This window comes from Teichococcus aerophilus (assembly GCF_014490485.1).
GTDB lineage: Bacteria > Pseudomonadota > Alphaproteobacteria > Acetobacterales > Acetobacteraceae > Pseudoroseomonas > Pseudoroseomonas aerophila.
This window is the reverse complement of record NZ_JACTVA010000009.1, coordinates 56,694-113,127: the sequence shown is the minus strand read 5'-3', so window position 1 is coordinate 113,127 and position 56,434 is coordinate 56,694. Positions and strand designations below refer to the sequence as shown.

Here is a 56,434-nt window from a genome sequence, read left to right as displayed (position 1 = left end):
GCGATGCCGGCGAAGGCCATCTGCCGGTTGGGTTGCAGGCTGACATTCCCCGGCCCGGCCCGCAGGCCGAGCCGAAGCGACGGCGGCTCCTGCGCGCTGCTGTCGAACTTGCCCGATACGTCGAGCGAGACGGAGGCCTGCACCAGGCCCAGCGGCGCCAGCGCCGGCATCAGGCGAGCGATCCGCGCCGGCTCCAGCATCGGCAGGATCAAATGGCCTTCCATCTTGCCGGACAGGTTGGCACGGCCGCTCAGGCGCACCGGGACCATGTTGCCATGGTCCGGCAACAGCAGGGACGCGGTGCCCTCGGCGGCGGCCTCGCTGCGCCCCTGCCGGTTCAGCCGGATGCCGACGTCGCGCAGATCCCAGGTCAGCTGCAGCTGGCGGTCCAGCACGATCAGGTTGCCGCCGGTGATGACGACATCCTGCAAGGCGCTCAGCGGCCCGGCTTCCTCGGCGTCGCTCAGCAATTCCTGCAACACGTCGCCGCCCTGGCTGTCGGTGGGCTGCGCGTCGGCGATGCGCCCCATGGCGAGGGAGACGCTGCCATCCTGCAACCGCTCCATGACGATGCGCGGGTTGCGCAAGGTCACGTCCCGTACCGCGATCTCGCCCCGCAAAAGGCGGGTAAAAGCCAGGGAGACGCCGATCTCCGGCAGTTCCTGCCGCATCGCCCCGGTCTCGTCGAACACGCGGACACCGGTGGCACGGATTTCCAGCGGGGAGCCGCCGCCTTTGCGGAAGCCGTCCCAGGCCAGGACGATGTCGGCCACCTTCACCGTGCGTTCCAGCCCGCTGCGGTCCAGCGCTTCCTCGACCAGCCGGGTCAGCGCCGGGATGTGCAGCGGGCCTTCCGCCAGCCGCCAGGCCAGGGCGCTGACGCCGAGGCCGGCGAGCAGGAACAGCGCCATCGCCGCCCGCAGCACCAGCCCGCAAGTACGGCCGCCGATACGAAGGGCTTGACCGCTCACGCCCGGCATGGATTGGCTCCCTGGCCATGCCCGATGCAATGCCCGACCTGACCCGGTTGCCCCGCCCCTACGATGCGGAGGCCGCCGCGCGAACGCTGGACGCCTTCGCCGCCAAGGGGGCGCCGGAACGCGCCTTCGCGGAGAGTGCCGGCGGCGCCGCGCTGCTCGGCGCGCTGGGCGGCCACAGCCCCTACCTGGCCGACCTGGCGGAGCGGGAGAGCCCGACCCTGCTGCGCTTCGCCGAACGTGGGGCGGATGCGGCGCTGGCCCTGGCGCTGGACCCGCTGGGCCGCGCTGATCCGGACGCGGCGCGCCCGGCGGTCGCGGCGCTGCTGCGGCAGGCCAAGCGGCAGGCGGCGCTGATCATCGCCGCGGCGGACCTCACCCAGCAATGGAAGCTGGACCGGGTGACGGGTGCGTTGTCGGAACTGGCGGAAACGGCAATCGATTACGCCTGCGCGCACTTGCTGCGGGAAGCCGCCGTGCGTGGTGAATTGAAGCTGCCGCGCGCCGGGGCGCGCGATCCGCGGCAGGTCGCCAAGGGGTCGGGTCTCATCATTCTCGGCATGGGCAAGCTGGGGGCACGCGAACTCAACTACTCCTCCGACATCGACCTGATGGTCCTCTACGACCCTGAGGCGGCAGCCTACCACACCGAGCGCGCCGGCGCCCTGTATGTTCGGATCGCGCGTGACCTCGTTCGGTTGATGGAGGAACGGACGGCCGGCGGCTACGTCTTCCGCACCGACCTGCGCCTGCGGCCGGACCCGGCGGCCACGCCGCTGGCGGTCAGCATCAACACCGCCATCACCTATTACGAGTCGACCGGGCAGAACTGGGAACGCGCGGCGATGATCAAGGCCCGTCCGGTGGGCGGCGACCACGCGGCCGGCGACGCCTTCCTGGCCGAGATCCGCCCCTTCATCTGGCGCCGCCATCTGGACTTCGCGATGATGGCGGACATCCACGCCATCAAGCGGCAGATCCACGCCGCGCACGGTGCGTCCCGTGGCGCCAATGCCGAAGTGCAGGTGCCCGGCCATAACGTGAAGCTCGGCCGGGGTGGCATCCGCGAGATCGAGTTCACCGTGCAGGTGCTGCAGTTGATCTGGGCCGGGCGCGACCCCGGCCTGCGGGACCCGACCACGCTGGGCGCACTGGCCGCCCTGGCCGCCGCCGGGCGGATCGAGCGGCGGGCGGCGGCCGACCTGGCCGATGCCTATGTGTTCCTGCGCGATGTCGAGCACCGGCTGCAGATGGTGGCCGATCGGCAGACCCAGCAATTGCCGGAGGACGAGGCCGGGCTGGCGCGAATCGCCAGCTTCATGGGCTTCCCGGACCTGGCCGCCTTCAGCGCCGTGCTGCTGCAGCACCTGTTGCGGGTGGAGCGCCATTACACCCAACTCTTCGAGGCCGGCATGCCCCCGCAACAGGAACGTGGCGAAGACGCACCGGAAAGCCGGCTGAACTTCGAGGGCCCGCGCGACGATCCGGAGACGCTGACGGCGCTGGGCGCCATGGGCTTCGGCAACCCTGCCCATATCGCCAGCGTCATTCGCGGCTGGTACCAGGGGCAGACCCGCGCCACCCGGTCCGAACGCGCGCGGATGCTGCTACGCGCGCTGATGCCGCTGGTGCTGGCCGCCTTTGCCCGGCAGCGGGAGCCCGATGCCGCCTTCGCACGCTTCGATGTCGTGCTCTCCCGCATGCAGGCGGGCGTGCAGGTACTGTCGTTGTTCCAACGCAATCCGGCGCTGCTGGCACGCGTAGCCGGCATTCTGGGTGCGGCTCCTGCCCTGGCGAATCACCTCGCTCACAACCCCGCATCGCTGGACGGGTTGCTGGCTGGTGATGCGTTGGATGGAGCGAGCGCCTGCCTGCCCGCCCTGGTCAAGGAATCCCGCCATTTCGAGGAAGCGCTGGAAGGCGCCCGCCGGATGGTGACCGAGGGGAAGTTCGAGATCGACGCCGCCGCGCTGGAAGGGATCGTCGATGCCGACACCGCCGGGCAGGCGCGTTCCGACCTCGCGGACGGCGCCATCCATGCCCTGTTGCCGCATGTGCAGGCCGAGTTCGCCACCCGCTTCGGCAAGGTGAAGGGCGGTGCGCTGGCGGTGGTGGCGCTGGGCAAGCTCGGTGGGCGGGAGATGCTGCCCGGTTCCGACCTCGACCTGATCCTGATCTATGACCATCCCGAGGCCACCGCGGAAAGCCATGGTGGTCCGCGCGCCCTGCCCGTCAGCACCTATTTCGGCCGGCTGGCGCAGCAGGTGGTCGGCGCCATCACCTCCCCAGGCGCGGAGGGCAAGATGTACGAGGTGGACATGCGGCTGCGGCCGACCGGCAACAAGGGTCCGGTCGCCACCTCCCTCTCCTCCTTCGAGCGCTACCACGCCGAGAATGCCTGGACGTGGGAACGCATGGCGCTGACCCGGGCCCGCTGCGTCGCCGGCCCCGCCAGCCTGCGCAAGCGGATCAACACGGCGGTGAAGACCGCGTTGATCGAGCACGCGGGTCCGGGCGCGGTCACCGACGCGCTCTCCATGCGCGCGCGGATGTTGCGGGAGCTGCCGGCGGAAGGGCCGTTCGACGTGAAGGCGATGCCGGGCGGGTTGATCGAGGTGGAGTTCATCGCCCAGGCGCTGCAACTGGTGCATTGCCGCCGCAAGCCGGCCATCCTGGCACCGACGACCCATGTGGCGCTGGCCAACCTGGCGCGCGCCGGCATCCTGCCGAAGGAGGATGCGGAGGCGCTGATCGGCGCCGACCGGCTGTGGCGCACCACCATCGGCCTGCTGCGCCTGACGGTGGGCCGTTGGAAGGAAGCCACCCTGCCCGCCGCCACCGGCGCCGCGCTGATGCGCGTGACCGGGCCGTTGCTGGACCGCCCGGCGGTTGACCTCCCCGACTTCCACGCACAGATGCAGGAGAAGGCCGCCCTGGTACGCCGGTTGTTCGAACGCCATCTCGGCCGGCCGGACAGCGGCGGCACACCCCAGGCGCCGGGCTGATCGAAGAACCGCGCGGCATCGCACACGGTAATTCCACCGCCAGCGACCGCGCCTTGCGGAGCGACAGGATGAGCATCGAGGAAGGCGCGCCGGCACCGGCGTTCGACATGCCGGCCAGCGGCGGGCGCAGCGTTTCGCTGGAGGCGATGAAGGGCAAGCCCTTCGTGCTGTACTTCTACCCGAAGGCCGATACCTCCGGCTGCACCAAGGAAGCCTGCGATTTCCAGGAGGCGCTGCCGGCGCTTGGCGGCCTGGGGCTCGACGTCATCGGCGTCTCGCCCGACCCGATGAAGCCGATCGAGAAGTTCGCCGAGAAGTACAACCTGACCTTCCCGCTGGCCTCCGACGCGGAAAAGACGGTCGCCGAGGCCTATGGCACCTGGGTCGAGAAATCCATGTATGGACGCAAGTACATGGGCATGGACCGCGCGACCTTCCTGCTCGACAAGGACGGCAAGGTGGCAAAGATCTGGCGCAAGGTGAAGGTGCCGGGCCATGCGAAGGATGTGATGGCGGCGGCGCAGGCGCTGGGGTGACCGGAGCGGCGCAGCCGGAAGCAGGGCTCGTCGTCCTCTCCGGCTGCTCCGGCGGCGGCAAGTCGACCTTGCTGGAAGAACTGCGCCGACGCGGCCATGCGGTGGTGCAAGAACCCGGGCGGCGCATCGTCGCCCGGGAACTGGCGATGGGCGGTGGCGCCCTGCCCTGGGTCGACCTGGCCGCCTTCGCCCGCCGTGCCATCGAGGTCGCGCTGGCGGACCGCGAGGTGGCCGCCAGCCAACGCGGCTGGGTGTTCTTCGACCGTGGCGTGCTGGATGCCGCCGCCGCGCTCCACCATGCCGGCGAACCCAGCGTGCCCGGCCTGACCCTGCCCGGCCTTTACCACCCCATGGTGTTCATGACGCCGCCCTGGCCGGAGATCTACGCGACCGATCCGCAGCGGCCGCACGGGTTCGCGGAAGCGGTGGCGGAGTATGAACGTCTCCACGCCTTCTTCCCACGCCACGGCTACCGGCTTCGCACCCTGCCGAAGCTGCCGGTACGGCAGCGGGCGGACTGGCTGCTGGCGGCGTTGACCGATGCGGCGCCGCCGTCCACCACATCTGATGAACGGTAGAAGCAGACAGGCTGCGTCATCTTGCAGCGCGAACGCTCACACGAAGCGCAGCGCCACGAAGCCACCGATGATGGCCACCGCCACGACGGTGGTGATCAGCGTCAGCCGCTTCTCGATGAAGTCGCGGATCGGCGCGCCGTAGCGGCGCAGCAACCCGGCCAGCAGGAAGAAGCGGGCGCCGCGGGTAATGGCGGCGGTCAGCAGGAACATCCATGGGTCGAACGCAGCCGCGCCGGCACCGATGGTGACGATCTTGAACGGGATCGGCGTCAGGCCCTTGATGAGGATGACCGCCGCGCCCCAGCGGGCGAACCAGCCACGGAAGCTCTGCAGCGCCTCGGCATGGCCATAGGCGGCCAGGATGGGCTGGGCCACCGCCTCGAACAGATAGTAACCGATGGCGTAGCCCAGTATGCCACCGAGCACGGAGGAGGCGGTGCAGATGGCGGCGTAGCGCCACGCCCGCTCCGGCCGCGCCAGGCACATCGGCACCAGCATGGCATCGGGCGGGATGGGGAAGAAGCTGCTCTCCGCGAAGGAGACCACGGCGAGCCAGAGCCCGGCCAGGCGGTGGGCCGCCAGGCGCAGGATCCATTGGTAGAGCGCGAACAGCATCAGAGGGCATCCATCAGGCCGCCCCCGTCAGGGCAGGATTACACTGCGCGCAATTTACTCGGGATTGCCGGTATCTGCCACGAGTCCCGTCGCCTCGATGCCCGCCACCGCGCAGATCTCGTCCTTGTCCGACATGTCGCCGGAGATGCCGACGGCGCCCAGCACCGTGCCGGCGGCATCGCGCACCAGCACGCCACCCTGCACCGGTACGGCACGGCCGCCCGTCAGGTCCGACAACGCGTTCATGAAGGCGGGCATCTTCACGGCGCGGCGGGCCAGCTCCGCCCCGCCGAAGCCCATGGCCATGGCGCCGTACGCCTTGCCGTGGGCGATATCCGGCCGCAGCAGGCTGGCGCCGTCTTCCCGCGCCGCGGCCTTCATCTGCGCCGCCTGGTCCAGCACCACCACGGTCAGCGGCGCGAGGCCGAGCTCGCGCCCCTTGGCGAGCGCGACCTCCACGATGCGCTGGGCGGTGGCAAGGTTCAGGCCGGGGGCGAAGCCGATCGGCGGATTGGGCATGCTGTGTCGTTCCTCAACGGTTCTGCTGGATGGCGCGCCAGACGACTTCGGGCGTCGCCGGCATGTCGATATGCGTCACGCCATACTCGCTCAGGGCATCGACCAGCGCGTTCATCACGGCGGGCAGCGAGCCGGCGCAACCGGCCTCCCCGCAGCCCTTCACGCCCAGCGCGTTGGTCTTGGCGGGCACGCTGTGGCTGATGAACTCGAAGCTCGGCACGTCCACGGCGCGCGGCACGGCGTAGTCGGAATAGGAGCCGGAGAGGAACTGGCCGTCCTCGCTGTAGTTGGTCCGCTCCATCAGCGCCTGGCCGATGCCCTGGGCGATGCCGCCATGCGCCTGGCCCTGCACCATCAGCGGGTTCACGATGGTGCCGAAGTCGTTGACGGTGACGTAGCGGTCGATGTGGACGACGCCCGTCTCCGGGTCCACCTCCAGCTCCACGACGTGGCAGCCATTCGGGTAGGCCATCGGCGCTTGGTCGAAGATGTGGTCCACATCCAGCGTGTCGGGCACTTCCGGCGGCAGGTCCTTGGCCTGGCGCAGCTGGGCGGCCAGTTGCAGCAAGCCGATGCCACGGTCGGTGCCGGCGATGCTGAAGCGGGCACCGCCCTCCGCATGCGGCTCGAACTCGATATCGGCCTCGGCGGCTTCCAGCATGTGGGCGGCGGCGATGCGCGCCTTGTCCACCACCTTGGCCGAGGCCTCGATGATCGCACTGCCCGAAGCCATCAGGGACTTAGAGCCGCCGGTGCCGCCACCGGCGATCAGCTTGTCCGAGTCCCCTTGCAGCAGCTTGATCTTCTCGAACGGCACGCCCAGCGTCTGGTGCAGCACCTGGGCGAAGGGCGTCCAGTGCCCCTGCCCGTAATCCAGCGTGCCGGTGACGATGGTGACGCTGCCATCCTCGTTGAACCGCAGCCCGCCCATCTCCTTGGAAGGCGGCGCGGTGCATTCCAGGAAGTTGCCGATGCCGTGGCCGCGCAGCTTGCCGCGCGCCTTGCTCTCCGCCTTACGGGCCGCGAAGCCCTTCCAGTCGGCGGCTTCCAGCGCCTGTTCCATCAGCGCGGTGAAGTCGCCGCCGTCATACTTGTTGCCGGAAGCGGCGGCGTAGGGGAATTGCTCGGGCCGGATGTGGTTGCGGCGGCGCAGTTCCACCGCGTCCACCCCCATCTCCACCGCGGCGGCCTCGATCAGCCGCTCCATGAAGTAGTTGCCTTCCGGCCGACCGGCGCCGCGATAGGCCGTGACCGGCGGCGTGTTGGTGACGAAGCTGCGCGTGGCAATCTCGATCAGCGGCGTCGTGTAATTGCTTTGCACGTTCCGCATGAAACCGGACGTGCCCATCAGCGGCCCGACGCTGCTGATATAGGCGCCCATATTGGCCATGGCGGTCAGCCGCACCGCCAGGAACTTGCCTTCGGCGTCCAGCGCCAGCTCCGCCGTCACCTCATGGTCGCGGCCATGATAGTCGGAGAGGAAGCTCCCCGTGCGCTCATCCGTCCATTTCACCGGGCGGCCCAGCACCTTGGCGGCGTGCAGCAGGCAGAGATACTCGGGGTAGGCGCCGGCCTTCATGCCGAAGCTGCCACCGACATGGCCGGTCAGGATGCGCAGCTTTTCCACCGGCACTTTCAGCAACTCATTGGCGATGCCGGCCCGCATGCCGAACACGCCCTGGCTGCCGACGTGCAGCGTGTACCGCTCGCTGGCCGCATCGTACTCGCCGATGGCGCTGCGCGGCTCCATCGCGCAGACCACGATGCGGTTGTTGCGGATGTCCAGCTTCGTGACATGCGCGGCGCCAGCGAAGGCCTCGGCCACCTTGGCGGCGTCGCCGAAGTGGAAATCCTGCACCTGGTTGCCGGGGATGTGGTCGTACAGCAGCGGCGCGCCGGGCGCGGCGGCGGCAGAGGCCTCGGTCACGGCATTCAGCGTGTCGATATCGGCGTACACCGCCTCGGCGCCGTCCTTGGCCGCTTCCTTCGTCTCGGCCACCACGAAGGCGATCGGGTCACCGACGAAGCGGACCTTGTCCATGGCCAGCACGGGGCGCTGGATGTCGGTCAGGCCCGGTGCCGGCATCATGCAATGCAGGGTGCCGTATTCGGCCAGGTCCGCGCCGGTATAGACGCCGACGACGCCCGGCACCTCCAGCGCCGCCGAGGTGTCGATGCCGTTCAGCGTGCCGTGGCCGTAGGGGCTGCGGACCATGACGCACCAGAGCTGACCGGGCAGTTGCAGGTCATCGGTATAGCGGCCGCGGCCTTGCAGAAGGATCGGGTCCTCGTTGCGCGGCACCGGCTGGCCAATGCCGAATTTCAGGCGGCTGGCGTCGGGGGGCAGGGAATCCGGCATGGGGACCTCTCCGTGGCAGGGGGAGAACAGGGGGTTGGGCAAAGCGTAGAAGCATATGGCGCCGGAGGCGACCCCCCTCCCGGCTTTGCGATGCGGCCTTTTCGCACTGCGAAGGCCAAGTATGACCCTTGCGGGCAGGCAGCATCAGGGCGTACTGTGTTTTCAGTAATTACTGAACGAACTGTATCCCATGGACATCCCGCCCCTCGCCCGCACCTTCGTCCTCCATTTCGGTGAGATGGGCAGCCGGTGGGGCGTCAACCGCACCGTGGGGCAGATCTACGCCCTGTTGTTCCTCAGCAACCGGCCCCTGAACGCGGAGGACATCACCGGCGCGCTCGGCCTTTCCCGCTCCAATATCTCGATGGGGCTGAAGGAACTGGAAAGCTGGCGGCTGGTGCGGCTGCAGCACATTCCGGGCGACCGGCGGGAGTATTTCTCCACCCCTGAGGATGTCTGGGAGATCGTCCGCATCCTGGCCGAGGAGCGCCGCAAGCGGGAGGTGGACCCCACGCTCAGCCTGCTGCGCAGCGTACTGATGGAAACCCCCGACAGCCCCGAGGAACGCCATGCGCAGGAGCGGATGCGCGAGTTGCACGGCCTGATCGAACTGCTGACCGGCTGGGCCGACGACGTGCAGAAGCTGGAGACGGAGCGGCTGGTGCAGCTCATGAAGCTGGGCAGCCGCATCACCCGCCTGCTGGATATGAAGGACCGGCTGACCCTGCTGCCCGGCGGCAAGGGCCGGCGCCGCAAGGCCGCCAATACCGAAGACAGCGGCGAATAGGGATTTGATGCGTCATGTCCGCCGCCGCCTTGAAGCTGGAGACGCGCTTCCCGCGTGAGATGGCCCGCATCCGCCAGGCGGGGCTGCTGCAAGCGGCCTCCGGCCTGGTCTGGATCGGCCAGGCGGCGCTGCTGGCTGGCACCGTGCATGGCATGGCCACAGGCGCACCCGGTTCGGATGCCGTGCTGCCCGCCATCGGCATTCTCGTGCTGGCGTTGCTGCGGGCGGGGCTGGATGCGGCAGCCAACCGGCGCGGCTTCCTGGCGGCGCGGGCCATCGTCAGCCAGCTGCGGCGCGCGGCGGTGGACAACCTGCCCCGCTTCTCGCCCTTCGACCGTGCCCGCCCCGCATCCGGCCAGGTCGCCAGCGTGCTGGCGGAACAGGCCGACGCGCTGCTGCCCTGGCTGACCCGCTGGCATCCGGCGCGGCTGCGCATGGCTATCGTGCCGACGGTCATTCTGCTGGTGGTACTGGCGCAAAGCTGGGTGGCGGCGCTGGCGCTGCTGATCGCGGCACCGCTGATCCCGATTTTCATGGCGCTGATCGGCCTGCGCGCCCGCGATGCGAGCGACCGGCAGATGGCCGAGCTCGGAGGCATGAACGGCTTCCTGCTGGACCGGCTGCGCGGGCTGGACACGCTGCGCGCCTTCGGCGCCGTCGATGCCACCGCCCGGCAATTGCGCGCCTCGGCCGAGCGGCTGCGGCGGCAGACCATGGCGGTGCTGCGGATCGCCTTCCTCTCCTCCGCGGTGCTGGAATTGTTCGCAGCGCTGGGCGTGGCGATGGTCGCCACCTTCATCGGCCTGCACCTGCTGGGGCAGCTGCCGTTCGGCGCCTGGGGCAGCAACCTGACCCTGGCATCCGGGCTGTTCATGCTGCTGCTGGCGCCGGAATTCTTCCAGCCGCTGCGCGACTTCGCTGCCGCCTATCATGACCGTGCCGCCGGCGAGGCCGCGCTGGCTGGCCTGGCCAGGCTGCTGGAACCCCCCGCCGCCCCGATCCTGCTGGGCGAAGCCGCGCCGGATGCCGCCGCCTCCCCCATCCCGATGCGGCTGGCGCTGGCCGGCATCGGCTTCCGCTACCCTGGTGAGGCGCGGGACGTGGTAGCCGGCTTCAGCCTGGACGTCGCACCGGGCGAGCATGTGGCGCTGCTGGGCCCCAGCGGGGCCGGCAAGTCCACCCTGCTTGCCCTGGTGGCCGGGCTGCTGGTGCCGCATGAAGGCGCCGTTCGGTTGGACGGCATTCCGCTGGACGAAAGCAGCGCCGCCGCCGCCCGTGCCCGCATGGCGTGGCTGGGTGCCCGGCCGCATCTGTTCGCCGGTTCCTTCCATGCCAACCTGTTGCTCGGCCGCAGGTTCGGCCAGGCGGAATTGCTGGCGGCGCTGGACTTAGCCTCGGCCGGGGATGTCGTCGCCCGCCGCCCGGGTGGGCTGAAGGGCGGCATCGGCGAAGGCGGGCTTGGCCTTTCCGGTGGCGAGGCACGCCGCATCGCCCTCGCCCGCGCCGCGCTGAACGACGCCGCCGGCCTGATCCTGGCCGACGAGCCGACCGCGCATCTGGACCGGCAAAGCGCCGCCGCCGTCGCCGAAGGCCTGCTGCGGCTGGCGAAAGGCCGCACCCTGCTGGTGACGACGCATGACCCGGCGCTTGCGGCCCGGATGGACCGGGTGGTGCGGCTATGATGCGGGACCTCTCTCCCCTGCTGCGCCTGTTCTGGCAGGAACGCCGCCGCGCCCTGCTGGGCGGGGCCGCGCTGATGGCGGCCACGTTGCTGGCCGGCGTGGCGCTGCTGGGCCTGTCCGGCTGGTTCATCACCGCGACCGCTGCCGCGGCCATGGCGGGTGCGGCCGCCACCTTCGACATCTTCGCCCCCGGCGCCGGCATCCGACTGCTCGCCCTGGTGCGCACCGGTGCGCGCTACGGCGAACGGCTGGTGACGCACGACGCCACGCTCCGCATGCTGGCCCGGCTGCGGGAGCGGCTGTTCCGTGGCTACGCCACCCCCAACGCCGCCGGGGCGCTGCGCCTGCGCCCCGCTCGCCTGCTGTTCCGCCTGACCGCCGAGGTCGATGCGCTGGACAGCCTGTATCTGCGCGTCCTGGCGCCGATCGGTGCCGCGCTCGCGGTGGCCCTGCTGCTTTCCCTGGGGCTGTGGCTGGCGCATCCGTCCCTGGCCTGGCCGGTGATGCTGCTGCTGGTGCCGGCCGGCGGACTGCTGCCCTGGTGGGTCGCGCGCGCCGCGCTACGGCCCAACCGCCGCCGCGCCCTGGCGCTGGAAGCGTTGCGGGCCCGCGCTGTGGACCTCGCCCAGGGCCAGACCGAATGGGTGATGGCCGGCCGCGCCGCCGCCCAGGCCGACGCCGTCCTGGCCGCCGATACCAGGCTGGCGCAGGCGGAGGATGCGCTGAACCGGCTGGATGCCCGGAGCGGCGCCCTGCTGTTCATGGCCGGGCAGGCCGCGCTGGTGGTGACGCTGCTGGTCTCGGCCACGCTGGTGGAGCAACGGGCGATCTCGGCCCCCATCGCCGCGCTGGCACTGCTGGCGGCGCTGGCCGGGCTGGAAGCCTTCACGCCACTGCGGCGCGGAGCGCTGGAACTGGGCCGGGCCTGGCTGGCCGCCCGCCGCCTGGGGCCGAGGCTGCGTGCCCCCGACGCCACGCCGCCACGTGCGACCGCGCCACAGGGCGTGGCGCTGCGGATGGCAGGAGTGAGCCTGCACTACCCCGGCGCCGGCGCCCCGGTGCTGAACGGGCTGGACCTGCAGATCGCCGAGGGCGAATGCGTCGCCCTGGTAGGCGAGAGCGGGGCCGGCAAGTCCAGCATCCTGGCGTTGATCGCGGGCGAAGCCGAACCGGCCGAGGGCAGCATCGCCCTGCCCGACGGCCGCCCCCGCACCGTCTGGATGAGCCAGCATCCGGCGCTGTTCCAGGACAGCCTGCGCGACAACCTGCTGCTGGCGGCACCGGAGGCGGAGGATGCCGCCCTTCTCGCCGCCCTGGACGCCGCCGGCTTCACCCCGGTGCTCGCGGCGATGCCGGAGGGGCTGGATACGCGCCTGGGCGAAGGCGGCTTCGGCCTCTCCTCCGGCCAGACGCGGCGGCTGGCCCTGGCGCGCGCGCTGCTGCGCCCGGCACCACTCTGGCTGCTGGACGAACCGACCGAGGGCCTGGACCGCGCTACCGCCCAGGACCTGCTGCGAAGCCTTCACCCACGCCTGTCCGGCCACGCCACCCTGATCGTCACGCATCTGCGGCGGGAGGCGGTCCTGGCGGACCGCGTCGTGCTGCTGCGGGACGGCCGGGTGCAAGCTGAAGCACGACAAGGTGACCCCACACATGCCGGCCTGTTGGACATTCTGCGACCGGACTGATCGTACGCCCCAAGGTGCCGCCCTGTCCCGGATGGCACCGCAACCGAAAGGACGCCGGAGACGGCGTAAATCGGATGGAACTCGACGTCGTCTCACTCTCGCGATTCCAGTTCGCGATGACAGCGCTCTACCACTTTCTATTCGTGCCATTGACGCTGGGGCTCTCGATGCTCCTGGCGATCATGGAAACCGTCTACGTCACCACCGGCCGTGCCATCTGGCGGCAGATGACGCAGTTCTGGGGCGTGCTGTTCGGCATCAACTTCGTGCTCGGCGTCGCCACCGGGCTGACCATGGAATTCCAGTTCGGCATGAACTGGAGCTACTACAGCCACTATGTGGGTGACATCTTCGGCGCCCCGCTGGCGGTGGAAGGCCTGATGGCCTTCTTCCTGGAAGCCACCTTCGTCGGCCTGTTCTTCTTTGGCTGGGACAAGCTGTCCAAGCTGGGGCACCTGGCGGCGACATGGGCGGTCGCCATCGGCTCCAATTTCTCGGCGCTGTGGATTCTCATCGCCAATGGCTGGATGCAGAACCCGGTGGGTGCCGCTTTCAACCCGCAGACGATGCGGATGGAGATGGTCGACTTCTTCGAAGTCGTGTTCAACCCGGTGGCGCAGGCCAAGTTCGTCCACACCGTCTCCGCCGGCTATGTCGCGGCGTCCTTCTTCGTGCTGGGCGTCTCTGCCTGGTACATGCTGAAGGGGCGGCACATCGCGCTGGCCAAGCGGTCGATGACCGTCGCGGCGTCCTTCGGCCTCGCGGCCTCCCTCTCCGTCGTCGTGCTGGGGGATGAGAGCGGCTACCTGGCGACCGAGCACCAGAAGATGAAGCTCGCCGCCATCGAGAGCATGTGGGAGACGGAGCCCGCCCCCGCCGCCTTCACCGCCTTCGGCTTCCCCGACCAGGCGGCGCGGGAGACCCATTTCGCCATCCATATCCCCTGGCTGACCGGGCTGGTCTCCACCCGCTCCCTCAACACCGAGGTGCCGGGCATCCGGGACCTGGTGGACCTGGCCAAGCTACGCATCCGCCAGGGCATCGTCGCCTACGACGCGCTGCAGGGCATCCGCGCCGCCGGCGGCAGCGGCGAACCGATCCCCGCCGCTGCGCAGGAGAACTTCGAGGCGAATGGCCGGCAGCTCGGCTACGCCTACCTGCTGCGCCGCTACGTGGACGACCCGCGCCAGGCGACTGACGCGCAGATCGACCAGGCGGCGTGGGACACGGTGCCGCAGGTTGCGCCGCTGTTCTGGACCTTCCGCATCATGGTGGGCCTCGGCGTCTTCTTCATCGTCATGATGGTGACGTTCTTCTACCTCGCCTCCCGCCGCCGGCTGGACCGGTACCGCTGGCTGCTGTGGGTGGCGGTGTTCTCCATTCCGTTGCCATGGGTCGCCATCGAGAGCGGCTGGTTCGTCGCCGAGTTCGGCCGGCAGCCCTGGATTATCGAGGGTGTGCTGCCGACCGCTGCCGCGGTCTCCCATCTCGGCATCTGGGACGTGTTGTTCACCATCTGCGGCTTCGTCGTGATCTACACGACGCTGGCGATCATCGAGGTCAAGCTGATGCTGAAGGCCATCCGCAAAGGCCCTGCATTCGATAACGCGCACCCCAAGCCCAATGCCAGCCTGCCGAGCCCTGGCATGCACGGCGCCAAGCCGGTTCCGGCGGAGTAAGCCGTCATGATCCTTCATGAACTGATCGACTACCCGACCCTCCGCATCATCTGGTGGGCGCTGATCGGCGTGCTGCTGATTGGCTTCGCCATGACCGATGGGTTCGACCTCGGCGTCGGCGTGCTCTCGCCCTTCGTCGCCCGCACGGATATGGAGCGGCGGATCGCGCTGAACGCCATCGGTCCGGTGTGGGAAGGCAACCAGGTCTGGTTGATCCTGGGCGGCGGCGCCATCTTCGCCGCCTGGCCGCCGCTCTACGCGGTGTCCTTCTCCGGCTTCTACCTGGCGATGTTTCTGGTGCTGGCGGCGCTGATCCTGCGCCCCGTCGGCATGAAGTACCGCAGCAAGCGGCCGGAAGCGGCCTGGCGCGCGCGGTGGGACGCGGCGCTGTTCGTCGCCGGCTTCGTGCCATCGCTGATCTTCGGCGTGGCAGTGGGCAATGCGCTGGTGGGCGCGCCCTTCTACTTCACGACGGAGATGGTGCCGCGCTACGCCGGCTCCTTCCTCGGCCTGCTCGGGCCCTTCCCGCTGCTGTGCGGCGTGCTGGCCGTCAGCATGGTCGTCATGCATGGCGGGGCCTGGCTGACGCTGAAGACCGATGGCCCGATCGCCGAGCGCAGCCGCCGCTACGGCAGCATGGCGGCGCTGGCGGTGATGGTGCTGTTCGCGCTGGGCGGCCTGGTGGTCTGGCTGCTGCTGGATGGCTACCGCATCACCAGCCCGATCGTCACCGACGGCCCTTCCAACCCCCTGCTGAAGAGCGTGGTGCGGGAGCCCGGTGCCTGGATGACCAACTACCGCACCTATCCGTGGATGCTGATCGCGCCCGCCGCCGGCTTCATCGGCGCGGCCGGCGCCTGGCTGGGCATGCGGGCCCGCAGCGAGGTCGGCACGCTGCTGCTGAGCAAGCTGTCGATCTTCGGCGTCATCTCGACGGTCGGCGTCTCGATGTTTCCCTTCCTGCTGCCATCGTCCCACGCGCCGGACGCCAGCCTGACGGTGTGGGACAGCTCCTCCTCCCACCTCACCCTGTTCATCATGCTGGTCTCTACCGCGATCTTCCTGCCGATCATCCTGGCCTATACCAGCTGGGTGTACCGGGTGCTGTGGGGGAAGGTGACCGAGGAAGAGATCCGCCGCACCACCGACAGCGCGTACTGACCGAAAGGAACCGGAACATGTGGTATTTCGCCTGGATGCTGGGCCTGCCCCTGGCCTGTGCCTTCGCCGTGCTGAACGCGATGTGGTTCGAGCTGATGGAAGAAGGCGAGCTGAAGCCGGAGGAATGAGCCCAGGCCCGCGCCACGCTGCTGGCCCACCGCCGGCGCGTGGAGGCTGCTTCATCCGCCCATCAAAAAAGCGGCCCGGACATCCCGGGCCGCTTTTCAATGTTCTGGCGGCCCCGAAAGGCGCCGCCTTCAGAGCTTGTCCGTGGCCGGTGTCAGCCAGCGCGGCGGGCGGCGCTCTCGGTATTGGCGGGCAGCGCGGGCGCCACGGCGGTGCGGGCGGTCGCGTCCGCTTCCACCATCACGCCACGAATGTCACGCAGGAAGGCGGAGCCCTTCACGGTCCGCTGCACCAGCACGGAGCGGCGGTCCTGCGGATCGGTCTTGCGGCGGGCCAGGTCGAGCTCGCCGAGCCGGTCCAGCGCACGGGTAATGGCGGGCTTGGAGACGTTCAGGGCGGCGGCAAGCCCCCGCACCGTGTGCGGCCCCTCGCTCAGATAGACAGTCAGGAACACACCGAGCTGACGGGCCGAGAGATCATGTCCATCCCGACGCACCAAGGCGACCACAGTGTCCCGCAGGATGCCGACCAGCTGGTCCGGGGCATGTTGAACGGCCATTGAAGAAATTCCTCAGCAAATCATAACCCAGCCGCATACTGCCTGCGGGGAAATGAATATTTCCGAAACCAGCCAATCTCATTGAAAAGAAAGGCTTTCTATACACGACATCCAAATCACAGTTCCGACACATTCCGAAGCCTGAACGAAGGGCCTGTGGGCGCACCCACATTTACGCGGAACGATCGAAAACTACGCGGAATGCACTTGCAAGCATAGCCCACATTATCAACCGGGTAAGGCAAAAAGATGTTATAAGGTCTTAACATCGGCCCCGATAAATCGGGCTTTACCCGGCTGGCGCATCCGCCTTCGCAGATGCGGTATTGCGGAACTCGCAGTGGCAAAGTCCAGCGACAAATCGTAACTATTACAAAATATCCCAGTTTGTAACGCCGCTAACAAGGCCGTTTCTCTATCATTTCGACCAATTTATCACATTGTTTATATTGGGCGAATCGGCGGGGTTTCCACCCCTTTCGGGCCCGAATGTGGCCTTACACGGGCGTAACACTCAATATTGAAGAACGCTTCGCCCGCGGATCGTTGCCCGGCGCCTCCTGCCACCTCCCAGCCGCAGTGCCAAGTTGACGCCGACCCGCGCTCAGCGCATTGCTTTCGTTCCATCATCGACCGGAGTGCGCACATGCGCCGCCTGCTTGTTTCGACCATCGTCGCGCTGCCCCTGCTCGCGGGCTGCGGCCTTCTGCCTGGGAATCTGGCCGATGAACCCACCCGCGTCGTCTTCTTCACCGAGGACAGCTCCGCCCTGGACGAGTCCGCGCGCGGCGTCGTGACCAACGCGGCCACCCTGGCCAAGGAGAACCCGACCGCGCCGGTGGTGGTGCTGGGCTTCGCCGACCCGGATGGCGGCCGCGCCTATAACCGCGCCCTCTCCGATGCCCGCGCCCAGGCGGTGGCCGAGCAGTTGCGGCAGGATGGCGTCGACCAGCAGCGCATCGTCGTCTCCCCGCGCGGCGCCGTGCCGTTCGAGATGATGCCGCTGGAAAGCCGCCGTGTGGAAATTCGCGTGGGCGGCGGCTCTCCTCCGCGCTAATACCCGGCCGTATGAACGGATACGGCGACCCACTGGAAATCCTGCACCGAGTCTTTGGCCATACAGGCTTCAGGGGTGAGCAGGAAACGGTGGTTCAGCATGCAGTCGGCGGCGGCTCAGGTCTGATCCTGATGCCGACCGGCGGCGGCAAAAGCCTCTGCTTCCAGATCCCGGCCCTGTGCCGGCCCGGCCTCGGCGTCGTGGTCTCCCCGCTGATCGCGCTGATGGAAGATCAGGTGGCTGCCCTGCGCCAGCAGGACGTCCCGGCCGCCGCCCTGCATTCCGAATTGCCGCCGGACGAGGCCCGCGCTGTGTGGCGGGACCTGAACAACGGTACGCTCAAGCTGCTCTATGTCTCGCCGGAACGGCTGACGGCGGAGGGCACCCTCGCCCGGCTGGATGAGATGGAGATCGCCCTCTTCGCGATCGACGAAGCACATTGCGTCAGCCAGTGGGGCCACCACTTCCGGCCGGAATACCGCGCGCTGCCCATCCTGGCCCAGCGCTTCCCCCGCGTGCCGCGCCTAGCGCTGACCGCGACGGCGGACCCGCGCACGGTGCAGGACATCCAGCGCCAGCTGGGGCTGGAGGATTGCCCGGTCTTCCGCTCCAGCTTCGACCGGCCGAACATCATGATCAGCGCCCAGCCGCGCGAGCAGGAGCGCGCCCAGCTGCGCCGCTTCATCAAGGGCGCGGCGGACGGTACCGGTGCCGGGCTGATCTATTGTGGCACGCGCCGCAAGGCGGAGCAGACCGCCGACTGGCTGCGGCAGGACGGCCTGGACGGGCTGGTGTTCCACGCCGGCATGGACCCGCTGGCCAAGCGCGAAGCCCATAAGCGCTTCGCTGGCGGCGACCCCGTGGTGATGGCGGCGACCATCGCCTTCGGCATGGGTATCGACCGGCCGGATGTGCGCTTCGTCGCCCATACCGATCTGCCGAAGAGCCCGGAGAGCTGGTACCAGGAAATCGGCCGCGCCGGGCGCGACGGCCTGCCGGCCCAGGCTCTGCTGTTGTATGGCGCTGGCGACATCGCCCTGGCGCGCCACCGCATCCAGGAAAGCGGCGCGTCGGACGAGCAGAAGCGGGTGGAACGGCAGCGCCTGGAGGCGATGGTCGGCATCGCCGAGGCCTCCACCTGCCGGCGCCAAATCCTGCTGCGCTGCTTCGGCGAGGAAGCGCCAGAGCCCTGCGGCGCCTGCGATATCTGCCTGACGCCGCCCAAGCTGTTCGACGGCACTGTGGCGGCGCAGAAGCTGCTGTCCGCCGTGCTGCGCACCGGGCGGCGGTTCGGGCTTGGCCATGTGGTGGACGTGCTGCAGGGCAAGACCACGGAGAAGGTCGCCCAGTTCGGCCACGACCAGCTGCCCACCTTCGGCGTGGGGCGCGACCTGCCGGAAGCCGCCTGGCGCGGCGTGGCCCGCCAGCTGGTGGCGCAGGGCGCGTTGGACGTGGCGGTGGAGAACCACGGCGAACTGGTGCCGACCGACGCCGCCCGCCCCATCCTGAAGGGCGAGCAATCGGTGATGCTGCGGGAGGAATTGGTGACAGTGCCCGCCAGGGGCAGCCTGCGCACCCGCGGCAATATCGAGGCACCCTCCGACCCCCGCTTCGCCGCGTTGCGTGAGTGGCGCAAGCGGACGGCGCTGGCCCAGGGCGTGCCGGCTTATGTCATCTTTCAGGACCGCACCCTGGCCGAGATCGCCACCGAGCAGCCGGAGACGCTGGAAAGCCTCTCCACCATCCCCGGCGTCGGCAACACCAAGCTGGAGCGCTACGGGCAGGACGTACTGCGGGTGCTGCGGGAATTCGCCTGAAGCGCGTTCACCGCGGACTTGGCCGCGCGGCGTGATTCTCAACGCCAGCTGAATGGCCCTGCTGCGGGCATTCTCAACAGACAGACGTCGCTGGGCCGTCCGCCCCCCTTTGCGGGCGCGCCAACACGCACACCATCGCTGTTACTAAGAACCAGTTGCAACTGATTCTGCGAGCGGTTATCAGTCGCATCCCGATCAGCGATGCGGCTCAAACGACATGTATGTCTGCCTCTGCAATGCCCTGACCGATACCCAGATCCGCGACGCCATCGCGGGTGGGGCGCAGCGACCCAAGGACGTTTACGCCGCTTGCAATTGCAACGCGCAATGCGGCTGCTGCACCGGCACCATGCTTTCCATCATCCGGGACCAGCCGGCGGGTGCGGAGCAGGCTTCCGCCGGCGATTGAGACCGTCTCGCAGTCGCATTCTCATGCAAAAACAATGACTTGACGGAGAGCTCACGCTTCTCCACTTTCCGCTCCAGACAGAGACGGAGAGCATGTCATGCTGCGCGACCCCAAGGTCATCGAATACCTGAACATTCAGCTCACTAATGAGCTGACTGCGATCAACCAGTATTTCCTGCATGCCCGCATGCTGGACGACTGGGGCGTGACCAAGCTTGGCAAGCATGAATACGCCGAATCGATCGAGGAAATGAAGCATGCGGATGAGCTGATCTCCCGCATCCTGTTCCTCGGCGGCCTGCCCAATGTGCAGCGCCTCAACCAGATCCTGATCGGCCAGGATGTGGGCGAGATTCTCAAGTGCGATCAGAAGCTGGAAGAAAAGGCGATCAACGACCTGCGCGATGGCATCGCCCATTGCGAGGCGGTGCGCGACTTCGTCTCCCGCGACCTGATGATGCGCATCCTGGTGGATGAGGAGCATCACGCCGACTTCGTGGACACGCAGTTCAAGCTGATCGAGCAGATCGGCCTGTCCGACTACATTCGCCTGAACAGCGACGCCGCGCCGGACCAGGGCAAGGCCTGAACCCACCCAGCCCCGGCCGCCTCGCGCGGCCGGGGCTAGCTTCTAACCTTCGATCGCCTTCGGCTCCGCCGCCGCGGGTAGGATGGCCGCGTCATCCTTCAGGTCCACGCCGGTCAGCCGGCGCTGGCGGGCTTCCGTCATCAGCCAGGCCAGCTTGGTCGCCGCCATCTCGTAGGTCAGGCCGCCGGAGGGATGGATGTTGGAGATGCAGTTCCGCTCGGAATCCCGCCGCCCGGTTCGCGGCCCGTAGGTCAGGTACACGCCGAGGCTATCGGCGACGCTGAGGCCCGGCCGCTCGCCAATCAGCATGGCGCAGAGCGTGGCCCCCAGCGCACCGCCGATATCGTCTCCCAGCGCGACGCGGGCCTGGCTGGCCAGCACCACAGGGGCAATCCGCCAGCCCGGTAGCTTTACTAAAACGGAGCGCAGCAGCGGTACGGCATGAAGCTGCACGGCCTTGGCCGAGAGCCCATCCGCTAGCACGAACACCGCATCCCACCCGCCAGCCGGCAGGTCCACCGCGCAGGCGGGGTCCAGCCGCCGGCCCAGGTCCGGGCGACGCAGATAGGTGCCACGATCGGCTGCCTGGCTGCGGACCGAGACGTGGTCCAGCCCCTCCAGCCCGTCGGCCAGCGCGGCGAGGTCCAGCGGCGTGTGCACCGCATCCCGCGCGCGGGCATGCGCCAGTTGGAAATCCAGCACCGCCTCCAGCGGCAGGGCATCCCCTGCCCGACCCAGGCCGATCCGCGCGGGGGTGGAGCGGCGTAGTCCGCGCCAGGGGTCGTTCTGCGGCAGGTCAGAGGGCAAGGGATTCATCCTGGCCCGACAGCAGCCGCCGCATTGCGCCTTCCTGCGGTGCGAACTGGCGGATGCGGCCCACACGGTCGGTCATGTCCATCCGCTCCAGCCATGCCTCGAACTCCGGCGTGGCGCGACGGCCGAGGACGGAGCGCAGGTACAGCGCGTCGTGGAAGGAACCGCTCTGGTAGTTCAACATCACGTCGTCGGCGCCTGGCACGGTGATGATGAAGCTGGTGCCGGCAACGGCCAGCAGCGTCATCAGCGTATCCATGTCGTCCTGGTCGGCCTCGGCATGGTTGGTGTAGCAGACGTCCACGCCCATCGGCACGCCGAGCAGCTTGGCGCAGCAATGGTCCTCCAGCCCGGCACGGATGATCTGCTTGCCGTCATACAAATATTCCGGCCCGATGAAGCCGACCACCGTGTTCACCAGCAGGGGCGAGAAGGCGCGCGCCACCGCATAGGCCCGGGTTTCCACTGTCTGCTGGTCCAGCCCATGATGCGCGTCGGCGGAGAGCGCCGCACCCTGCCCCGTCTCGAAATACATGACGTCCTGCCCCACCGTGCCGCGCTTCAGCGCAAGCGCGGCTTCCCGCGCTTCCCGCAGCACCGCCAGGTCGACGCCGAAGCCGCGATTGGCCGCCTCCGTCCCCGCGATGGACTGGAAGACGAGGTCGACCGGCGCGCCTCGCTCCATGATGCGGATGGCGTTGGTCACATGCGTCAGCACGCAGGTCTGGGTCGGGATGTCGTGGCGCTCCCGCAGCCCGTCCAGCATTTCCAGCAACGCGATGCAGTTGGGCACGCTGTCCGTCGCCGGGTTGATGCCGATCACCGCATCCCCCGTACCGTAAAGCAGCCCGTCCAGTGTGGCGGCGGCGATGCCGCGCAAATCGTCCGTCGGGTGGTTGGGCTGCAGGCGGGTGGAGAGCCGCCCGGGCAGGCCGATGGTGCTACGGAATGCGGTGGTGACGCGGCAGCGGCTGGCGACCGAGATCAGGTCCTGGTTCCGCATCAGCTTGGACACGGCGGCGACCATTTCCGGCGTCAGGCCGGGCGCCAGCGCCGCCAGGACCCCCGGCGTGGCGTCGTAGGAGAGCAGCCAGTCCCGCAGGCCGCCCACCGTCAGGTGGCGCACCGGGGCGAAGGCGGCTGCGTCGTGGCTGTCATGGATCAGCCGCGTCACCTCATCCTCCTCGTAAGGGATGAGGGGCTCTTCCAGAAAGCGCGTCAGCGGCAGGTCGGCCAGCACCGCGCGGGCGGCGACGCGTTGGGCGTCACTCTCCGCCGCCAGCCCGGCCAGTTCGTCGCCGGAGCGGCGGGGCGACGCCTTGGCCAGCAGCTCGGCCAAGTCGCGGAAGACGTGGCGTTCTCCCCGGAAGTCGCTGGCATACCGGCCCATCGCGTCGCTCCGTTCCTTCGTCCGGTGGAAGCCTAACAGCCGCCACCGGCACCGCAACGGCGCGATGCGCCCTACGGCATGAACTGGCCGCCATTCACGTTGAGAATCTGCCCAGTCATGTAGCCACTGCACGCATGGGAGGCGAGAAACAGGAAGGCGGGCGCGCATTCCTCCGGCCGCCCCAGCCGCCCCAGCGGAATGCCGGCACCGATCTTCGCTTTCACCTCCTCCGACTTGTCGGCATGGAAGGCGGTATCGATGGTGCCGGGGGAGACGGTGTTGAAGCGGATGCCGTCGGCGCTGTGGAAGTTCACCCAGTTCTTCTGCACGTTGTGCAACCAGGCCTTGGCCGCGCCGTAGAGCGCCGCGCCCGGCCCGCCACCGACATCACCGGCAACCGAGCCCACCAGGATGACCGAGCTGCTCTGCCCGCCCTGCGCCGAGGCCTTCAGATGCGGCAACGCCTCCCGCGTCACCATCACCGCCGAGAGGGCATTGACGTCCAGCACCGCATGGAAGAAATCCGTGTCGATGTCCGGCAGCTTCTTGCGCGCCACCAGCCCGCCGGCATTATTGACCAGCACATCGATGCCGCCGAACCGCGCGACGAAATCGGCGACAAGGGCGGTGGCCCCCTGCTCCGTCCCCACATCGGCCTGGAAGAAGGCGGCCTCCCCTTCCAGCGCGTTCAGGCGGGCCAGCGTGGCCTCGATATCTGCCGGCACGCGGCGGCCGTTCAGCCCCACCTTCGCCCCCATCCGCACGAAGGCTTCCGCCGCCGCCAGGCCGATGCCGAGCGTGGAGCCGGTGATGAGGACGCGGCGGCCCTTCAGGTCTTGGAACATGGCGATGTCTCCTTCCCGCCGGCCGGGCCGTTCAGACGCCACGGGCCTTGAGCGCTGCGGCCCATTCTGCGGCATCCGGACTGATTGTGAAGGTCCGTTCATGCGGGGCGGCAGCGGCGGCGCTCAAGGCGCAGCCCTGGCCTGAAACACGCAGGCCGGCAAACCACGACAAGCCCGCCGAGCGGGGCGGCTTGGCGACTTCGCAGCAAAAAGAAGGAAAGTGGCGGAGGGGATGGGATTCGAACCCACGAAAGGGATTATCTCCCTTTAACGGTTTAGCAAACCGCCGCCTTCGGCCACTCGGCCACCCCTCCGCAGGGCTTTGAAGTTACACGACGTATGCAGGCGTGCTTCTAGCGGCGGCGGAGGGGTTCGTCAAATGCGAATGGCGACGATTCAGGCGAGCTTGACCTCAAGGCCTTTCGCGACCGCCGGCCGGGCCAGCATCCGGGCATACCAGGCGCCGACGGCGGGGAAATCTGCCAGGTCCACCTTGTGCCGCTCGTGCCGCCAGGCCCAGCCCAGGATGGCGAAATCGGCGATGCTGGGCTCGCCCTTCGTCGCCACGAAGTCCTGGCCGGCCAGCTGTTTGTCCAGCACACCGTACAGGCGGCGGGTTTCCTTGCTGTAGCGCTCCAGCCCGAAATCGCGGGCGGGCCCCTCCGGCTGGCCCAGGAAGAAATGCACCTGCCCCGGCATCGGCCCGAAGCCCGCCATCTGCCACATCAGCCATTCCATGACGGGCACGCGGCCGCGCATATCGGCTGGCAGGAACTTGCCGGTCTTCTCGGCCAGGTAGATGAGGATGGCGCCCGATTCGAACACGCTGATCTGCTGCCCATCCGGCCCATCGGAATCGACGATGGCCGGGATCTTGTTGTTGGGAGCGATCTTCAGGAAATCAGGGGAGAATTGCTCGCCCTTGGTGATGTCAATGACCTTGACCTCGTAGGGCAGGCCCATCTCCTCCAACGCCACGCTGATCTTGCGGCCGTTGGGCGTGTTGTAGGTGTAGAGCGTGATCATGCCGTGGCGCTTCCGTTCCGGATTATCCAGGAACGGAAGCGTCGCACGGTCTCTGGCCTCAGGCCAGCTTCTGCTTCAGCCCCTGGCCTCAGGCCAGCTTCTGCTTCAGCCCCTGGCCTCAGGCCAGCTTCTGCTTCAGCAGGTCGTTCACCAGGGTGGGGTTACCCTTGCCCTGCATCGCCTTCATCGTCTGGCCGACAAAGAAGCCGAACAGCTTGTCCTTGCCGCTGCGGTACTCAGCCACCTTGTCCGCGTTCTTGGCCATCACCTCGTCGATGATCGCCTCGATCGCGCCGGTATCTGTCACCTGCTTCAGGCCACGCTCCTCGACCAGCACGGACGGCGCCTTGCCGGTCTCGAACATCGCCTCCAGCACCTCCTTCGCCAGCTTGCCGGAAAGGGTGTTGTCCTTGATCAGGTCCAGCAGCTCGCCAAGATGCGCGGCGCTGACGGGCGAATCGCCGATGCTGTGGCCGGTCCGGTTGAGTCCGGCGAAGAAATCGCCGGTCAGCCAGTTGGCCGCCATCTTCGGGTCACGCCCCTCGGCCACGCTCTCGTAAAAGGCGGCGGTCTCCTTCTCCAGCGTCAGCACATGCGCGTCATAGGGCGTCAGCCCGTAATCGCCGACATAGCGGGCGCGGCGGGCGTCCGGCAGCTCCGGCAGGCCGGCCTTCAGCTGCTCCACCCAGGCGGCATCCAGCACCAGCGGCGGCAGGTCCGGGTCGGGGAAGTAGCGGTAGTCATGCGCATCTTCCTTCGAGCGCATGGAGCGGGTGACGCCGCGCGACGTGTCGAACAGGCGGGTTTCCTGCACGACTTCCTCGCCGGCTTCCCAGACCTCGATCTGCCGGCGCGCCTCGGCTTCCACCGCCTGCATGACGAAGCGGATGGAATTGACGTTCTTCACCTCGCACCGCGTGCGGAACCCCTCGCCCGCCTTGCGGACCGAGACGTTCACGTCCGCGCGCAGCGAGCCCTGCTCCATGTTGCCATCGCAGGTGCCAAGGTAGCGCAGGATCTGCCGCAGCTTCGTCAGATACGCGCCGGCTTCCTCCGGCGAACGCAGGTCGGGCTCGGAGACGATCTCCATCAGCGCCACGCCGGACCGGTTCAGGTCGATGTAGCTCTTGGTCGGATGCTGGTCGTGCAGCGACTTGCCGGCATCCTGTTCCAGGTGCAGGCGCGTGATGCCGATATTCTTGACGCTACCGTCGGCCAGCTGAATCTCGATCTCGCCAGTCCCGATAATAGGGAACTCGAACTGGCTGATCTGGTAGCCTTGTGGCAGGTCGGCGTAGAAGTAGTTCTTGCGGTCGAAGCGCGACCACAGATTGATCTGCGCGTTCAGCCCCAGCCCCGTGCGCACGGCCTGCGCCACGCACTCGCCATTGATGACAGGCAGCATGCCAGGAAAGCCGGCATCGACGAAGCTGACCTGGCTGTTCGGCTCGGCGCCGAACTCGGTCGCCGCCCCGCTGAACAACTTGGCGTTCGACGTCACCTGGGCGTGCACTTCCAGCCCGATGACGACTTCCCAAGTGCCGGTGGCACCTTCCAGCGTGTAGCTCATGCCGCGGCCCTCACGGACGGGGTGGCGGTGAAGTTGGCGGCGCGCTCCAGCGCACTGCCGACGGCGAAGACGGTTTCCTCATCGAACGGCTTGCCGAGGATCTGCAACCCCAGCGGCAGGCCCTTGGAATCCAGCCCGGTCGGCACCGTCAGGCCGGGAATGCCAGCCAGGTTGGCCGTCACCGTGAACACATCGATCAGATACATCGCCACAGGATCGTCCTGCATCTCGCCCTGCCCGAAGGCGGCGGAGGGCGTGGCCGGCGCCAGGATGGCGTCCACCTTGCCCCAGGCCTCGTCGAAATCGCGCTTGATCAGCGCCCGCACCTTCTGCGCCTTCAGGTAGTAGGCGTCGTAGTAGCCAGCGCTGAGCACGTAGGTGCCGATCAGGATGCGGCGGCGCACTTCGTCGCCGAAGCCGGCCCGGCGGGTCCGCTCATACAGGTCCTTCAAATCGGACCCTTCCTCGCGCAGTCCGAACCGCACGCCGTCATAGCGGGCGAGGTTGGAGGACGCCTCGGCCGGCGCCACGATATAATAGGTCGGCAGCGCGTACTGGGTGTGCGGCAGGCTGATCTCCACCGGCTCGGCGCCGGCATCCTTCAGCATGGCGATGCCCTGCTGCCACAGTGCCTCGATCTCGGCTGGCATGCCCGGCACCCGGTATTCCTTGGGGATGCCGATGCGCAGCCCCTTCACGCCCCGCGCGCAGGCGGCGGCGAAATCCGGTACCGCCATCTGGGCGCTGGTGGAATCCTTCGGGTCGAAGCCGGCCATGGAACCGAGCAGGATGGCGCAATCCTCCACCGTGCGGGCCATCGGCCCCGCCTGGTCCAGCGAGGAGGCGAAGGCCACCGTACCGAAGCGGGAGACACGGCCATAGGTCGGCTTGATGCCGGCAATGCCGCAGAACGCCGCCGGCTGGCGGATGGAACCGCCGGTATCGGTCGCCGTCGCGCCCAGCGCCAGCCGCGCGGCCACCGCCGCGGCCGAGCCGCCGGAGGAACCGCCAGGCACCAGCACGGTGTCGTCGCCCGTACGCTTCCAGGGGTTCTCGACGCCGCCGAAGGCTGAGGTGGCGTTGGAGGAACCCATGGCGAACTCGTCCAGGTTCGCCTTGCCCAGGAACACGGCGCCATCCCGCAGCAGGTTGGCGGTCACGGTGCTCTCATAGGGCGGCACGAAATTGCCCAGGATCTTGCTGGCCGCCGTGGTGCGGGTGCCGGCGGTGCAGAACAGGTCCTTGATGGCCAGCGGAATGCCGGTCAGCGGTCCGGCCTCGCCCTTCGCCAACGCGGCGTCGGCGGCCTTGGCCTGCTGCAGCGCCACCTCGGGCGTCACGGTGATGTAGGCGTTCAGGCGCGGGTTCAGCGCCTCGATGGTCAAGAGATGGGCCTGGGTCAGCTCGGTGGCGCTCAGCTCGCGCTTGGCCAGCGCGGTCCGGGCCTCGGCAATGGTGAAATCGGTCGGGGCGGTCATGCGGCTTACTCCACCACCTTCGGGACGCTGAAAAAGACGGCCGCCCCCTCGGGCCCAGCATCGGGCGCATTGGCCAGCACCTGCTGCTGGATGCCGCCATCGGTCACGCGGTCCTCCCGCAGGCGCAGCGCCTGGGTGCCGCCACCGGCCATCGGCTCCACGCCGTCGGTATTGACCGCTTGCAACTGCTCGATCCAGCCAAGGATGCCATTCAGTTCGGACTGGAGGCGCGGCAGCTCGTCTTCCTCGACCCTGATGCGGGCAAGGGACGCGACGCGCCGGACAGTGGCGGTGTCGAGCGACATTCTGTGTTCTTCTTCCGGTAGTGGATGATCGGTCGTGTTGGCACGCGAACGGGGGCGGACCATAAAGGCCGCCATGCCCTTGTTCAACCTGAGCGACCTTCGTGCCGGCCTGACCCGCGACCAGCGGCTGATCGGGCTGGACCCCGGCAAGCGCACCGTGGGCATCGCGCTCTCCGACGTGCTGCTGATGCTGGCCAGCCCGTACAAGGGCATGGCCCGGGCCAAGCTGGCCGTCAACGCGGCCGAAATCATGGCCATCGCGAAGAAGGAAGGCGCCGGCGGCCTGGTGGTCGGCCTGCCGCTGGGCATGGATGGCAGCTTCGGCCCCGCCGCGCAGGCGGCCAAGGACTGGGCCATCGCGCTCTCGGACGCCACCGGCCTGCCGGCGGCACTGTGGGATGAACGCCTCTCCTCCTCCGCCGTCAACCGCATGCTGATCCAGGAAGCGGACATGACCCGCGCCAAGCGCGCCCAGGTCGTGGACGCGGCGGCCGCCGCCTACATGCTGCAGGCGGCGCTGGACGCCACGGCCGCGGGCCGCGAGGGCAAAGCCCCCTGAGGGGCCGCACCGAGGGAGCACGACGATGCGGCAGTACAGGATCTTCGCGGACTACCACCAGTTCTACCTCTGGGACCACGGCACCTCCCCCGAAGCGCCGACCGACTACAGCGAGGAGGACACCACACGCCGCATCAAGGCCGCGCCCTTCGTGGTGGTGATCCAGCCGGAGCGCGACATGGACGTGCCGGTGCAGCTGGACCTTTGTGACGCGCCGCCCGATGAGCCGCTGGACGGCTGGGACCATGTCGCGGAGGCCAGCCTGGAACTGCCCTCGGGGCAGCTGGAAATCCACGAATGCACGGGCGGTTCGGTCGACATCATCCCGCTTCCGCCGGGGACCTACCGGGTCCGGGCCTGTTTCGGCCGGCTGGGCACGCTGAGCGAGGACGGCCTGGAAGGCGACGACCACTACCGCCTCCTCCTCTGGCCCGCCCCCTTCGCCCCGGTCGCGCTGTTGAAGCAGTACGCCGGCGAACAGGCTGGATAGGCACAGGCGACGCCGGCGGTTCAGACAGCCCCTTCCGGCGCGGCGGCACCCCCGTTATGGTCCCCCGCCTCTAGCCGGACTGGTCCCACATGATCGCATATCCGCACCGGCATCTCCTCGCCCTTCAGGGGCTGGAGCCGCCATACATCGCCGATCTGCTGGATCTGGCTGAATCCTATGCCCTCCTGAACCGCAGCGGAAAGACGCAGCGGGACCAGCTCAAGGGCCGGACGCTCATCAACCTGTTCTTCGAGGACAGCACCCGCACCCGCACCAGCTTCGAACTGGCCGGCAAGCGCCTGGGCGCGGACGTGATCAACATGTCCGTCAGCCAGTCCAGCGTGAACAAGGGGGAGACGCTGCTCGACACCGCCTCCACCCTCAATGCCATGCATTGCGATCTGCTGGTGGTGCGCCACGCCCAGTCCGGAGCGCCCGCCCTGCTGAGCCAGAAGGTGGATGCGGCGGTCATCAATGCCGGTGACGGCACGCACGAGCACCCGACCCAGGCGCTGCTGGATGCGCTGACCATCCGCCGCCACAAGGGCAGCCTGGAGAATCTGGTGGTCGCCATCTGCGGCGACGTGCTGCACAGCCGGGTGGCGCGCAGCAACATCCACCTGCTCTCCGCGATGAACTGCCGGGTGCGCGTCGTCGCCCCGCCGACCCTGCTGCCCGCCGAGGTGGAGCGCATGGGCGTGGAAGTGTTCCACGACATGAAGACCGGCCTGCGCGACGCCGACGTGGTGATGATGCTGCGCCTGCAGAAGGAACGGATGGCCGGCGGCCTCGTCCCCTCCGCCCGCGAGTATTTCCGCTTCTTCGGGCTGGATGCCGCCAAGCTCGCCGTCGCCAAGCCGGATGCCATTGTCATGCATCCGGGCCCGATGAACCGTGGCGTCGAGATCGACAGCGCCGTGGCGGACGACCCGGTCCGCAGCGTCATCGGCGAACAGGTGGAAATGGGGGTCGCCGTCCGCATGGCGGTGCTCGACATCCTCTCCCGCAACCTGCGGCGGAACGCCCGGCCATGATGCCCTTTTCCTCCCCCGACATCCTGTTCACCAATGCCCGGTTGCTGGACCCGGCCTCCGGTCTCGACTCGCCCGGTAGCCTGCTGGTCAGCCGGGGGCTGATCGCGGACCATGGCGGCTCGCTCGGCGTGCCGGATGGCGCCACGGTGGTGGATTGCGGCGGCGCCGTGCTGGCCCCCGGGCTGATCGACCTGCGTGCCAGCCTGGGCGAGCCCGGCAACGAGTACCGCGAGACTATCGACAGCGCGGCGGAAGCGGCGGCGGCGGGCGGCATCACCACCCTCTGCGCCCTGCCGGATACTGAGACGCCGCTCGATGACCCCGCCCTGCTGCAATATGTGTGGCGGCGGGGGGAGGCGCTGGGCAGCCTTTCCATCCTGCCCTATGGCGCCGCCACCCGCGCCTGCGCCGGCAAGGACCTGTCCGAGTTCGGCCTGCTGAAGGAGGCCGGTGCCATCGCCTTCACCGATGGCACCCACGCCATCGGCAATGCCCGCGTCATGCGGCTGGCGCTCTCCTACGCCCGCGCCTTCGGCAGCTTCATCGTGCAGCATCCGGAGGAGCCGGATCTTGCCCGCGGCGGCGTCGCCACCGAGGGCGAGATGGCCAGCCGCATGGGCCTGGCCGGCATCCACCCCGCCGCCGAATCCATGATGGTGGCGCGGGACATCGCCCTCGCCCGCATCACCAAGGGCCATGTGCATTTCGCCCATGTCTCCACCGGCGCGGCGCTGGATCTCATCCGGCAGGCGAAGGATGAAGGGCTGCGCGTCACCTGCGATACCGCGCCCCCGTATTTCGACCTGAACGAGACGGCGATCGGCGATTTCCGCACCTATGCCAAGCTCTCCCCGCCGCTGCGGCGGGAGGAGGACCGGCTGGCCGTGGTCGCGGCGCTGCAGAATGGCACGATCGACGCCATCGCCTCCGACCACCAGCCGCGCGATGCGGATGATAAGCGCCTGCCCTTCGCCCAGGCCGCCGCCGGCGGCGCCGGATTGGCCACGGTGCTGGGGGTCACGCTGGCGCGGGTGCATGGCGGCGACCTCTCGCTGCTGGACGCGCTGGCGCTGCTGACCTGCAAGCCCGCCACGCTGCTGGGGCTGGAGACCGGCCGCCTGACCCGCGGCGCCCCTGCCGACCTGGTGATGTTCGACCTGGAGCGCGGCTGGAAGGTCGAGGCAGGCAAGCTGCCCGGCAAGGCGCAGAACTCGCCCTTCGACGGCCGGCCACTGGAAGGCCGCGTGATGGGCACCTGGAAGGCCGGCAAGCGGGTGTTCGGGTGATCCCGCTTCTGGCCGCCGTCATCGGCTATCTGTCCGGCTCGGTGCCCTATGGGCTGCTGCTGACGCGTGCGGCAGGGCTGGGCGATATCCGCAGCATTGGCAGCGGCAATATCGGCGCCACCAACGTTCTGCGCACCGGCAATAAGAAGGTGGCCGCCGCCACCCTGTTGCTGGATGCGCTGAAGGGCGCCATCCCCGTGCTCCTGCTGGGCTGGCTGTGGGGCCGGGATGCCGGGCTCATTGCCGGCATCGCCGCGCTGCTGGGCCACATTTTCCCGGTCTGGCTGGGTTTCAAGGGCGGCAAGGGTGTCGCCACCGGCGCCGGCGTGCTGCTGGCCGCCAGCTGGTGGATCGGCCTGATCTGCGCGCTGATCTGGGTGGTGATGGCCAAGGTCACGCGCATCTCCTCCGCCTCCGCGCTGACGGCCTGCGCCTGCGCGCCGGTCATCGCACTGATCTCCGGCGATCTGCGGCTGGCCGGCTTCGCCCTGGTGCTGGTGCTGCTGATCATCTGGCGCCACCAGGACAATATCCGCCGCCTGCTGGCCGGCACCGAGCCAAGGATCGGCAAGAGCAAGTGACCAGGGTGGGCAAGTGAGCCAGGCCGAGACCCTCGCCCTGCTGCGCCTGACGCGGACCGAGGGGATCGGCCCGCTCACCTGGCGCCGCCTGCTGGGCCAGTACGGCACCGCCTCCGCCGCGCTCGCGGCGCTGCCGGGCCATGCTTCCCGCCGTGGCGCCCCCTTCACCCCCTTCCCGGCCGCCGCCGCCGAGGCGGAGCTGGAGAAGCTGGACGCCATGGGCGGCCGCTTCCTGGTCTGGGGCGAGGACGACTACCCGCCCTTGCTGGCCCTGCTGGAGGATGCGCCGCCATTACTGGCCGTGGTGGGCGACGCCGATTGCCTGCATGAGCGCCAGGTCGCCATCGTCGGCGCCCGCAACGCCTCCGCCCTCGGGCGTCGCATGGCGGCGGAACTGGCGGAGGCGCTGGCGGCGCAGGGCATCGTCGTCACCTCCGGCCTCGCGCGCGGCATCGATGGCGCGGCGCATGAAGGCGCGCTGCGCGCCGGGCAGAGCGTCGGCGTGGTGCCGGGTGGCATCGACGTCGCCTACCCGCCCGAGCATGCCGGGCTGCAATCCGCACTGGCCGAGGCCGGCGCCGTGGTGGCGGAAGCGCCGCTGGGCACCGCGCCCATCGCCCGCCACTTCCCCCGCCGCAACCGCATCATCGCCGGTCTCAGCCTGGGCGTGGTGGTGGTGGAGGCCGCCTACCGGTCCGGCACGCTGATGACCGCCCGCCTGGCGCTGGAAGCGGGGCGCGAGGTGTTCGCCGTGCCCGGCAGCCCGCTGGACCCACGCTGCGCCGGCTCCAACGACCTCATCCGCCAGGGCGCGCACCTCGCGGGCGGGGTGGAGGACATCCTCCAGCACCTGCCGGATGCGCCGCGCGAGCCGGTTCTGTACCGCCCGAAACCCCTCCCCACAGCGCCCGAAAAGCCGGAAACGCCGCGGGGGGCCGTATCCGACGCCGCGCAACTGCTTGATTTAATAGGCAACAGTCCAGTCACTGTTGACGAGTTGCTCCGGCGCTGCCACCTCTCCGCTGCTGCGGTGCAGGGTATCCTGCTGGATTTGGAGCTGGAGGGGCGAATCGAAACCCTCACCGGCAACCGGGTCGTCCGCAGCGATTGAACGTGATCGTCGGAGGCTGTCCGGGCCTGGGGCGAGAATCACGTGAGTAGAAATAGGCTTGGGTTCTGACCGCTGCCCATGGGGGACGCGGAAGGGGCCGAAGCGTTATCCCGCCTGGGTCCGGCCCGCCCTCATCGTGGCCAGAGAGAGCACGCGACACCTGCCATGACCGACGTCGTCGTCGTCGAATCGCCGGCCAAGGCGAAGACCATCAACAAGTATCTGGGCCAGGACTTCACCGTCCTCGCCAGCTTCGGCCATGTGCGGGACCTCCCTGCCAAGGACGGCAGCGTGCGCCCGGATGAGGACTTCGCCATGGACTGGTCCAGCGAGGACCGGGGCGAGAAACAGGTGGCCGCCATCGCCAAGGCGATGAAGGGGGCCAAGCGCCTGTTCCTCGCCACCGATCCGGATCGCGAGGGCGAGGCCATCTCCTGGCACGTGCAGGAGATGCTGCGGGCGAAGGGCGCGCTGAAGGGCGTCGAGGTCCACCGGATCACCTTCAACGAGATCACCAAGCGCGCCGTGCAGTACGCCCTGGCGCATCCGCGCGACCTGGATACGCCGCTGATCGAGGCCTATCTGGCCCGCCGCGCGCTGGACTACCTGGTGGGCTTCACCCTCTCCCCCGTGTTGTGGCGCAAGCTGCCGGGCAGCCGCTCCGCCGGCCGCGTGCAGTCCGTCGCGCTGCGGCTGATCTGCGAGCGGGAAGCCGAGATCGAGGTCTTCAAAGCGCGCGAGTACTGGACGGTCGAGGGCAAGTTCCTCACCGTCAACGGCGCGCCGTTCCATGCCCGGCTGACGCATCTCGAAGGCAAGAAGCTCGACCAGTTCGACCTGTCGAACGAGGCCGCGGCCCAGCATGCGAAGAAGACGGTCGAGGGTGGCAGTTTCTCCGTCGCCACGGTCGAGAAGAAGCGCGTCCGCCGCAATCCGCCGCCGCCCTTCACCACCTCCACCCTGCAGCAGGAATCCTCGCGCAAGCTGGGCTTCGGCGCGCAGCAGACCATGCGCCTGGCGCAACAGCTGTACGAGGGCGTGGACATCCAGGGCGAGACGGTCGGCCTGATCACCTACATGCGTACGGACGGCGTGCAGATGGCGCGGGAGGCGATGTTCGCCATCCGCGACCATGTGAAGGAGAGCTTCGGCCCCGACTACATCCCGGCCGCGCCGCGCGAATATTCCTCCAAGGCCAAGAACGCCCAGGAGGCGCACGAGGCCGTACGCCCGACCGATGTCAGCCGCCGGCCGGAGGACGTCGCCCGCTTCCTCTCGCCCGAGCAGCGCCGGCTGTACGAGCTGGTCTGGAAGCGCGCCGTCGCCAGCCAGATGCAGTCCGCCGAGCTGGACCAGACCGCCGTGGACCTCGCCGATGCCGCCGGCAAGTCCAAGCTGCGCGCCACCGGCAGCGTCATCGCCTTCGACGGCTTCCTGAAGCTGTACCGCGAGGATGTGGATGACAGCGCCGGTGACGACGAGGAAGGCCGCACCCTGCCGCCGATGCGCCAGGACGACCCAGCGAAGCTGACCGCCGCCCAGGCCGACCAGCACTTCACCCAGCCGCCGCCGCGCTATTCGGAAGCGTCGCTGGTGAAGAAGATGGAGGAGCTCGGCATCGGCCGCCCCTCCACCTACGCCTCCATCCTGCAGACCTTGCAGGACCGCGACTACGTGAAGATCGACAAGCGGCGCTTCGTGCCGGAGGACCGTGGCCGGCTGGTCACGACCTTCCTCGTCTCGTTCTTCGAGCGCTACGTGGACCCGCACTTCACCGCGGGGCTTGAGGAGCAGCTGGACGACATCTCCGGCGGCCGGGCCGACTGGCGCGCGGTGATGCGCGCCTTCTGGGAAGAGTTCAACGCCGCCGTCGGCGCCACCAAGGACCTGACCATCAGCGCCGTCATCGACGCGCTGGACGAGGAGCTGGGCCCGCACTTCTTCCCGCAGCAGGAAGATGGCGGCAACCCGCGCGCCTGCCCCTCCTGCGCCAATGGCCGGCTGGGCCTGCGGCTGGGGCGGAACGGCGCCTTCATCGGCTGCTCCAACTACCCCGAGTGCCGCTACACCCGCCCGCTGACGGTACCGGGTGGTGAGGGCGAGGCGGAAGCCGGCGGCCTGGCCGGCGGCATGAAGGAACTGGGCGTGGACCCGGTCAGCGGCCAGGATGTCACGCTGCGGCGCGGCCCCTACGGCGTCTATGTGCAGCTCGGCGAGGGCGGCACCGATGCCAAGGGCAAGCCGACCAAGCCCAAGCGCACCAGCCTGGCGCGCGGCATGGATGCGGAGACGCTGACCCTGGAACGGGCGCTCGCCCTGCTCTCCCTGCCGCGGGTCATCGGCCTGCATCCGGAAAGCGGCGACGAGATCACCGCCGCCATCGGCCGCTTCGGCCCCTACGTGAAGATGGGCAGCATCTTCAAGTCGATCGACAAGGACGATGACGTCCTCAGCATCGGCATCAACCGTGCCGTCTCCCTGCTGGCGGATGCGGCGGCGCGCGTGCGCTCCATGGGCCCCCACCCGAAGGACGGGGAGCCGGTGGAGGTCAAGAAGGGTCGCTTCGGTCCCTTCGCGCAGCATAATGGCTTCGTGGCCAGCCTGCCGCGCAACCTGACGATGGAGGAGATCACCCTCGATCAGGCCGTGGCGCTGCTGGCCGAGAAGGGCAAGAAGCTGCCGCCGAAGGGTGCCAAGAAGGGCGCGGCGAAGAAGGCGGCCCCGCGTAAGGCGGCCGCGACGCCGGCCGCCGACGGCGCCGAGGCCAAGCCGAAGAAGGCCGCAGCGCCGAAGAAGGCGGCAGCCGCCACCGCCAAGAAGCCGGCGGCGAAGAAGCCCGCCGCCAAGAAGGCCGCCGCACCCAAGGCGGCGGCCAAGGCCCCGGCCGCGAAGGCCAAGGCCTGAGCGGCGAGCCCGACAACGGCAGCGGCCCCTCGCCGCTGCCGACACGCGACCAGCTTCGCCGCTTCCTGCGCGATGCCAAGGGCGATGTCGGCAAGAGCGACATCGTCCGGCATTTCGGCCTGAGCGTTGAGCAGCGCCCGGCCCTGCGGGAATTGCTGCGGCAGTTGCAGGCGGAAGGCGTCGTCGCCCGCTCCGGCAGCCGCCGCGCCCGCGACATCCAGAAGCTGCCGGAAGTGGCGGTGGTCGAGGTCTTCGGCATCGACCCCGATGGTGACCCCCTCGCCCGCCCGGTCGAGTGGCTGGGCGAAGGCCGCCCGCCGCTGGTCTATATGCGCCCGGAACGCCCCGGCCAGCCCGCCCTGGCGCCGGGCGAGCGGGTGATGGCCCGGCTGCGCTCCATGGGCGGCGGCAAGTATGACGGCCGCACCTTCAAGCGCCTGGGCGCCGCAGCCGCGCCGCGCGTGCTGGGGCTGTACCAGGACGGCCGCGTGCAGCCGGTGGACAAGCGCCAGAAGGCCGAATGGACCGTGCCTGCCGGCCAGGATGGCGGCGCCGAGCCGGGCGAGCTGGTGCTGGCCGAACCCATCAACCATGTCGGGCCCGGCCTGCGCCCCGTCCGCATCGTTGAGCGGCTGGGGCGGATGGATGCGCCGCGCGCCATTTCCATCCTTTGCGTCCACCAGCATGGCATCCCGGACACCTTCCCGCCCGCCGCGCTGGCCGAGGCGAACGCCGCCGGTGCCGTGGACCTGCAGGGGCGTGAGGATCTTCGCCCCATCCCCCTCGTCACCATCGATGGCGAGGATGCGCGGGATTTCGACGACTCCGTCTGGGCGGAAGCGACGGCGGATGGCTGGCGCGTCATCGTCGCCATCGCCGACGTGGCGCATTACGTCCGCACCGGCAGCGCGCTGGATGACGAGGCGCGGCTGCGCGGCAACAGCGTCTACTTCCCCGACCGCGTCGTGCCGATGCTGCCGGAAGCGCTTTCCAACGAATGGTGCAGCCTGAAGCCGGGCGAGAACCGCGGCTGCCTGTTCGTGGACATGCGGTTCGATGCCGGCGGCACCAAGACCACCCACCGCTTCGGCCGTGGCCTGATGCGCTCCGCCGCCCGCCTGACCTACGAGCAGGTGCAGGAAGCGCATCTGCGTGGCGAAATGGTGGAGACCATAGCACCGCTGTTCGGCGCCTATGCCGCGCTCCAGAAGGCGCGGGACGCGCGTGGCACGCTGGACCTGGACCTGCCCGAGCGCCGCGTGCTGCTGGACGAGAACGGCCAGGTGCGGGACGTGGTGCCGCGCCTCCGCCTCGACTCGCACCGGCTGATCGAGGAATTCATGGTCGCCGCCAATGTCTGCGCGGCGGAGACGCTGGAAAAGCAGGGCCAGCCCTGCATGTACCGGGTGCATGAGCGGCCCTCCGACGAGAAGTTGGAAGGGCTGCGCCAGTTCCTGGACAGTTTCGAACTGGACCTGCCCGCCGCCGGCGAGCTGCGCCCCGCCCACTTCGCCGCGTTGCTGGACCGTACCAAGGACCTGCCCGAGGCGCGGCTGATCCATGAGGCGGTGCTGCGCGGCCAATCCCAGGCCGCCTACAGCCCGGAGAATCTGGGGCATTTCGGCCTGGCGCTGCCCCGCTACGCGCACTTCACCAGCCCCATCCGCCGCTATGCCGACCTGCTGGTGCACCGCGCGCTGATCGGTGGGCTGAAACTGGGGCCGGAATCGATTCCGCCAGCCGACGCCGCCGAATTCGCCGAGATCGGCGAGCGCATCACCCGCGCCGAGCGCCGCGCCGCCGCCGCGGAGCGGGATGCGGTGGACCGCTACCTGACTGGCCTTATGGCAACACGCATTGGCAACATATTCGCCGCGCGTATTTCGGGGGTGACACGGTTCGGACTGTTCGTCACCGTGGAGGAGAACGGCGCGAGCGGAATCGTGCCGTTGTCATCCCTGCCGGACGATCGATGGATTCACGAGGAGGCCGAACGCCGGCTTTCAGGCCGAAACACCCGATTGGTGTTCAGCCTGGGCCAAGCGGTCGATGTGCGGCTATCCGACGCCGCTCCGCTGACCGGCGGCCTGGTGTTTCATCTCATGCAGGGCGCACCGCCCGCGCGCGGAGCAAGGCGGCGCTAGGCGTCCTGCGCCTTCCCCTGACACGCGCCGCCTTCCTCCGGCTGGCCGTGGCGATACTGCTGTCCCTGGTAGCGGGCCTGCCGGCGCGTGCGCAGGACGGTCCCTTCCCGCGCAACATGGTGCAGCCAGCCTTGCAGCAGGCCTTCACCGCCATCCTGGAACGCCACCTGGAGCCCGCCGCACCCGCCGACCTGGCCCTGTGGTCCCTGCGCGGCCTGGGCGCCGTGGATACTCGGCTGAGCGCCGAAGTCGTCAGTGGCCTGCTGCGGCTGACCCTGGGGGACCGGCTGCTGGCCGAGTTGCTGGCCCCCGCCCAGCCGCTGCAGCCCGGGACGCCACCAGGCGCCGCGCGCCCGGAGGCAAGGCCACCGGCGGACGTGCTGGCGAGCACGCTGACGGAATTCTACGCGGCCGCCTGGGCGGCCTCCCCCGTGCTGCGCCATGCGGGGGCCGAGCGGATGCTGCAGGCCGGGTTCGACGAGTTGTTCAACCACCTGGACCCCTACAGCCGCTACGTCACCGCACAGGATGCGCTGGAGGCACGGGAACGCCGGGTCGGCCAGTCGTCGCTGGGGCTGCGGCTGGCCGGCGGGCGGCGAAACGTCGTCATCATCGCCTCCGTCGTGCCGGATGGCCCGGCGGCGCGGGCCGGGCTGCGGGAGGGCGACCAGTTGCTCTCCATCGACGGCTACCCGGTCTCCGCCCGCCGCATCACCGAGGCCGCCGAGTTGCTGGAAGGCTACACCGATACCGAGGTGTCGCTGGGGCTGCGGCGCGGCAACCGGCGCCTGACCATCTCGCTCCGCCGCAGCAGCCAGCCGAGCCAGACGGTCCGGGCCGAGCGGTCGGACGGGCTGCTGTGGCTGCGCGTGTCCCATTTCTCCGCCCAGACCACGGACGACCTCTCCACCGCCCTGCTGGATGCCTTCTCTGGCCCACAGGCGCCGCGTGGCGTGGTGCTGGACCTGCGTGGCAACCGGGGCGGCGTGCTGATGCAGGCGATGTCGGTAGCCGACCTGTTTCTGACCGATGGCCCGGTGGCCAGCAGCCTGGGCCGCCACCCGGATTCGGTGCGCAACTGGCGCGCCGCGGGGCGGGACCAGGCGCAGGGCCGCCCGGTGGTGGTGCTGGTGGACGGGCGCACCGCATCCTCCGCCGAGATCGTCACCGCCGCCCTGTCCGACCGTGGACGGGCCGTGGTAGTCGGCAGCTCCACGCTGGGCAAAGGGCTGATCCAGATCGTCGTGCCGCTTTCGAACGGCGCGGAGGTACTGATCTCCTGGTCCCGCGTGCTGGCGCCGCTGGGCTGGCCGGTACAGGGGCTGGGCGTGCAGCCGGCGCTGTGCACCAGCCTGGGGCTGGATGCGGTGCAGGCGGAGCTGGCGCAGCTCTTCGCCGGCCAGGCCCCCAGGGCAGCGGTACTGGCCCGCCTGCGGGCCGCCCGGGCCCCCGTGCCGGCCAGCGAGGTCTCCGCCCTGCGCAACACCTGCCCGCCCGCCGAGGGCCGGGAACTGGATGCCGAGGTGGCGAAGGTGCTGATGGACCGCCCCGGCGCCTACGGCACCGCCCTCGCCCGTTAAAAACAGCCTGAAAACACACGGGAATCGAGGATGTGCTTGACTACGGCCGTGGGCGGTATAGTTTCCGCGGCCTCAAGCTAGCCGGGAATGCGGAGTCTAGTATCGCCCGGTCCAGAGCAGCGCAGTTTGCGTCGCACCACGGCGACTACGGAAGAATGTCATGGCCAAGTCCAACACGATCCTGATCAAGCTCGTCAGCACGGCTGACACCGGCTACTTCTACGTCACGAAGAAGAACACCCGGTCCACGACCAACAAGCTGGAATTCAAGAAGTACGACCCGGTCGCCCGGAAGCACGTCGTCTTCCGCGAATCCAAGATCAAGTAAGCCGCTTCGCCCGCCCCGCGCGGGCGAGGACTGGCTACGGAACAGGGCCGTCCCTTTGGGAGCGGCCCTTTTTCCGTTTCGGTTGCCTGGGTGCGGGCGGGCCGTCAGACGGTCGCGGTGCCGGTGCTGCGGGCCTGCCAGTCCTCCGGCTCCGCCAGTTCCACGCGGTTCCGGCCCTTGGCCTTGGCGCGGTACAGGGCCGCATCGGCGGCCGAGGTCAGGTCGTTCAACGTATCTCCCGGGCGGCTGACCGCCACGCCGATGCTGGCGGTGATGAACAGCGGTGCCATCCGGTCCAGCTCCACCGGCGTCTCCACCAGCGATTCCCGCAGCCGCTCGGCCACCTGCATGGCTTCCGCCGCGTCCGCGGCGGCCATGGCGACGACGAATTCCTCGCCACCGAAGCGGGCCACCACGTCCATGGCGCGCAGGTGGTGCTTCAGGCGCTGCGCCACCTCCCGCAGCACCTCGTCCCCCGCCGCGTGGCCATGGGTGTCGTTGACGGCCTTGAAGCGGTCCACGTCCACCATCAGCAGGGCGGCGCCACCGGCGCGCAGCAGCCCTTCCAGGTGGCTGGTGATGTAGCGGCGGTTGCGCAGGCCGGTCAGCCCATCCGTCACCGCCATCTCCAGCGAGCGGTCCAGCTCGGCCCGCAGCCGCTCCTGGTAGCGCTTGCGACGGATCTGGTTGCGGACGCGGGCGCGCAGTTCATTCGGGTCCACCGGGCGCTGCACGTGGTCGTTGGCGCCAAGGTCGAAGCCGCGCAGGATCATCGGGCGCTGGTCCTCGTCGGCGATCAGCAGCACCGGCAGGTCCCGCGTATGCGCCTGGGCCCGCAGGCGGGAGGCGAAGCGGAGCCCACCCACCCCATCCAGGGAGAGGCTGAGCAGCGCCAGGTCGAAATTGCTTTCGGCCAGCATGGTCCAGGCCGTGGCGCTATCCGCCGCCAGATGCACCTGGACGCCGTCGCCGGAGAGCACGCTGCTCAGCAGCTCGGCCTCATTGATATCCTCGGTCACCACCAGAGCCTCGGCGCCGGCGACGCTGTTGGAAGGCTGCGGCTCCGGCGCGAAGCCCAGGTCGCGCGCCGTCTCCGCCCGCAGGCGGAAGGCGTCCAGCACCTGCTTCATCCGCAGCAGGGCCCGCAGCCGGGCAAACAGCGTCGGGTGGTCCACCGGCTTGGAGAGGAAATCGTCGGCGCCGGCTTCCAGCCCGCGCACCCGCTCGGCCGGGTCCACCAGCGCCGTGATCATGACGACGGCAATGGAGGATGTCAGCGGATTGGCCTTCAGGCGGCGGCAGACCTCGTAGCCATCCATCCCCGGCATCATGACGTCCAGCAGGATGACGTCCGGCGCCCATTCGGCCGCTTTCGCCAGGGCCTCGGGTCCCGACGCGGCCAGGGCCACCTCGTAATATTCAGCGTTCAGGCGTGCTTCCAGCAGGCGAAGATTGGCGGCGATATCATCCACCACCAGGATACGCGCACTCATACCGCCAGATCCTCCGCCGGAGAGGGTGTGGAACAGACCGAGGCTCCAGACCCTCGAGGCCCATTGCCTCAGCTCCTCCCTCCACCTGCCCCACCGCCCTGGGGCAAGCAAGCGAGGACGCTGCTTGCAAGCCTTCAATATATATCGAACAACACGATAGCCTGGCGGCGGCGCATTCAACGATATCACCAAACCCTTAATGCGGCCGGGTTTCAGCCACCGATCCCCGCATAGCATGAAACGGCCGGGACCACCGCGAAATCAGCGGCGCTGGTACTGCGTCTTGCCGAACAGCAGCTCCCGCTCCGCCTCGCTCATCGGCCCGCTGCGCTGGTTCCCGGATAATACGGCGACGCCGCGCTGCACCGCCGGCCGCGCCGCGATGGCGTCGTGCCAGCGCCGCACTGCCGGATACTCGCCCAGGTCGATCCCGCGCCGGTCGGGGTTGCGGACCCAGGGGAAAGTGGCGATGTCGGCGATGGAATATTCATCGCCCGCCAGGTAGGCGCTTTCGGCCAGGCGCTTCTCAAGCACATTGTGCAGGCGCTTCACCTCGTTGCCGTAGCGGTCGATGGCGTAGGGGATCTTCTCCGGCGCATAGGCGGCGAAGTGGTTGTACTGGCCGAACATCGGGCCGACGCCGCCCATCTGGAACATCAGCCACTGCAGGGCGGTGTAGCGGTCCACCGGGTCCGCCGGCAGCAGGCGCCCGGCCTTCTCGGCCAGATAGATCAGGATCGCGCCGCTCTCGAACAACGATACGGTACGGCCATCCGGGCCTTCCGGGTCGACGATCGCGGGGATGCGGTGGTTGGGGTTGATGGCCAGGAATTCCGGCCGGAACTGCTCGCCCTTGCCAATATTGACCGGGACGATCCTGTAGGGAAGCTCGAGCTCCTCCAGGGTGATATGAACCTTGTGGCCGTTCGGGGTCGGCCAGCTCCAGACTTCGATCGTCATCACGTCACTCCGGGAGTGTCTGGTCGCGCGTTCTCCCGCCGGGCGGCGGTCGCGCTTCAGCAGCCCAGATGGGGCGTGATGCGCGAAGCGGCAACCGGCCTCAGCCGCCGGCGAGGCCGGTGACGAAGCCGGACATCAGGAAGCCGATCATCAGGTCCAGCAACACCAGCCCGGCAGCCGCGCCGCCGCCCACCCGCAGCGCCAGGCCGGTGGAAAACCATTGCAGCCACAGCAGGTAGCCCAGCCCGGCCAGGTTGATCCCCTGCCCCAGCCAGCCCGGCAGCAGCGAGGCGACCAGGGAGATCACGACGATGGCGCAGTACTGGAACAGGCTGACCCAGTTCCAGGTCGCCAGGAAGCGGGGCCAGAAGGCGGCCTGGCCGGAGGCGATGGCCATCGGCAGCGTCGCCAGTCCATAGCCGGCCCAGCCGACGACAAAGCCGATCATCTCCGCCGACACGCCCCGCCCGGTCAGCGGCACGGTGCCGGAGATCACGCGGATCAGCATGAACAGCGGCAGGCAGAAGGCGGCCGCCCAGTAGGACCGCGCGGCGGCATCGGGCGCCAGCGGCATCAGCATGATGCCCTCCGGCCGCCCACGCGCCAGCATCAGCGCGCCGCGCAGCCCGGCCAGCATCTCGGCCTTGCGCGGCTTCTCGGGCAGGAGCGTGCTCAGGCGAAGGCCCTGGCCGGCAGCAGCGCGGCAATGACGGCGGCGTAGAGGCGGGACAGCGCCCGCAGCTCCTCCACCGGGGTCGATTCATCGGATTTGTGCATGGTGGCGCCGACCGCGCCCAGCTCCGCCACCGGGCAGTAGCGGGCAATGAAGCGGGCGTCGGAAGTGCCGCCGCCGGTATCCAGCTTCGGCTCCACCCCGGCCGCCTGCCGCGTGGCCGCCTGCAGGGCCGCGACGAACGCGCCCGGCTGGGTCAGGAAACTCTCGCCGGAGCAGGAGACATCCAGCTCGTAGCGTGCGCCCTCTTCCTCCAGCACATCGCGGATGTGCCGGGTGAGCGAGACGCTGGAATGTAGGTCGTTGAAGCGGATGTTCAGCCGTGCCCGTGCCACGGGCGGGATGACGTTGGTGGCCGGGTTGCCGACGTCGAAGCTGCTGACCTGCAGCGTCGTCGCCTCGAACCACTCGCTGCCCTGGTCCAGCGGCGTCGCGGTCAGGGTATGCAGCACGCGCACCAGGCGGTGGATGGGGTTATCGGCGCGCTGCGGGTAGGCGGTGTGACCCTGCACGCCATGGATGGCGATGGCGACATTCATGCTGCCGCGCCGGCCGATCTTGATGGTATCGCCCAGCACGGCCTTGCTGGTCGGCTCCCCCACCACGCACATGTCGGGGATCTGGCCGTTGGCCTGCATCCACTCCAGCACCTTTACGGTGCCATCGGTGGCCGGGCCTTCCTCATCGCCGGTGATCAGCAAAGAAAGGCTGCCGGGCAGGTCCCGCGGCAGGCTGGCGATGGCCGCGATCCAGGCGGCGACGCCGCCCTTCATGTCCGTCGCGCCGCGGCCATAGACCACGCCGTCGCGCACGTCCGCACCGAAAGGGTCGGCTGTCCAGCCGCCGAGGTCGCCTGGCGGCACCACGTCGGTATGGCCGGCGAAGCAGAGATGCGGCCCTTCGCTGCCCCGGCGGGCGAACAGGTTCTCGATCTCGCCGAAGCGCAGCCGGGTGAAGGTGAAGCCCAGGGGTTCCAATGCCGCCTCCAGCACCGCCATCGCCCCCGCATCGGCGGGGGTCACGCTGGGGCAGCGGATGAGGTTCTGGAGCAGCGGCAAGGGATCCATGGCGGCGCTCAGTCCCGCAGCAGCTCGTTGATGCTGGTCTTGCTGCGGGTCTGCGCGTCCACGCGCTTGACGATGACGGCGCAGTACAGGCTGGGGCCCGGCGTGCCGTCCGGCAACGGCTTGCCCGGCAGGCTGCCCGGCACCACCACGGAATAGGGCGGCACCTTGCCGATGAACACTTCGCCCGTCGCGCGGTCGATGATCTTGGTGGAAGCGCCGAGGAACACGCCCATGGAGAGGACGCTGCCCTCACCCACGATCACGCCTTCCGCCACTTCGGAGCGGGCGCCGACGAAGCAATTATCGCCGATGACGACCGGGTTGGCTTGCAGCGGCTCCAACACGCCGCCGATGCCGGCGCCGCCGGAGATGTGGCAATTCTTGCCGATCTGGGCGCAGGAACCGATCGTGGCCCAGGTATCCACCATCGTGTTCTCATCGACATAGGCGCCGAGATTGACGAAGGAGGGCATCAGCACGACGCCCTTGCCGATGAAGGCGGAGCGGCGGACGACGGCGCCCGGCACGGCGCGGAAGCCGGCCTCACGGAAGCGGTTCTCGCCCCAGTCCTTGAACTTCAGCGGCACCTTGTCATAGGCGCCGAGGCCGACATCCATCGGCGCGCTGTCTTCCAGGCGGAAGGAGAGCAGCACGGCCTGCTTCAGCCACTGGTTGACCTTCCAGCCGCCCTGCCCATCCGGCTCCGCCACGCGGGCCTTGCCGGAGTCCAGCAGCTCCAACGCCGCCTCGATCGCCTCACGCTCCGCGCCCTGGGTGGCGGGCGAGATCTCGGCGCGGCGGGCCCACAGGCCCTCGATGGTGGAGGAAAGGCTGGCGAGGTCCATGCAGGTCATTCCCGATCGGCGCGTAGCGGTAAAAAAGGGTCGCGCCGGTATCGGGTGGGGCCGGGCCGCTGTCAACAACGGCGGGGAAGCCGCCCCAGCCGGAGTGCCACGACTACTACAGCACGGCCCTACCGTACTGAGGCCGCCAACGCGGCCCGCCGCCTATGCGGCGCAGCCAAGCCGCCGGAGGCGGCGCCCGGCGCCTGAGGGCACCACCGAACCCGCAGCACGGCCCTCGCCGTGCTGAGGCCGCGAACGCGGCCCGCCGCTTATGCGGCGCAGCCAAGCCGCCCGAGGCGGCGCCCGGCGCCTGAAGGCACCACCGAACCCGCAGCACGGCCCCCGCCGTGCTGAGGCCGCGAACGCGGCCCGCCGCTTATGCGGCGCAGCCAAGCCGCCGGAGGCGGCGCCCGGCGCCTGAGGGCAATATCAAGGCCTGATCAGCGTGCCCGCGCCGCCATCGGTGAACAGCTCGATCAGCACGGCATGCGGCACGCGGCCATCGACGATGACGGCGCCCTTCACCCCCTGCTCGATCGCGTAGATGCAGGTCTCGATCTTCGGGATCATGCCGCCCGAGATCCAGCCGGCGGCGATGCCGGCGCGGGCCTGGGCTACCGTCATCTCCGGGATCAGCTTCTTGTCGGCGTCCAGCACGCCAGGCACATCCGTCAGCATCAGCAGGCGGGACGCGTTCAGGGCACCGGCGATGGCACCCGCCGCCGTATCCGCATTGATGTTGTAGGTCTGGCCATCGGCGCCCACGCCCACCGGTGCCACCACCGGCACGATGTCGGCGCCGATCAGCAGTTCCAGCACATGCGGGTCCACGCGGTCCGGCTCACCCACGAAGCCGAGGTCCAGCACCTTCTCGATGTTGCTCTCGGGGTCGCGGTAGGTGCGCTCCAGCTTCCGGGCGCGGATCAGCCCGCCATCCTTGCCGGAGATACCCACGGCGAGCGCGCCGGCGCGGGTGATGCAATCGGCCACCTGCTTATTAACGGTGCCGGAGAGCACCATCTCCACCACGTCCACCACATTGGCGTCCGTCACGCGCAGGCCGTTGACGAACTGCGACTGGACGTTCAGCCGCTTCAGCATGGCGTTGATCTGCGGACCGCCGCCATGGACCACGACGGGGTTCACGCCCACCTGCTCCAGCAACGCGATGTCGCGGCCGAAGCGGTTGGCGGCTTCCTCCTCGCCCATGGCGTGGCCGCCATACTTCACGACGATGATCTGGTCGTCGTATCGCTTCAGGAACGGCAGCGCCACGGCAAGAAGTTCCATCTGGCTGCGTGCTTCTTCGGTCATGGCCGTTCCTTCCCGGCAGGGGCGTCAGTCTCCGCGCCGCGTCTAGGGGCGCAGGGCAAAGGGGTCAAGGCCGCGCTGCCGGGGTGACGGCTTCGGCATGATCCTTTAACAGCAATGCCAAATCACGCTTCCCGGACTATCCGTGGAAAGACGTCTCATTCTGGGAAACATCGGTCATGACCACCCGCCCCCGTCTGCGAACCGCCCTCGGCCTTTTCCTGCTCGCGCCGCTCGCGGCGGTGCCGGCACTGGCGCAGGATTCCACCCTGCGCGTCGGGCTTGGGGCCAACATCACCTCGCTGGACCCGCATTTCCACGTCATCGGCTCCAACAGCGCCCTCGCCCGCAACATGTTCGACGGGCTGGTGAACCAGGATGACCGGCAGCAGCTGGTGGCCGGCCTGGCCAGCGCCTGGCGCGCGGTGGACGACACCACCTGGGAATTCGCCCTGCGCCCCGACGCCCGCTTCCACAACGGCGCGCCGGTGGAGGCGGAGGACGTCGCCGCCAGCCTGCGCCGCGTGCCCAATGTGCGGAACAGCCCGTCCTCCTTCCTGCCCTTCGTGCGGGCGATCGCGGCGGTGGAGGTGGTGGACGCCCGCACCCTGCGCATCCGCACGCGAGAGCCCTTCCCGCTGCTACCCAACTCGCTGAGCCGCATCGCCATCCTGCCCCGCACACTGGAACAGGCCGAGACCGCCGACTTCAACAGCGGCAAGGCGATGATCGGCACCGGCCCCTACCGCTTTGCCGCCTACACCCCGGGCGACCGGGTGGAGATGGAAGCGGCGCAGCCCGGCCAGAGCGGCGCGACCTGGGCGAAGGTCAGCTTCCGCTTCCTGCCCAACAACCCCGGCCGCGTCGCCGCGCTGCTCGCCAACGATGTGGACGTGATCGAGAACGTGCCGACCACGGACGTGGAACGGCTGCGGAAGGACAGCCGCGTCCAGTTGGCCTCCATCGCCTCCAACCGCGTCATGTACCTGCACCTGGACCATGAGCGGGAGCAGTCGCCCTTCGTGCGCGGGCGGGACGGTGCCGCCATTCCCAATGCGCTGCGCGATGCGCGCGTGCGGCAGGCGCTCTCCCTCGCCATCGACCGTCGGGCGCTGGTGGCGCGGGTGATGGATGGCGAAGGCACCGCCGCCGGCCAGCTGGTGCCGGAAGGCTATTTCGGCCACGTCCCCGGTCTGGCGGCGCCTGCCGCCGACCTGAACGCCGCCCGCCGCCTGCTGGGTGAGGCCGGCCTGCCCAACGGCTTCCAGCTGACCCTGCACGCACCGAACGACCGCTACCCGAATGACGAGAAGGTGGCCCAGGTACTGGCGCAGATGTGGACGCGCGCCGGCATCCCCACCAAGGTCGAGGCCCAGCCCGGCAACATCTACTTCACCCGCGCCAGCAACCGCGAATACAGCCTGATCATGGGCGGCGCCGCGGCCGAGACCGGCGAGGCGTCCTCTGTCCTCCGCCCGCTGCTGGCCAGCTTCAATGCCGAGCGCGGCGACGGTTCCGGCAATCGCGGCCGCTATTCCAACCCGGAGTTCGACCGCCTGCTGGGCGAGGCGCTGCGCACCGTGGACGATGCGAAGCGCGAGGCCCTGCTGCGCCAGGCGACCGAGCTGGCCATTCGCGAGAACGGCGTCATCCCGGTGCTGTTCTTCGCCAATAGCTGGGCCACCCGCCCCGGCTTCACCTACCGCCCGCGTACCGATGGCTGGACCCTCGCCATCAACGCCACCCGCTGAGAAGGCCGCTGCCCATGACCACCAAGCTGCCCATCATCATCGACTGCGACCCCGGGGTGGACGACGCCATCGCCCTACTGCTGGCCCTGGCCTCGCCGGAGCTGGAGGTGCGCGCCATCACCACCGTCGCCGGCAACGTGCCGGGGGAGCGGACACTGGATAACGGCCGGCGCGTCGTCGCCCTCTCCGGCCGCACGGAGGTGCCGGTGCATGCCGGCTGCGTCGGGCCGCTGCTGGGGCCGGTGATGCGCGGCAAGTACAGCGGCGCCGGGGGGCTGGGCGGCACGCTGCTGCCGGAGGCGACCGTGCCGCTCGCGGCCGGCCATGCGGTGGACGTGCTGACCGCCGAGCTGTCGGCCGCCGCCGCTGCCGGCAAGCCGATCACCCTCTGCACGCTCGGCCCACTGACCAACGTGGCGGTGGCCCTGGCGCGCGACCCCTCCCTGGTGCGGGGCATCGCCCAGGTCGTGTGCATGGCCGGGGCCTTCGTGGCCGGCGGCAACCGCACCCCCACCGCCGAATTCAACGTGCTGGCGGACCCGCATGCGGCGGAGATCGTCTTCCGCAGCGGCGCACCGATCGTGCTGGCGCCGCTGGATGTCACCTTCCAGGCGCTGGCCACGCCCGCCCGCGTCGCCGCCCTGCGCGGCATGGGCGGCCGCATCACCCAACTGGCGGCCGAACTGATCACCTTCTATGACCGCAACGACCCCGCCCGCTACGGCGAGCCCGGCGGGCCGCTGCATGACCCCTGCGTCATCGCCTACCTGCTGAAGCCGGACCTCTTCGGCTTCCGCGAGGCCAATGTGAGCGTCGAGCTGACCCAGGGCCTCTGCTACGGCCAGACGGTGGGCGATTTCTTCAACACCACGGACCGCCCGCGCAACGCCAAGGTGCTGTCAAAGCTGGATGCCCAGGGGTTCTTCGACTTGCTGTGGGAACGGCTGGCTTCCTACTGAAGCGGGCGTGAAGGCCGGGGGAACGAGTTCCCCCGGGCCGCATCTCTATTTTCGAGTTTGGGTATGCGCCGGTAGCGACGGGATTTGCGCCGCTGCGCGATGCTTGAGATCTGCACTGAACAGTGCGGACAACCTGCCGGCGGAGCGAATGACTCATCGGGCTGCGAGGGCAGACCCTGAAACCGCCGTGGCCCATGTCCCGCCGCGTCCAAAGCCGGGCAAGAAAAAAGGCGCCCCCATCCCAGGGGCGCCCAAACCAAACACTGCAAAACGAAGATTAGGTCCCGAGGGAATTCCTTCCCCCGGCCCTCTCCTTCAGCCTTCCGGCACTTCCTCCGCCGGGATGGCCAGCGCGGCCAGCTCCGCGCGCAGTTCCGGGATGCCGAAGCCCGTTTCGCTGCTGGTGGTGATCACCATCGGGTGGGCGGCGGTGTACTTCTTCACCAGCGCCGCCGCTTCGGCTTCCCGCTTCGCCAGGGGGCCCGGCTTCACGTCATCGGCCTTGGTCAGCACGATCTGGAAGGTGACGGCGGCTTCCGTCAGCAGCTTCATGGCGGCGTGGTCGGACGCCTTGGTCTCGATCCGCGCATCCAGCAGCAGGATGACCCGCCGCAGCGTGGGACGACCGCGGAGGAAGTTGAACATCAACCCCTGCCAGTCTTCCTTCACGCTCTTGGCCGCCTTGGCGTAGCCGTAGCCAGGCATGTCCACCAGCACCAGGCGGTCGCCCAGGTTGAAGAAGTTCAGCTGCTTGGTGCGCCCCGGGGTGTGGGAGACGCGCGCAAGGCTGTTCTGCCCCGTCAGTGCGTTGGTGATGGACGACTTGCCGACATTGGAGCGGCCGCAGAACGCCACTTCCGGCAGGCCGGGGTCCGGCAGGTGGTCCAGCGCCTGGGCGGCGTAGAAGAAGTTGCAGGGGCGGCAGAACAGCAGCCGCCCCTCCTCCAACGCCGCAGCGCGTTCGTCGTCGTCGCGTGCGTCGGCGAGACTGGTCATCGCTTGACCTTGGCCAGCTTCTTGGCCGTGGCGCGGGCCTGCAGCTCATGCCGGCTGATATAGGCCTGCTGGCCGATGGAGAGCAGGTTGTTCCAGGACCAGTAGATCACCAGCCCGGCCGGGAAGCTCGCCAGCATGAAGGTAAAGATCACCGGCATCCAGGTGAAGATCTTGGCCTGGATCGGGTCCGGCGGCGCCGGGTTCAGCTTCTGCTGGAAGAACATCGTCAGGCCCATGATGATCGCCCACACCGGCATGTGCAGCATGGCGGGCGCGTCCCACGGGATCAGGCCGAACAGGGTGAACAGGTTGGTCGGGTCGGGCGCCGAGAGATCGCGGATCCAGCCGAAGAACGGCGCGTGCCGCATTTCGATGGTGACGAACAGCACCTTGTACAGCGCGAAGAACACCGGGATCTGGATCAGGATGGGCAGACAGCCGGAGGCGGGGTTCACCTTCTCCGTCTTGTACAGCGCCATCATCTCCTGCTGGGCCTTGCCCGGCTCGTCCTTATAGCGCTCCTTGATCTCGGTCATCTTGGGCGCGAGCAGCTTCATCCGCGCCATGGACTTGTAGGCCTTGGAGGCCAGCGGGAAGAACAGCGCCTTCAGGGCAACCGTGAAGATCAGGATGGCAATGCCGAAATTGCCGATGTGGTGGAACAGCCAGTCCAGCGCGTAGAAGAACGGCTTGGTCAGGAAGTAGAACATGCCGAAGTCGACAGCCTTGTCGAAATCGGTGATGCCCAGATTGTCGCGGTAGCCATCCAGCAGCCGCACTTCCTTGGCGCCGGCGAAGACGCGGGTGCCGACATGCGCGGTGGCACCGGGGGCGACGGATTGCGGCGCGGGCGTGGCGAAATCCACCTGCCAGCGGTCCTGCCCGCCCTCCACCACATGGCGCCACGTCGCGCGCATCGGCTGCGCGGGGTCCACGGGGTTGATGGCGGTCAGCCAGTACTTGTCGGTGAAGCCGGCCCAGCCACCGCTGGTCTCCTGCTCCAGCGCGACGCCACGGCGTTCGCCGCCGTCGCTCTTGGCGGTCTTGTAAGTCGTCTCGTGCAAGCGGCCGCCGAGCACGCCGACGAAGCCTTCATGCAGGATGTAAAAGCCGGCCACGTGCGGCGTCGTCTCGCGGCGGATGCGGACCCACGGCAGGACGGATGCGGCCTCGGTGCCGTTGTTCACCACGCGCTGATCGGCCTGGACCATGAAGTTGGCGTCCAGCGTCAGCACGATCTGGAACACCTGGCCCTGGCCGTTGTCCCAGGACAGCGTGACGGGCGTGGAGGGCGAGAGCGGGCCGCCCTGCGCGGTCCAGTCCGTATCGGCATCCGGCACGCGGGTGCGGCCATCGCCGGAGGACCAGCCCCACTGGGCGAAATAGGGCTGCTGCTCTTCCCGCGGCGCCAGCAGGCGCACGTTGGGGGAAAGCGGGTCCACCGTGTCGCGGTAGTCCTTCAGCACCACGTCGTCCAGGCGGGCGCCACGCAGGTTCACGCTGCCGGAGATGCGCGGGCTCTCGATGCGCAGGCGCTCAGGCGCCGGGCGGCTGGTGGCGGCGGCCTGGGCGGACTCGGCGGAGCCAGGGCTGGAGGGCAGCACGGCGGGCGTGCTGACGCCGGGCGTCGCCGTGACGGGCGAAGCCGGCTCGGTCACGGCGGCGGCGGGGGAGGTTTCCGGCGCGGGGGTGGTTTCCCGCTTCCAGAGGTCGAAGGCGAGCAGGATACCGATCGAGATCGCGATCGCCGCAAGAAGTCGCTTCTGGTCCATCGGAGCTGTGCCGTCAGGCCTTCTGGTGGGCCGCTGCTTCCCCGGGACGGGATTGCGGCGGGCAGTTCGGGTTCGCTTCCTCGGCGCCCGGAGTGGGCGTGGGGAGCGGGACGGGGTCGTATCCCCCAGGATGCCAAGGATGGCAACGGAGCAACCGCTTCGCGGCTAACAGAGAGCCACGCGCCGCACCGTGGGTATCCAGTGCCTCTATCGCGTAGGCGCTGCAATGGGGGTAAAATCGGCAGTGGCTGCCAATGATGCCGCGGAGCGTCAGTTGGTAGGTGCGAACGGCGCCTTTCAGCACCATCACCCCCGGCCGGCTGAGCGCCACGGCCACAGGGCCACGGCCCTTCAGCCGGTTCACGGCTTCACGCCAAGCTGCTTCAGCAGACCGCGCAGGTCGCCCATCAACTGGGTGAATTTCCGGCTGCCGGTCGCTTCGCGGCCGATCAGGACCAGGTCCCAACCCTCCGGCGCGTCCTGCTGGCCGAGCATGATCCGGGCTGCCTCGCGCAGGCGCCGCTTGGCGCGGTTGCGCGCCACGGCGTTGCCCAGCTTCTTGGTCGCGGTGAAGCCAACGCGCAAAGGGGCACCCGTGGCGGGCAGGGCCTGGAGAACCAGACCCGGCCGTGCGCCACGGCTACCCTTTCCAGCGACGCGCAGAAACTCGCGCCGCCGCTTCAGACGAGGCGGTGATTGGGCCAAGGGCCGTTCTCCCACCCGGCGTCCGAAGAAATCAGGCGGACAGCTTCTTCCGGCCCTTGGCGCGGCGGTTGTTCAGGATGTTGCGGCCACCGACCGTCTCCATCCGGTGGCGGAAACCATGCCGGCGCTTCCGGACGAGCTTCGAAGGCTGATACGTACGCTTCACGAGCGCTACTCCGTCTTAAGAACATAAAAACCGGGACCGTGCCGACCTGGTAAACCCCGGCGCGCCACAGCAAAGCCGGACCACCCCTGTCAGGAGCCGCCCGGCGAAGGTGGGGACGTATAGGAAGCCGGCCACCGCCCCGTCAACCGCCGTGACCGTTTCAGGGGCTTCCACCGGGGTTTTCGCCCCCCATTTCTGCCATGCGCGGCGGCGAAGCGGGCGGAAAACCGCACGAATCGGCACGCGGCGCGGTGGCCGCCAACCCCGTGCGGGCGTCATAACCCCCAACCCTGCCCCATGGAGGATGTCGAATCGCATGCCTGACCCCACGACGCCCCGCACTGCCACGCCGCCCGCAGGCCGCCCGCCCGGCCAGGGCTGGGACGTGGCGATCATCGGCGCCGGCGGGGCCGGCCTCGCCATTGCCGCCGCCTGCCTGCAGGCGAAGCGCCGCGTCGTGATGTTCGAACGCGCGGGCAGCCCTGGTGGCAGCCGGCAAGGCCACGCCGCGCTGCTGGCCGCGGCGCAGCGCGCGGCGGATGGGCGGCAGGTGCCATGGGGCAGCTGGCATGCCGGGCCGGCGAAGGCTCCGGCCGCCCTTGCCCCCTTCGTGTCGCGGGGGATGGAGGTCGTAGCCGCCAGCGCGCATTTCATCGCACCCGACTGCATCGAGGCAGCGGGCCGTACCTATACGTTCCAGCAGGCCGTCATCGCCGCCGGCACCACGCCGCTGGTGCCGGACCTGCACGGCCTGGCCGGCATCCCCTGGCTGACGCCCGAGACCCTGGAGACGCTGGAGGAGGCGCCGGACCACCTTCTGGTGCTCGGCGGTGGGGCGGAGGCGGTCGAGCTGGCCCTGGCCCACGCCCAGCTCGGCTGCCGCGTCAGCCTGGTGCAGCAGGCGCCCAACATTCTGCCCGGCCAGGACCTGGAATTGGTGGACCCGCTGCGCCACCACCTGCGCCGCGCCGGTATCGCGGTGCATGAGAATGCCGCGGTGCTGACGGTGGAACATGCCGGCGGCGGCGCCGCGCTGCGGCTGGAAGGCGGTGCGCGGGTCGAGGGGTCTCACCTCCTGCTGGCCATGGGGCGGGCGCCCAACCTCTCGCCGCTGGATTTGCCGGCAGCGCGCATCGGCAGCACACCGCGCGGCGTGGCGGTGCGGCGGGACCTGCGCTGCCCGGACAATGCGCGGGTCTGGGCCGTCGGCTCCATCGCCGATACCGGCTGGGCGGAGGCCGCGCATGGCCAGCACGCGGCGGTGGTGGCCGATGCCATGCTGCGCGGCCTGCGCGCCAGCCTGGGCGACATCGCCCCGCCACAACTCGTCCGCACCCAGCCCGCCCTCGCCCAGCTTGGCCCGACCGAGGCGGAGGCGCGCGCTTCCGGGCAGGACCCTCAGGCGCTGCGCCTGCCGCTGGATGGCACGCCGCACGGCCCCGGCCTGGTGAAGCTGCTGGCGGATAAGAACGGCCACCTGCTGGGCGCCAGCCTGTTGGCCCCCGGTGCCGCGGAGGCCGCCGCCCTGCTCGCCCTGGCGCTGAACAACGGCCTCTCTGCCCGCGCGCTGGCCGCCCAGCCCATGCCACGCGGTACGCTGGCGGCAGCCATCGCCCAGGCGGCCAGCGGCTTGGGCGGAACCGAATTCCCTTCGCCGCCGATGCGGCGCATCCTCGGTGCACTGGATCGCTGGCGCTGAGCGCGGTCCTGGAGTGACCCCCCGGCCTCCCGGCGCATTCCGCCGGGGCCGCGGCACGCCAGGCCAAGCCAGGCCAGTCCCGCTCTATCCTCTTGCCAGCACGCGTGATTCAGATGTTCCGGTGATCCCACCTCAAGTCATCACGCTCTAGGAAACGCGACGACCATGGAAAAGACACTGACCGGCCGGACCGCCGTCATCACCGGTTCCACCAGCGGCATCGGGCTGGGCATCGCACGCCTGCTGGCGGAGGCCGGCGCCAAGGTCATGCTGAACGGCTTCGGCAAGCCGGAGGACATCGCCGCCGCCAAGCGCCACATCGCCGAGGTGATGGGTGAAGAGCCGCATCATTCCGCCGCCGACCTCTCCAAGCCTGAGGAAGTGCGGGCGATGGTCACGGAAGCGCAGGGCGTGCTCGGCTCGGTGGACATCCTGGTCAACAATGCCGGCATCCAGTTCACCAGCCCGGTGGCCGATTTCCCGGAGGAGAAGTGGAACGCCATCATCGCCATTAACCTCTCGGCGGTGTTCCACGGCACCAAGGCGGTGCTGCCGGGCATGAAGGCGCGTGGCTGGGGCCGCATCATCAACATCGCCTCCGCGCATGGCCTGGTCGGCTCGCCGGAGAAGGTGGCCTATGTCGCCGCCAAGCACGGCGTCGTCGGCATGACCAAGGTGACGGCGATCGAGTGGGCGCAGACCGGCATCACCTGCAACGCCATCTGCCCCGGCTTCGTCCGCACCCCACTGGCCGAGGTGCAGGTCGGCGCCATCGCCAAGGAGAAGGGCGTGTCCGAGGACGTGGCGCTGAGGGACTACCTGCTGGCCAAGCAGCCCAGCAAGCGTTGGGTGGAGGTCGAGGAAGTGGCGCGCATGGCCCTTTATATGTGTGGCCCGGATACCGGCAGCCTGACCGGCGCGGCACTCTCCCTCGACGGTGGATGGGTGGCGTCCTGATCGGAGGCGAGGCCATGGCCGGCAACCCGAGTTGGAACCCCACCCAATACCTGCGCTTCGGCGCCGAGCGGCTGCAGCCGGCGATCGACCTGATCGGCCGGCTGACGCATCCGGCACCGCGGCGGGTGGTGGATCTCGGCTGCGGTGCCGGCAATGCGCTGCCGCTGCTGGCCGCCCGCTTCCCGGGGGCCGAGGTGGTCGGCGTCGACGGTTCGCCGGAGATGCTGGCCAAGGCAGCCTCCAGCGGCTTCGCGACCGAGCAGGCCGACATCGCCACCTGGGAACCGGCGGAGAAGGTGGACGTCATCTTCTCCAACGCCGCGCTGCAGTGGCTGCCGGACCATGTGAGGCTGTTCCCACGCCTGCTCTCCTGCCTCGCGCCCGGCGGGATGCTGGCGGTGCAGATGCCGGCGATGGACGACACCCCTGCCCGCCGGTTGCAGCTGGAGACGGCGCGGAGCGGCCCGTGGGCAGCATCCGTGGCCAGCGTCGCCACGGTGCGGCCGGTCCCGGTGGCAGGGGTTTACTACGAGTTGCTGCGGCCGCTGGCGCCCCGGCTGGAGCTGTGGGTTACCGAATACGTGCACCAGCTTCAGGGGCCGGACCCGGTGATGCAATGGTTCAAGGGCAGCAGCTTGCAGCCCTATCTTGATGCGATGCCGGAGCCGATGCGGCCGGACTTCCTGGCCGCCTATGCCGAGGCAATCCGGCCACACTACCCGCCGCAGCACGATGGCGTGACCCTGCTGTCATTCCGGCGGCTATTCCTGATCGCATCGCCTGAAGAATAGCAAATAACCAGTTGTTTTTTAAACATTTATCCAGATGAGACGCGCCATCCCGTCCCGGCCTAGGGCGAGGATGGCGCGCTGGCGGAAGCGGCGTGCGAACCTCTTCGAAACCGGCATTGGTGCCGCCAGCAGCCACTGGGCTTCCCGCCAGCCCGCATGCAGGCGGCGCAGCGGCCGGCTCTGCCCCGGCAGCGCCGGCCAGCGATGTGCGGCTTGACGCAAGCGGTGCTGGGCACGGGCGTTCCAGCCAGGCGGTTGCCGCTTCGCCAGCGGGTTGCAGGCGGTGACGAAGGCCCCTTCCCGCGCGCCCAGCCGTTGCAGCAGCGCCAGTGCCTTGGGGCAGCGGCGCCCGGGCCACAGGGTCAGGCCGCCTGCCTCGTAGGCCGTCTCGCGGAAGGCGCGGGCCAGCCGTCCCATTACGCCGGTAGGTGCAGCAGCAAGCCCTTGAGGTAGGCGCTCTCGGGCAGCAGCGGGTGCACGGGGTGGTCCATGCCGGCGCCGGTGGTGGCCAGCAGCCTGGCATGGCGGCGCGTGCGGGCAATGCCCTGCGCCACCGCATCGGTGAAATCCCCCGGCGAGACGTGGTGGGAGCAGGAGGCCATGAACAGGAAGCCGCCCGGCGCCACCAGCATCGCCGCCAGC

Annotated in this window: 53 protein-coding genes and 1 tRNA gene (2 of these 54 only partly in view); 28 read left to right on the top strand and 26 right to left on the bottom strand. The window is 69.1% G+C overall.

Features of this window, described 5'->3' with window-relative positions; genetic code table 11:
- Nucleotides 1–971 carry the 5' portion of a YhdP family protein gene (locus IBL26_RS07680; RefSeq protein WP_367615392.1) on the bottom strand. 2,230 nt of this gene lie to the left of the window's left edge, so the window shows 971 of its 3,201 coding nt (coding positions 1–971); its start codon is at nt 969–971; its stop codon lies off the left edge, out of view.
- 26 nt (nt 972–997) lie between these two features.
- Here IBL26_RS07680 and IBL26_RS07675 point away from each other — a divergent pair, with 26 nt between their 5' ends.
- From IBL26_RS07675 to IBL26_RS07665, 3 genes are all read left to right on the top strand, one after another.
- A complete protein-coding gene (locus tag IBL26_RS07675) occupies nt 998–3,982 on the top strand; it encodes a bifunctional [glutamine synthetase] adenylyltransferase/[glutamine synthetase]-adenylyl-L-tyrosine phosphorylase (RefSeq protein WP_187783887.1) in 2,985 nt (994 codons plus the stop codon).
- A 68-nt stretch (nt 3,983–4,050) separates the two neighbouring features.
- Nucleotides 4,051–4,518, top strand: coding sequence for a peroxiredoxin (locus IBL26_RS07670; protein ID WP_187783886.1), 468 nt, complete (start codon nt 4,051–4,053; stop codon nt 4,516–4,518).
- Nucleotides 4,515–5,096, top strand: a complete 582-nt coding sequence (locus IBL26_RS07665; RefSeq protein WP_187783885.1) for an AAA family ATPase — start codon at nt 4,515–4,517, stop codon at nt 5,094–5,096. Before IBL26_RS07670 ends, IBL26_RS07665 begins: the two co-directional genes overlap by 4 nt.
- Nucleotides 5,097–5,132: 36 nt before the next feature.
- On the opposite strand, the gene IBL26_RS07660 is transcribed toward IBL26_RS07665, so the two are convergent.
- From IBL26_RS07660 to IBL26_RS07650, 3 genes are read right to left on the bottom strand one after another with little or no spacing between them, the layout of a single operon-like run.
- Nucleotides 5,133–5,711 carry a YqaA family protein gene (locus IBL26_RS07660; protein ID WP_187783884.1) on the bottom strand — a complete coding sequence of 193 codons (579 nt, stop codon included), beginning with the start codon at nt 5,709–5,711 and terminating at the stop codon, nt 5,133–5,135.
- Nucleotides 5,712–5,765: 54 nt separating this feature from the next.
- Nucleotides 5,766–6,230, bottom strand: coding sequence for a GlcG/HbpS family heme-binding protein (locus IBL26_RS07655; protein ID WP_187783883.1), 465 nt, complete (start codon nt 6,228–6,230; stop codon nt 5,766–5,768).
- 13 nt (nt 6,231–6,243) lie between these two features.
- Nucleotides 6,244–8,589 (bottom strand): xanthine dehydrogenase family protein molybdopterin-binding subunit, encoded by a 2,346-nt coding sequence (locus IBL26_RS07650; protein ID WP_187783882.1) that lies wholly within the window; start codon nt 8,587–8,589, stop codon nt 6,244–6,246.
- Nucleotides 8,590–8,779: 190 nt separating this feature from the next.
- On the opposite strand from IBL26_RS07650, the gene IBL26_RS07645 reads away from it, so the two are divergent.
- The 6 genes from IBL26_RS07645 (at nt 8,780) to cydX (ending at nt 15,714) form a co-directional block, all read left to right on the top strand.
- A complete protein-coding gene (locus tag IBL26_RS07645; protein ID WP_187783881.1) occupies nt 8,780–9,376 on the top strand; it encodes a GbsR/MarR family transcriptional regulator in 597 nt (198 codons plus the stop codon).
- A 14-nt stretch (nt 9,377–9,390) separates the two neighbouring features.
- Nucleotides 9,391–11,058, top strand: a complete 1,668-nt coding sequence (gene cydD / locus IBL26_RS07640) for a thiol reductant ABC exporter subunit CydD (RefSeq protein WP_187783880.1) — start codon at nt 9,391–9,393, stop codon at nt 11,056–11,058.
- Nucleotides 11,055–12,746: a thiol reductant ABC exporter subunit CydC gene (gene cydC / locus IBL26_RS07635; protein WP_187783879.1), complete on the top strand. Its 1,692-nt coding sequence runs from the start codon at nt 11,055–11,057 to the stop codon at nt 12,744–12,746. The genes cydD and cydC overlap by 4 nt, the downstream gene beginning before the upstream one ends.
- 74 nt (nt 12,747–12,820) lie before the next feature.
- Nucleotides 12,821–14,425 (top strand): cytochrome ubiquinol oxidase subunit I, encoded by a 1,605-nt coding sequence (locus IBL26_RS07630; RefSeq protein ID WP_187783878.1) that lies wholly within the window; start codon nt 12,821–12,823, stop codon nt 14,423–14,425.
- Nucleotides 14,426–14,431: 6 nt separating this feature from the next.
- Nucleotides 14,432–15,586, top strand: coding sequence for a cytochrome d ubiquinol oxidase subunit II (cydB, locus tag IBL26_RS07625; protein WP_187783877.1), 1,155 nt, complete (start codon nt 14,432–14,434; stop codon nt 15,584–15,586).
- 17 nt (nt 15,587–15,603) lie between these two features.
- Nucleotides 15,604–15,714, top strand: a complete 111-nt coding sequence (gene cydX / locus IBL26_RS07620) for a cytochrome bd-I oxidase subunit CydX (protein ID WP_007436473.1) — start codon at nt 15,604–15,606, stop codon at nt 15,712–15,714.
- A gap of 152 nt (nt 15,715–15,866) precedes the next feature.
- On the opposite strand, the gene IBL26_RS07615 is transcribed toward cydX, so the two are convergent.
- Nucleotides 15,867–16,271, bottom strand: a complete 405-nt coding sequence (locus tag IBL26_RS07615) for a MarR family transcriptional regulator (RefSeq protein WP_187783876.1) — start codon at nt 16,269–16,271, stop codon at nt 15,867–15,869.
- A 646-nt stretch (nt 16,272–16,917) separates the two neighbouring features.
- Between IBL26_RS07615 and IBL26_RS07610 the strand changes: the two genes are divergently transcribed.
- The 4 genes from IBL26_RS07610 to bfr all read left to right on the top strand — a co-directional run bounded on the left by IBL26_RS07610 (nt 16,918) and on the right by bfr (nt 20,143).
- Nucleotides 16,918–17,328, top strand: a complete 411-nt coding sequence (locus IBL26_RS07610; protein WP_187783875.1) for an OmpA family protein — start codon at nt 16,918–16,920, stop codon at nt 17,326–17,328.
- Nucleotides 17,329–17,339: 11 nt separating this feature from the next.
- Entirely contained in the window at nt 17,340–19,145 is a 1,806-nt protein-coding gene (recQ, locus tag IBL26_RS07605; RefSeq protein WP_187783874.1) for a DNA helicase RecQ, read from the top strand.
- Between the two features lie 217 nt (nt 19,146–19,362).
- The gene (locus IBL26_RS07600) at nt 19,363–19,554 is read left to right on the top strand and encodes a (2Fe-2S)-binding protein (protein ID WP_187783873.1); all 192 of its coding nucleotides are present in this window, start codon (nt 19,363–19,365) and stop codon (nt 19,552–19,554) included.
- A gap of 97 nt (nt 19,555–19,651) precedes the next feature.
- The gene (bfr, locus tag IBL26_RS07595) at nt 19,652–20,143 is read left to right on the top strand and encodes a bacterioferritin (protein ID WP_187783872.1); all 492 of its coding nucleotides are present in this window, start codon (nt 19,652–19,654) and stop codon (nt 20,141–20,143) included.
- Between the two features lie 42 nt (nt 20,144–20,185).
- On the opposite strand, the gene eutC is transcribed toward bfr, so the two are convergent.
- From eutC to gatC, 8 genes are all read right to left on the bottom strand, one after another.
- Nucleotides 20,186–20,959: an ethanolamine ammonia-lyase subunit EutC gene (gene eutC / locus IBL26_RS07590; RefSeq protein WP_187783871.1), complete on the bottom strand. Its 774-nt coding sequence runs from the start codon at nt 20,957–20,959 to the stop codon at nt 20,186–20,188.
- Complete coding sequence (locus IBL26_RS07585; RefSeq protein WP_187783870.1) at nt 20,940–22,346, bottom strand: ethanolamine ammonia-lyase subunit EutB; 1,407 nt, start codon at nt 22,344–22,346, stop codon at nt 20,940–20,942. Before IBL26_RS07585 ends, eutC begins: the two co-directional genes overlap by 20 nt.
- A 71-nt stretch (nt 22,347–22,417) precedes the next feature.
- Complete coding sequence (locus IBL26_RS07580; RefSeq protein ID WP_187783869.1) at nt 22,418–23,191, bottom strand: SDR family NAD(P)-dependent oxidoreductase; 774 nt, start codon at nt 23,189–23,191, stop codon at nt 22,418–22,420.
- A gap of 221 nt (nt 23,192–23,412) precedes the next feature.
- Nucleotides 23,413–23,505, bottom strand: a tRNA-Ser gene (locus tag IBL26_RS07575).
- Nucleotides 23,506–23,587: 82 nt separating this feature from the next.
- The gene (locus IBL26_RS07570; protein WP_187783868.1) at nt 23,588–24,217 is read right to left on the bottom strand and encodes a glutathione S-transferase family protein; all 630 of its coding nucleotides are present in this window, start codon (nt 24,215–24,217) and stop codon (nt 23,588–23,590) included.
- Between the two features lie 118 nt (nt 24,218–24,335).
- Nucleotides 24,336–25,787, bottom strand: a complete 1,452-nt coding sequence (gene gatB, locus IBL26_RS07565) for an Asp-tRNA(Asn)/Glu-tRNA(Gln) amidotransferase subunit GatB (RefSeq protein WP_187783867.1) — start codon at nt 25,785–25,787, stop codon at nt 24,336–24,338.
- Nucleotides 25,784–27,265, bottom strand: a complete 1,482-nt coding sequence (gene gatA / locus IBL26_RS07560; RefSeq protein ID WP_187783866.1) for an Asp-tRNA(Asn)/Glu-tRNA(Gln) amidotransferase subunit GatA — start codon at nt 27,263–27,265, stop codon at nt 25,784–25,786. The genes gatB and gatA overlap by 4 nt, the downstream gene beginning before the upstream one ends.
- 5 nt (nt 27,266–27,270) lie before the next feature.
- Nucleotides 27,271–27,570, bottom strand: a complete 300-nt coding sequence (gene gatC / locus IBL26_RS07555) for an Asp-tRNA(Asn)/Glu-tRNA(Gln) amidotransferase subunit GatC (RefSeq protein WP_187783865.1) — start codon at nt 27,568–27,570, stop codon at nt 27,271–27,273.
- Nucleotides 27,571–27,643: 73 nt separating this feature from the next.
- Here gatC and ruvX point away from each other — a divergent pair, with 73 nt between their 5' ends.
- From ruvX to rpmG, 10 genes are all read left to right on the top strand, one after another.
- Nucleotides 27,644–28,129: a Holliday junction resolvase RuvX gene (gene ruvX / locus IBL26_RS07550; protein ID WP_187783864.1), complete on the top strand. Its 486-nt coding sequence runs from the start codon at nt 27,644–27,646 to the stop codon at nt 28,127–28,129.
- 25 nt (nt 28,130–28,154) lie between these two features.
- Entirely contained in the window at nt 28,155–28,619 is a 465-nt protein-coding gene (locus tag IBL26_RS07545) for a hypothetical protein (protein WP_187783863.1), read from the top strand.
- A gap of 89 nt (nt 28,620–28,708) precedes the next feature.
- A complete protein-coding gene (locus IBL26_RS07540; protein ID WP_187783862.1) occupies nt 28,709–29,653 on the top strand; it encodes an aspartate carbamoyltransferase catalytic subunit in 945 nt (314 codons plus the stop codon).
- A complete protein-coding gene (pyrC, locus tag IBL26_RS07535) occupies nt 29,650–30,939 on the top strand; it encodes a dihydroorotase (protein ID WP_408901903.1) in 1,290 nt (429 codons plus the stop codon). Before IBL26_RS07540 ends, pyrC begins: the two co-directional genes overlap by 4 nt.
- Nucleotides 30,936–31,520, top strand: a complete 585-nt coding sequence (gene plsY / locus IBL26_RS07530) for a glycerol-3-phosphate 1-O-acyltransferase PlsY (RefSeq protein ID WP_187783861.1) — start codon at nt 30,936–30,938, stop codon at nt 31,518–31,520. Before pyrC ends, plsY begins: the two co-directional genes overlap by 4 nt.
- 13 nt (nt 31,521–31,533) lie before the next feature.
- Complete coding sequence (gene dprA, locus IBL26_RS07525; protein WP_187783860.1) at nt 31,534–32,631, top strand: DNA-processing protein DprA; 1,098 nt, start codon at nt 31,534–31,536, stop codon at nt 32,629–32,631.
- A gap of 165 nt (nt 32,632–32,796) precedes the next feature.
- Entirely contained in the window at nt 32,797–35,535 is a 2,739-nt protein-coding gene (topA, locus tag IBL26_RS07520) for a type I DNA topoisomerase (RefSeq protein WP_187783859.1), read from the top strand.
- Nucleotides 35,532–37,679, top strand: coding sequence for a ribonuclease R (gene rnr / locus IBL26_RS07515; RefSeq protein WP_187783913.1), 2,148 nt, complete (start codon nt 35,532–35,534; stop codon nt 37,677–37,679). The genes topA and rnr overlap by 4 nt, the downstream gene beginning before the upstream one ends.
- Nucleotides 37,680–37,726: 47 nt before the next feature.
- Nucleotides 37,727–39,259 carry a S41 family peptidase gene (locus IBL26_RS07510; RefSeq protein ID WP_187783858.1) on the top strand — a complete coding sequence of 511 codons (1,533 nt, stop codon included), beginning with the start codon at nt 37,727–37,729 and terminating at the stop codon, nt 39,257–39,259.
- Between the two features lie 160 nt (nt 39,260–39,419).
- Entirely contained in the window at nt 39,420–39,587 is a 168-nt protein-coding gene (gene rpmG / locus IBL26_RS07505; protein ID WP_007438733.1) for a 50S ribosomal protein L33, read from the top strand.
- Nucleotides 39,588–39,691: 104 nt separating this feature from the next.
- Here the strand turns inward: rpmG and IBL26_RS07500 are convergent, their stop codons facing one another.
- From IBL26_RS07500 to argB, 6 genes are all read right to left on the bottom strand, one after another.
- Nucleotides 39,692–41,080 (bottom strand): PleD family two-component system response regulator, encoded by a 1,389-nt coding sequence (locus IBL26_RS07500; protein ID WP_187783857.1) that lies wholly within the window; start codon nt 41,078–41,080, stop codon nt 39,692–39,694.
- A gap of 261 nt (nt 41,081–41,341) precedes the next feature.
- A complete protein-coding gene (locus IBL26_RS07495; RefSeq protein WP_187783856.1) occupies nt 41,342–42,040 on the bottom strand; it encodes a glutathione S-transferase family protein in 699 nt (232 codons plus the stop codon).
- 100 nt (nt 42,041–42,140) lie between these two features.
- Nucleotides 42,141–42,677, bottom strand: coding sequence for a hypothetical protein (locus IBL26_RS07490; RefSeq protein WP_187783855.1), 537 nt, complete (start codon nt 42,675–42,677; stop codon nt 42,141–42,143).
- A 35-nt stretch (nt 42,678–42,712) separates the two neighbouring features.
- Nucleotides 42,713–43,840: a succinyl-diaminopimelate desuccinylase gene (gene dapE / locus IBL26_RS07485; protein WP_187783854.1), complete on the bottom strand. Its 1,128-nt coding sequence runs from the start codon at nt 43,838–43,840 to the stop codon at nt 42,713–42,715.
- Nucleotides 43,841–43,848: 8 nt separating this feature from the next.
- On the bottom strand, nt 43,849–44,685 hold the full coding sequence (dapD, locus tag IBL26_RS07480; protein WP_187783853.1) for a 2,3,4,5-tetrahydropyridine-2,6-dicarboxylate N-succinyltransferase: 837 nt from the start codon (nt 44,683–44,685) through the stop codon (nt 43,849–43,851).
- 429 nt (nt 44,686–45,114) lie between these two features.
- On the bottom strand, nt 45,115–45,999 hold the full coding sequence (gene argB / locus IBL26_RS07475) for an acetylglutamate kinase (RefSeq protein WP_187783852.1): 885 nt from the start codon (nt 45,997–45,999) through the stop codon (nt 45,115–45,117).
- A 176-nt stretch (nt 46,000–46,175) separates the two neighbouring features.
- On the opposite strand from argB, the gene IBL26_RS07470 reads away from it, so the two are divergent.
- Together IBL26_RS07470 and IBL26_RS07465 are read left to right on the top strand one after the other, a co-directional pair.
- The gene (locus IBL26_RS07470) at nt 46,176–47,747 is read left to right on the top strand and encodes an ABC transporter substrate-binding protein (protein ID WP_187783851.1); all 1,572 of its coding nucleotides are present in this window, start codon (nt 46,176–46,178) and stop codon (nt 47,745–47,747) included.
- Between the two features lie 14 nt (nt 47,748–47,761).
- Entirely contained in the window at nt 47,762–48,706 is a 945-nt protein-coding gene (locus IBL26_RS07465; protein WP_187783850.1) for a nucleoside hydrolase, read from the top strand.
- Nucleotides 48,707–49,021: 315 nt separating this feature from the next.
- Here IBL26_RS07465 and yihA read toward each other — a convergent pair whose 3' ends face one another.
- The 5 genes from yihA to rpmH are packed head-to-tail and all read right to left on the bottom strand — an operon-like array spanning nt 49,022 to nt 52,345.
- Nucleotides 49,022–49,702: a ribosome biogenesis GTP-binding protein YihA/YsxC gene (gene yihA, locus IBL26_RS07460; protein ID WP_187783849.1), complete on the bottom strand. Its 681-nt coding sequence runs from the start codon at nt 49,700–49,702 to the stop codon at nt 49,022–49,024.
- Nucleotides 49,699–51,474, bottom strand: a complete 1,776-nt coding sequence (gene yidC / locus IBL26_RS07455; RefSeq protein WP_187783848.1) for a membrane protein insertase YidC — start codon at nt 51,472–51,474, stop codon at nt 49,699–49,701. Before yidC ends, yihA begins: the two co-directional genes overlap by 4 nt.
- A gap of 13 nt (nt 51,475–51,487) precedes the next feature.
- Complete coding sequence (gene yidD, locus IBL26_RS07450) at nt 51,488–51,781, bottom strand: membrane protein insertion efficiency factor YidD (RefSeq protein WP_187783912.1); 294 nt, start codon at nt 51,779–51,781, stop codon at nt 51,488–51,490.
- A gap of 53 nt (nt 51,782–51,834) precedes the next feature.
- Nucleotides 51,835–52,179, bottom strand: a complete 345-nt coding sequence (rnpA, locus tag IBL26_RS07445; protein WP_187783847.1) for a ribonuclease P protein component — start codon at nt 52,177–52,179, stop codon at nt 51,835–51,837.
- Between the two features lie 31 nt (nt 52,180–52,210).
- Nucleotides 52,211–52,345: a 50S ribosomal protein L34 gene (gene rpmH, locus IBL26_RS07440; RefSeq protein WP_187783846.1), complete on the bottom strand. Its 135-nt coding sequence runs from the start codon at nt 52,343–52,345 to the stop codon at nt 52,211–52,213.
- A 316-nt stretch (nt 52,346–52,661) separates the two neighbouring features.
- Here rpmH and IBL26_RS07435 point away from each other — a divergent pair, with 316 nt between their 5' ends.
- From IBL26_RS07435 to IBL26_RS07425, 3 genes are all read left to right on the top strand, one after another.
- Entirely contained in the window at nt 52,662–54,044 is a 1,383-nt protein-coding gene (locus IBL26_RS07435) for an FAD-dependent oxidoreductase (protein ID WP_187783845.1), read from the top strand.
- 165 nt (nt 54,045–54,209) lie between these two features.
- On the top strand, nt 54,210–55,001 hold the full coding sequence (locus IBL26_RS07430; RefSeq protein WP_187783844.1) for a 3-hydroxybutyrate dehydrogenase: 792 nt from the start codon (nt 54,210–54,212) through the stop codon (nt 54,999–55,001).
- A 14-nt stretch (nt 55,002–55,015) separates the two neighbouring features.
- A complete protein-coding gene (locus tag IBL26_RS07425) occupies nt 55,016–55,792 on the top strand; it encodes a methyltransferase domain-containing protein (protein WP_187783843.1) in 777 nt (258 codons plus the stop codon).
- An 18-nt stretch (nt 55,793–55,810) separates the two neighbouring features.
- Here IBL26_RS07425 and IBL26_RS07420 read toward each other — a convergent pair whose 3' ends face one another.
- The gene (locus tag IBL26_RS07420; RefSeq protein WP_187783842.1) at nt 55,811–56,209 is read right to left on the bottom strand and encodes a DUF3293 domain-containing protein; all 399 of its coding nucleotides are present in this window, start codon (nt 56,207–56,209) and stop codon (nt 55,811–55,813) included.
- Nucleotides 56,209–56,434 carry the 3' portion of a class I SAM-dependent rRNA methyltransferase gene (locus IBL26_RS07415; RefSeq protein WP_187783841.1) on the bottom strand. Its footprint extends 992 nt past the window's final position, so the window shows 226 of its 1,218 coding nt (coding positions 993–1,218); the start codon falls outside the window, past its right edge — the gene reads right to left on this strand; it ends in the stop codon at nt 56,209–56,211. The genes IBL26_RS07420 and IBL26_RS07415 overlap by 1 nt, the downstream gene beginning before the upstream one ends.

Coding starts and splice junctions, on each gene's coding strand:
- IBL26_RS07670 (WP_187783886.1), top strand. CDS start 4,051: ATGAGCATCGAGGAAGGCGCGCCGGCACCGGCGTTCGACATGCCGGCC.
- dapD (WP_187783853.1), bottom strand. CDS start 44,685: ATGGACCTCGCCAGCCTTTCCTCCACCATCGAGGGCCTGTGGGCCCGC.
- IBL26_RS07650 (WP_187783882.1), bottom strand. CDS start 8,589: ATGCCGGATTCCCTGCCCCCCGACGCCAGCCGCCTGAAATTCGGCATT.
- IBL26_RS07500 (WP_187783857.1), bottom strand. CDS start 41,080: ATGAGTGCGCGTATCCTGGTGGTGGATGATATCGCCGCCAATCTTCGC.
- yidD (WP_187783912.1), bottom strand. CDS start 51,781: ATGGTGCTGAAAGGCGCCGTTCGCACCTACCAACTGACGCTCCGCGGC.
- IBL26_RS07420 (WP_187783842.1), bottom strand. CDS start 56,209: ATGGGACGGCTGGCCCGCGCCTTCCGCGAGACGGCCTACGAGGCAGGC.
- IBL26_RS07630 (WP_187783878.1), top strand. CDS start 12,821: ATGGAACTCGACGTCGTCTCACTCTCGCGATTCCAGTTCGCGATGACA.
- argB (WP_187783852.1), bottom strand. CDS start 45,999: ATGACCGAAGAAGCACGCAGCCAGATGGAACTTCTTGCCGTGGCGCTG.
- ruvX (WP_187783864.1), top strand. CDS start 27,644: ATGCCCTTGTTCAACCTGAGCGACCTTCGTGCCGGCCTGACCCGCGAC.
- IBL26_RS07470 (WP_187783851.1), top strand. CDS start 46,176: ATGACCACCCGCCCCCGTCTGCGAACCGCCCTCGGCCTTTTCCTGCTC.
- rpmG (WP_007438733.1), top strand. CDS start 39,420: ATGGCCAAGTCCAACACGATCCTGATCAAGCTCGTCAGCACGGCTGAC.
- recQ (WP_187783874.1), top strand. CDS start 17,340: ATGAACGGATACGGCGACCCACTGGAAATCCTGCACCGAGTCTTTGGC.
- topA (WP_187783859.1), top strand. CDS start 32,797: ATGACCGACGTCGTCGTCGTCGAATCGCCGGCCAAGGCGAAGACCATC.
- cydD (WP_187783880.1), top strand. CDS start 9,391: ATGTCCGCCGCCGCCTTGAAGCTGGAGACGCGCTTCCCGCGTGAGATG.
- cydX (WP_007436473.1), top strand. CDS start 15,604: ATGTGGTATTTCGCCTGGATGCTGGGCCTGCCCCTGGCCTGTGCCTTC.
- IBL26_RS07580 (WP_187783869.1), bottom strand. CDS start 23,191: ATGTTCCAAGACCTGAAGGGCCGCCGCGTCCTCATCACCGGCTCCACG.
- IBL26_RS07430 (WP_187783844.1), top strand. CDS start 54,210: ATGGAAAAGACACTGACCGGCCGGACCGCCGTCATCACCGGTTCCACC.
- IBL26_RS07600 (WP_187783873.1), top strand. CDS start 19,363: ATGTATGTCTGCCTCTGCAATGCCCTGACCGATACCCAGATCCGCGAC.
- gatA (WP_187783866.1), bottom strand. CDS start 27,265: ATGACCGCCCCGACCGATTTCACCATTGCCGAGGCCCGGACCGCGCTG.
- dapE (WP_187783854.1), bottom strand. CDS start 43,840: ATGGATCCCTTGCCGCTGCTCCAGAACCTCATCCGCTGCCCCAGCGTG.
- yihA (WP_187783849.1), bottom strand. CDS start 49,702: ATGACCAGTCTCGCCGACGCACGCGACGACGACGAACGCGCTGCGGCG.
- IBL26_RS07465 (WP_187783850.1), top strand. CDS start 47,762: ATGACCACCAAGCTGCCCATCATCATCGACTGCGACCCCGGGGTGGAC.
- gatB (WP_187783867.1), bottom strand. CDS start 25,787: ATGAGCTACACGCTGGAAGGTGCCACCGGCACTTGGGAAGTCGTCATC.
- IBL26_RS07490 (WP_187783855.1), bottom strand. CDS start 42,677: ATGCTGGCCGGGCTGCGCGGCGCGCTGATGCTGGCGCGTGGGCGGCCG.
- pyrC (WP_408901903.1), top strand. CDS start 29,650: ATGATGCCCTTTTCCTCCCCCGACATCCTGTTCACCAATGCCCGGTTG.
- eutC (WP_187783871.1), bottom strand. CDS start 20,959: ATGAATCCCTTGCCCTCTGACCTGCCGCAGAACGACCCCTGGCGCGGA.
- bfr (WP_187783872.1), top strand. CDS start 19,652: ATGCTGCGCGACCCCAAGGTCATCGAATACCTGAACATTCAGCTCACT.
- cydC (WP_187783879.1), top strand. CDS start 11,055: ATGATGCGGGACCTCTCTCCCCTGCTGCGCCTGTTCTGGCAGGAACGC.
- IBL26_RS07495 (WP_187783856.1), bottom strand. CDS start 42,040: ATGACGATCGAAGTCTGGAGCTGGCCGACCCCGAACGGCCACAAGGTT.
- cydB (WP_187783877.1), top strand. CDS start 14,432: ATGATCCTTCATGAACTGATCGACTACCCGACCCTCCGCATCATCTGG.
- IBL26_RS07570 (WP_187783868.1), bottom strand. CDS start 24,217: ATGATCACGCTCTACACCTACAACACGCCCAACGGCCGCAAGATCAGC.
- yidC (WP_187783848.1), bottom strand. CDS start 51,474: ATGGACCAGAAGCGACTTCTTGCGGCGATCGCGATCTCGATCGGTATC.
- IBL26_RS07545 (WP_187783863.1), top strand. CDS start 28,155: ATGCGGCAGTACAGGATCTTCGCGGACTACCACCAGTTCTACCTCTGG.
- IBL26_RS07610 (WP_187783875.1), top strand. CDS start 16,918: ATGCGCCGCCTGCTTGTTTCGACCATCGTCGCGCTGCCCCTGCTCGCG.
- IBL26_RS07655 (WP_187783883.1), bottom strand. CDS start 6,230: ATGCCCAATCCGCCGATCGGCTTCGCCCCCGGCCTGAACCTTGCCACC.
- gatC (WP_187783865.1), bottom strand. CDS start 27,570: ATGTCGCTCGACACCGCCACTGTCCGGCGCGTCGCGTCCCTTGCCCGC.
- IBL26_RS07540 (WP_187783862.1), top strand. CDS start 28,709: ATGATCGCATATCCGCACCGGCATCTCCTCGCCCTTCAGGGGCTGGAG.
- IBL26_RS07645 (WP_187783881.1), top strand. CDS start 8,780: ATGGACATCCCGCCCCTCGCCCGCACCTTCGTCCTCCATTTCGGTGAG.
- IBL26_RS07660 (WP_187783884.1), bottom strand. CDS start 5,711: ATGCTGTTCGCGCTCTACCAATGGATCCTGCGCCTGGCGGCCCACCGC.
- IBL26_RS07615 (WP_187783876.1), bottom strand. CDS start 16,271: ATGGCCGTTCAACATGCCCCGGACCAGCTGGTCGGCATCCTGCGGGAC.
- IBL26_RS07435 (WP_187783845.1), top strand. CDS start 52,662: ATGCCTGACCCCACGACGCCCCGCACTGCCACGCCGCCCGCAGGCCGC.
- IBL26_RS07585 (WP_187783870.1), bottom strand. CDS start 22,346: ATGGGCCGGTATGCCAGCGACTTCCGGGGAGAACGCCACGTCTTCCGC.
- IBL26_RS07675 (WP_187783887.1), top strand. CDS start 998: ATGCCCGATGCAATGCCCGACCTGACCCGGTTGCCCCGCCCCTACGAT.
- IBL26_RS07425 (WP_187783843.1), top strand. CDS start 55,016: ATGGCCGGCAACCCGAGTTGGAACCCCACCCAATACCTGCGCTTCGGC.